Origin of the sequence: Dysgonomonas sp. PF1-14 (assembly GCF_029892965.1) — a bacterium.
GTDB lineage: Bacteria > Bacteroidota > Bacteroidia > Bacteroidales > Dysgonomonadaceae > Dysgonomonas.
Genome location: NZ_JARXWN010000006.1, coordinates 115,344 through 173,014, shown reverse-complemented (window position 1 = coordinate 173,014; position 57,671 = coordinate 115,344). Strand labels below are relative to the sequence as shown.

Genomic DNA, 57,671 nt, shown 5'->3' with positions numbered 1-57,671 from the left:
TCTGTCCGATATGCTCGATACAGTTCTTGTATGCCCATTGTATTTGCGCATCGGTTATTTTAGGTAATTTTCTACTTGCTGCTACTATTTGTTTTTGAAATTTTGTTCTTGGTTTCATGGCTGTACTATTTAGAAGTCAAATAGACTTGGTTGGTTAGTTATTTCTACTCGTTTGGCTTTCTTTTTGGGTTGCATCATTCGGTTATAGGCATCGTTCTGAGCCTTTTGGATAGCTTCTTTCCGTGCCTGTTCTTTTTCATCTTCGGTCAGCTCTACAACATGATTGACTACGATGTGGCTACTGTTCTTCGGTTTGCCTATTTCGATAGTATCTTCATCGTAATAGTGTACAGCCAATGAATAGACTTCGAGGTCGGTAAATCCCATGCAACCACTTTTTTGAACGGTGTTGAGAATATATGTAATACAATCGTCAATATTCTTGTCGGGTTTAGCGAATGATTCGGCAAACAGAGCATCCGTTTCGGCTCGTTGCTCTAAATAGCTCAGTATGGTTCTTGTGAAAATATAGGTTGCTTTCATGTTCTTGTTTTTTTTAGTTGTTTAGGCTCAATACATTCTCTAATTCTTCCCTCTTCGTTTTTGAAAAAATCCAGCCTGCCTGCTTTTCGTTGTTGTATGTCAATCGGGGATTGAATTTCCCTCCCATAGCTTTGAGCAAATCTTTGATTGCTTTGGTATCTCCGAACAGAGCGATGGCTTTCTCGGAATAATCCACTATCTCGAAATATAACTTTGTCATGGCTCTAATGATTAAATAAGTAAAAGGATTAATGATGTGATAATGACGATAGACAGCAGGGACAGGATAAGCCGAATGATAAAGCCTACCAATCGGAATACAAGACATATACTCCAATAACACAGGATAAGTCCTGCAACCGCCGATGCACTGATACTGACCTGCGAAACAAGCCACAGACACCCTGCTGCAACCGCTACTCTCCAAACTAATTTTATGATGAGTCCGGAGGCGAGGGAGTTTTGTTTCAATATGTTTTTTTCGTTTTTCATAATTATGACATTTTTTTTCATGCGTCATCCATCGGTATCGGTCGTTTTTGTTTCGTAAGAGCAACACGAGGTATTGTGGCTTCACTATAAGGCATATTTTTCGGAACAAATACTACCTGAGCGAAGTATGAGCGAGGTGTGGAGATTTTTAGGAAAACCCGGAGGGACAACAGGATATGCCGTTGTGAAACACTATCATACCTTTGCTCTGATGAACAAACGACCAAAGCACCGGATTGACAGCAGCCTGTTGTGGAATGATTATAGAGAAAAACGAAAAAGACATCGTTAGAAAATGGGGTAGTAGAAATATATGCTATCGCAGCATATCAATAGCAGTAGTAGAAAGTTAAATACTCAAGTGTAGCCTGAAAGAAGCTACTCTTGGCTCACTATCCGAGACTGTTTCTCGAAATGACGTAAAACGGAATGTAGAGGAAAGGGTCGTAGGATTTAATAATACCCGAAAGATTTAAGAAAATAGTTTCCCTCTTAACCGATTCATTTCCTATTTTTGTAAGTATGGATAAATCGGTTACCATAGAAATATTCAAGGCCGAAACCAATATAGAATTGGCATTGCCGATAGCGGACGAAGGCATTAAGGCAGGATTCCCGTCTCCCGCTCAGGACTTCATGGATTTGGCTATCGACCTGAATAAAGAGTTAGTAAAACATCCCGCCGCTACATTTTATGGCCGGGTAAAAGGCGACAGCATGATCGATGCCGGTATTTATGACGGAGATATCCTGATTATCGACAAATCGCTCGATCCCCGTGACGGAGATATGGCAGTCTGCTATATCGACGGAGAATTTACCATCAAGCATATCAAAATAGAGAAAGATGTCATTTGGCTGATTCCCGCTAATGAGCAATACCAGCCGATAAAGGTTACCGAAGATAATGATTTCCTCATTTGGGGAATCGTAACTTATTCGATAAAAAAGCAAAGATAAAAACCTTAATTTAGTATTTCAATGTTTAAAAACTGGTTTGGAAAAAAGAAAAATAAAGAAGAGCCTGCATCAACAGATAAATATACCATCAATAAAGGAGAAAATATCCTGGTTCAAAAAAAGAGTAATAGCTTATATAAAGTTGTTAGGGATATATCTGATAATTTATCTCAAAAACTGGAATCATCGACAATTCCGCTTTGGATAGGACAGTTATATATGCATTATTGGAATAAAAATACTTTAGAGGATTTGAATAATCCTGAATGGCAGAATCAAGGTATGTTCTTTTGGAGAATAGAAGAGCCCTTTCCTAATAAATCCCTGCCTCCATCTTTCGAATTGATGGATAAACGGATATTTAGGATTACACATGAAGTCCGTATTTTTCAAGGAACGGCAATGCCTTGGTTCGGCATGCCCGGAGGTGGATTGAAGATGGGATTCGGAGATCAAAATACGCCTATTCCTATAAAAGAAATGCAGAATAAGGATATTATTGAATATATAGAATTGGTAGAGCTATCAGAAGAAAATACAGATATACTATACGACCGTGAACGTTATACATTAATAGCAGGAGGGAATATTACATATGAGGATAATACCTTTTATCTGGATGGTGCACCTGTCTCTTTGTCTACAGCATATAGTGCAGGTGTAATACATGTCGGTAAAGTTGTAAACTATTAAATAATCAAAATGTACGCCCTATGCGACTGCAATAACTTTTTTGTTTCCTGCGAGCGGGTTTTCAATCCCTCGCTGAACAATCGTCCTGTCGTTGTGCTCAGCAACAATGACGGATGTGTTATTGCCCGCAGCAACGAAGCCAAAGCATTGGATATAAAAATGGCTGTGCCTTTTTTCCAAATTAGGGATTTGGTAAAGAAACACGATATAGCCGTCTATTCCACCAACTTCACCTTGTACGGCGATATGTCGGCAAGGGTAATGGCAGTCCTATCGGGGCTTGTCCCTGAACTTGAACAGTATTCCGTGGACGAAGCATTCCTGAACCTGTCGGGCATCAGCGATTTGGATGCTTATAGCAGGCATATCATAGATACAACAACCAAATGCACGGGTATTCCCGTATCTCTCGGAGTTGCCCCGACTAAGACATTAGCTAAGATTGCCAATCACTTTGCCAAGAAATACAAAGGTTACAAACAGCTTTGTATTATCGACACGGAAGAAAAACGGATAAAAGCCCTGCAAAAAACAGCAATAGGCGAAGTATGGGGTATCGGACGCAATTATGCACGCACATTGGAATACCACAGTATAAAAACCGCCTACGACTTTACTCAAAAAAGCCGTTCGTGGGTAAGGCATAAAATGTCTGTCATCGGGGAGCGCACCTGGATGGAGTTACAGGGAATACCCTGTATAGGAAAGGATGACCTTGAAACGGATAAACAGCAAATATGCACTTCCCGTAGTTTCGGACAACCTATAACCGAATACAACAATCTGTTGGAAGCGATAGCCTCTTTGGCGTCCTTATGCGTCAGTAAGCTGAGGAAACAAAAATCTGTAACAAAAGGAGTTTATATATTCCTGCAAACCAACCGTTTCAAGGATGAAGTGTATAAACCATCCAAGATTATCCCCTTATCATTTTACACAGCTGATATAGCGGAAATAATCGGCTATTGTCGCAAAGCCTTAGATTCTATCTATATGCCGGACATGGAATATAAACGGACAGGGGTAGTATTAGCAGATATAATACCGGAGGAATATTCAACGGCAGATTTGTTCGACCCTATTGACAGGGAAAAACAAAAGCGGCTGAATGAGGCATTGGACGAGATAGCCAAAAAGAACGGCAGGGAAGCCGTGAAAGTCGCTGTTCAGGGAAACGGTTACAAGGCAAACATCCGGCAGGAGCATTTATCCCGGCGATTTACCACTAATCTGAATGAGATAATTGAAATAAAAGCATAGGGTATATTTGCAATACATAAAATGATTTTATCTTTGCCTGAATTTTAAAATAAACGAAAAACAATATGAAAAATTTAGTAGAGAATTTGAATCAACTGTTTGCGGACTTCGCAAAGGATGCAGCTTCACAAGTAGAAAATGGAAACAAAGCGGCAGGAACCCGTGCCCGTAAAACGTCTTTGGCAATCGAGAAGGTATTAAAGGAATTCAGAAAAGTGTCAATTGAAGAAGGAAAGAAATGAGAAAAGGTTTCTTACGAAACCTTTTCCTTTAGATTATTTTGTCCCTTTTTATTCAGTTTCAAGGCAAGGTCTTCCATATCATTACTGAGTTTTTGGTCAATGATTCGGGCATAAATTTGTGTAGTTCGGATATCTGTGTGCCCTAACATCTTAGATACGCTTTCGATAGGTACTCCTTCTGTAAGACAGAGGGTTGCAAACGAGTGTCTAGCAACATGGAATGTAATATTTTTACTGATATTACATAACTTGGCTATCTCCTTCAAATATTCATTCATCTTCTGATTAGTAATACACGGAAGCAGATTAGCTCCACTCCGATTTTTTGAATATTTTTCTATAATTTGCTTAGGAATATCCAACAACCGGACATTAAACTTAACTCCTGTCTTTTGTCTCTGCCCCATAATCCACAAATTGTTATCAAAAGCAGTTCGTATATTATCGGTTTTGAGATCAACAATATCGCTGTATGAAAGCCCTGTATAGCAGCTAAACACGAATATATCCCTTACTCGTTCTAAACTTTTAGATTGAAATTTTTTGTGATAAATGATATCAATCTCCCCTTTTTCTAAATATTCTCTTGAATGTTTTTCGAAAGACATTTTAAATCCTAAATACGGATCCCGAAATTCATCATATCCGGTTGTTGCGATGTATTTGAATATAGCTCTCAAGCGCTGGAGGTTTTTCATCGCATTATTATTACCCGAACCATGTTCTGTGCGAAGGAATAGATAGAATTCCTGTAATAAAGCAGTTGTAAATTCACGAAGGAGTATATCTTTTGTATTATATTTTTTGTTTAGAAATTCTATTAAACGATTCTTTGTTAACTCATATTTAGTATAAGTAGTCCATGTAGTATTTATACCTACTTTTAGTTTATATTGGGCATTGAATTTCTCAAAATAAGAAATAATTGTATGCTCCTTATGGTCAATACCTAAAATAACATTCTTTAGTTTATGAGCTGTAATATACCCTACACTGGCCATTTGCTGATTGTAATAAACAGTTATATTTGACTTTATCAAATCCAATTGTCTGTTAATCTCGGCAATACGCAAACCTGTTCCGTTAGCTTTTCCCTGTGCTTTATTCCATTGCTCAGGCAATATCTCCAGTTTAGTACTGAATTGCACTTGTTCTCCATCAACAGTAATACGCCCCATAATGACACCATTGCCATTCTTCTTTAAATTACTTTTTAAATAAAATAGAACTCTGAATGTACTTCGTTTCATAAGCTTTTCTTTTTTGATTACAAAATTATTGAACTCGTTATTGAAAAGCTGAGACACAATTATGACAACATGTGGAATATGAGATATTTATTATCCAATTCGTAACCTAATTTTTAGAAAATAGAATAGGTTACGATTTAGTTACGACTTAGGGTTATTTATTGACTTTTATCCGGTTCCCACTAGACTCTCAGAAAAAGAAAAAAGTCTCCCAAATCAATGATTTAGAAGACCTTTCTGTTTTTTGTCAGGATTTTGACTTTGCTTTGTCTTTCCTTTCCGTGGGCGTTGACGGATTCGAACCGCCGACCCTCTGCTTGTAAGGCATTTTTACCCCATTTTCTTCTGTTTTCTTTCATTTGTATTTATTAGATAAATATTTAATATTCAATAAATTAATTGAAATTATTTTTCTTTCAATATTTGTTTATTTTGATAGAATCGCTATATTTGCATGCAAATTGCATGTACACTAAATTTGCATGCAGAATGATATAAATAGCTATGTATAAGTATTCTAAGGATGGCGTATCTATATTAACAACTCAAGATGCACGTCGAAAAAAGCAGTCAGGGCTATATCCTGTTAAAATTCAGGTCGTTTTTAACCGGATTCAACGTTATTATAACACAGGAAAAGAACTGTCCGAAGAAGATTGGTCTGCTCTGCCTACAACGAAAAGTCCCAAGCTGATGGACATCAGGTCGGATATAAAAAACTCTTTTGAGAAAGTAGAAAGCATTGTGCGTACACTCGTAGAAGAAGGCAGTTTTTCATTTGAAATCCTCAATAATCGTTTAGGAAAATGCGTGAATGACACTCTGAATGCTGCTTTTCAGAACAGAATAACCATTCTAAACGAGGCCGGAGCAATCGGAAATGCTTCGACATATTCTTGTGCCTTTAGACATTTGGAAAAATATGCCGGAGAAAAAATAACTTTTGGTGCAATAACAACAGACTGGCTGAAAAAATATGAAAAAACAATGCTTTCAGAGGGGAAAAGTTATACCACTATTTCCATGTATTTACGATGTATGAGAGCAATATTTAACGAAGCTAAATCCGTAGGGATAGTAAAGGAAGCACAATATCCTTTTGGAAAAGGGAAATATGAGATACCAATAGGAAAGGGTCGGAAAATGGCTTTAAACCTACAACAGATAAAACAAATCATTACTTATACGGATGGAAGTGAAGCGACTGAACATTATCGTGATTTATGGTTTTTCTCATACTTATGTAATGGCATAAATATCAATGATTTGCTAAAATTGAAATATTCGAATATTGATGGAGACGAACTTCATTTTTATCGATCTAAAACAATTCATACATCAAAAGAGAAAAAAGAAATAGAGGCTTTGGTTACACCTGAAATGAAGCAGATTATAGATAAATGGGGGAATCCGGATAAGAATCCGAATAACTATATTTTTCCTTTTCTTGACGGCTACACAACACCCATTGAACAAAAGAAACGGACTCAGGATGTAACCCGAAGAATAAATAAGCATCTAAAAAAAATAGGGGACAATTTGAATATATCGGGGATAAGTACATACACAGCCCGCCACTCGTTTGCAAGTGTGTTAAAACGGAGTGGTGCAAATATTGCTTATATCTCGGAGAGTTTAGGACATAGTGATTTGAAGACGACAGAAAACTATTTAGCATCCTTTGAAAGGGAAGAACGTGAGAAAAATGCTAAATTGCTGACAAATTTTGATAATGGATAAAATCGGCCATTAAAACTATTAATTTTGAGAAATGTTTAACATATAAGCTATTATAAATATATTATCTTTGTAGTATTAACAAAAAGAAGGGAGCTGAATATGACAGCATTAGAATTGCGGCAGAAAGAAAAAGAACTGATTCGGGAAATTAATAATGATGCTAATTTACTGGAGTCGGCCTTGAAATATGTGAAAAGAAAAAAGAGAGAACTCAAAAATATAAAATGTCAGTTCTCTATGGAAGAATTGGAGAATGAACTTCAATTGTCAGAGCAAGATATAAAGGCAGGGAATGTATATACTCAGGAAGAAATGAAAAAATTACATCCTGAATGGAAATAATTTGGACGAAACGGGCTGTCATGCATTTGGAGGATATTCACAAATTCTACGAAGAGAAGAATCCGAGTGCGGCGAATCGTCTTTATAATGATTTGATTGATTCTGTTGAGCCATTGAAAGATTTTCCACAAATGGCACAAATAGAGCCTGCTCTAAAGTTTTTTCAAAAAGAATACCGGGCTTTAGTCGTTAAAAAAACATTCAAGATAGTTTATTACACAAATAGAAATAAGATTTATATTGTTGCCGTTTTAGATTGTCGCCAAAACCCTAAGACTAATAAAAGTAAAGTCAAATAAAAAGTAGATGTTTGTGTTGTGTCATAATAAAGAAAACACTGGATATGACTGCATTAGAATTAAAAGTTCAACTTCAAAAAGATATTGAGAATGAACGAAACAGCTCTATATTAGAAAAAGTACAGGCCTATTACCATAAATTGAAGGCTATGCCCTGCCAATACTCGGTCGGTGAATTGAAAGATCGCCTTCGTAAAGGTCGGGAAGCTGCTAAAGCCGGAGTATATAAAACTCAGGACGAAATAAGAAGTAAGCATACAACTCCATCAAATTATAAACTCAAATAGAAAGCCTGTCCGCAGGCTTTTCCCATATATACCCCCATCCTATGGCACGCCGGAAGAAGAACACAATCGATATAACGAAACTCAATACTTATCCGCTCTTACTCAAAGAACTGCAAGAACATCCCGACTATGCCGACAAAGACCTTTCTTCCCTGAACCTTACTGTTTACGACAGCTTCGAAGCAGGCATCAAAGATGTGGACAGAGCCATTAGCCACCTCAAAAGATACCTTGCCGCCAATAAGAACTTTATCAAAACATTCAAGGACGAACAATTCATCAGCCGGATACAATTAGCCAAGATGCTCGGCATCTCCCGTCAAACCCTGACCCAATGGATAAACAAAGGCTTTATCACTCCCCTGCAATCCACATACCTGTCAAATACCGAAACCTTCAGTACCGATGCCGTATTAAAGGAACTTCAGGAACACAAAAACAGCCGTTCAGGAAAATAAATATAAAAAATACAACTCAAAATTAATTACTTAACACAACCGGGCAATGGCAGAGACTTGTCTACCAATTGTCTCCGTTTGTCTAGCTATTGTCATTCCCTTGCCCTCAGCCTGTCTTCGGGGCGGTGCGATTTGTCCCGAAATGTCGCCTTTTGTCCACCTAATGTTAAGCAATTAAGCGTTTTATAAATAGATATTCCTGTTTATATCTTTGTAGCGTTCGAACAAGTTCCGGCTATGACGATAGCCTGATTGTTTCATTAAAAAACCCCCAAATTATGGCAAATATTATCGTAGCCGAAGAAGATAAACTTCGCAGCATTGTACAGGAAGAAGTTTCTAAATTGCTTTCCACGAAACAGGATGTTAAACCGGAAATAGACACCCTCACTTTAACAAAGGCTTTGGCCTTGCTCAGCGAATACGGCTATCCCATGTCTAAAGCCAAGCTTTACAAACTGACTTCATCGGGCAATATCCCCTGCCGTAAATTCGGACAGAAGTTAGTCTTCTCCCGAAAGGATATTCTTTCGTGGGCTGAAAGCCAAACCAAACCCAAAGACAACAGTGCCGAAATAGTTTTAACACTTGCCCGTAGCGCAAGGCGTAAAAAGTAAAGGAGGATTACCATGAAAGAAAAACAAGAAGAAAAATACCTTCGTGTCGGCACAAGCCTCTATAAGATAGTCCTGCGCCCTTTGATGAGTGGCGACTTTATAGAAGAACGCCGTCCGTGGAATTACGAAACACTCCGGCAAGACCATTCCAAAGACTTTATCTCACAAATAGAAAAATTCGATGGCTTTTGCTCCGTTCCCGACCATGTCAATTACCGGCGAAGTATCGGTAAGTTTCTGAACCAATACGATCCGGTTCATTATTCTCCCCAATCCGGAGAATGTCCGGTTATCTTGAGTTTCCTTAGCCATATCTTCGGGGAACAGATCGAATTGGGATTGGACTACCTGCAATTGCTCTATCTGAAACCATTGACAAGGCTTCCGATCCTGCTATTGGTATCGAGGGAACGCAATACGGGAAAGACTACTTTCCTGAACTTCCTGAAAGCTATCTTTGCCGGCAATATGACTTTCAATACCAACGAAGATTTCCGCAGTCAGTTCAATTCCGATTGGGCGAATAAACTGATTGTCGCAGTCGATGAAGTGCTGTTAGACCGCAGGGAAGATTCCGAGCGGATAAAGAACCTGAGTACGGCCATCTCTTACAAAGCGGAAGCCAAAGGAAAAGACCGCAACGAAGTGGAGTTCTTCGCCAAGTTTATCCTTTGTTCCAATAATGAGAACAACCCCATCCTGATCGATCAGGGAGAAACCCGCTATTGGGTGCGCAAGGTATGCCCTTTGGAAAAAGAGAATAACCAGATACTCAAGCTGCTCAAATCGGAGATTCCCCAATTCCTGTATCATTTACAACACAGGAAACTATCTACCAAGAGTGAATCCCGGATGTGGTTCAGGTACGAGCTGTTGGTTACCGATGCCCTGCGGCAGATTATACAGTACAACCGCAGCAAAGTGGAGATCGAGATGCTGAGCATCATATCGGACATAATGCAGATAAAAGGGCTTGATACCTTCCGGTTCGACATCGGGGATATGATGAATATGCTCCAACTTAGGCAAGTCAGGGCGGCAAGGAGCCAAGTCAAGAAGATACTGCAAAACAAGTGGAAGCTGAAACCCGAAGAGCCGACCTACTACATAGCCTATTATAGCACATACGAAGATGAAATCCTTGAAAAGAAAAAGACATCGAGGATATATACCATAAGCAAGGAACTGTCAGGACGATTGACGTCGGAATGTTAGAATGTAAGAAACAGTATCAAAGTATTAAACAACCAATACTTTATATTTCTTACAAAATACTTACAAATACCTAACAAACCAACAGTTCTTACAAATCTCAAATCCTGTAAGAAAAATGTAATAGCTGTAAGCGATTGAATCAATTGCTCTTAGCCTCGTTTTCTTACAATCTGACAAAATAACAAGCCTTTCTCCGGTATGTACCGTGAAAGAAAAAAACAATCTAAAAAAACTATCATCATGGATATTAAAGACTTAAACAGAATTTCAATAAAAAGCTATTTGGCAAACAGAGGCATCCATCCTGTAAAAGACAGAGGCTATTACGGCATGTATCATTCCCTGTTCAGGGAAGATCGTAACGCCAGTATGAAAGTGGACTATAACAAAAATCTTTGGATAGATTTCGGCTCCAATGAGGGCGGAACGATGATAGACTTAGTGATGCGGATAAATAACTGTTCATTGAGACAAGCCATTGATGAATTGAAGCGATATAACAGTACGTCAGTAAATCAGCATAACAGCACAACAGTACAACAGCAAAACTCTTTTTCTTTTCAAGGGATCAGTGTTTTAAGTGTCAGTTCTTTGTCCAATCTATCTCTATTAGACTATCTGAAGAAGCGATGTATAAGTATCGATATCGCTAAAGAGCATTGTAAAGAGGTCCATTATTCGGTAAACTACAAACCTTATTTCGCGATCGGCTTCCGGAATGACTCGGCAGGATGGGTACTCAGAAGCGAACCCTTCAAAGGATGCACCTCTATGGATATTCGGACATTACGAAACGATCCGGATAACCAAGCCTGTTTAGTATTCGAGGGCTTCATGGACTATCTGTCTTATCTGACCTTGAAAAACATCCAGAGCGCAAAGCAGGATGTAGTCATTCTCAACTCCGTGATTAATATGCCCAAAACCGTCGAATTTATAAAACAACATCCGGCTATTTACACTTATTTGGATAATGACGATTCGGGAAGAAAAGCCACCGAAGAAATAAAAAAGCTATGCGAAACCGTATATGACCGGTCTGCAAACTATATCCCTTGTAAAGACCTGAACGAGTATTTGGTTTCGATAAAAAATGCACAACAGCAGAAGCAGGAAATACGGCAGCAGCCCATACAACGAAAACCTTCGCGAGGTTTCAGGATGTAGACTCTCGATGCTAGCCAACGGGCTTTTGTCAGGAAAAGCCGTAGCTTATTAGGGTATTTTCTTAACGCTTCGATAAATCGGCACTAAAAATACCCAATAAGCCAAAGGTTTTCCCCCTTTGGAATCCTCCTGAGCGGCCTTCCGACCGCAGCCGCTTCGGGCGGCTTTTACAGGCGAATGAAGTATTCGCGTTTAGGAAATCATCAACTATTTTAAAGTAAAACACAATGGGAAAAGTTGTTTTAAATATCAAAAAACCGAAAGGAAACGATGCCCGTACAACGGCGCATATCGAAAGAACAGTCATGCCGGGCAATGCCGATCCTGCACGCAGCCATCTGAATAAAGAGCTGATAACATTCCCCGAAGGGGTAAGCGGTCGTACACAAGCTATTCAGCACCGTATAGAAACGGCAGGGATAAAACGAAAAATAGGAAAGAATCAGATACGGGCGCTTCAAGTCCTGTTATCGGGCAGTCCCGAAGATATGAAACGCATACAGACAGAAGGGAAGTTAGACCAATGGTGCAAAGATTCTGTCGAATGGGTGCAGGACGAGTTCGGAAAAGACAATGTGGTTTCAGCCGTATTACACATGGACGAAACAACTCCCCATATTCATGCGACGGTTGTTCCCATAGTGCAAGGCGAGCGAAGAAAAGCGAAAGAGGAACAGGATAACGGTAAGAAGAAATACAGAAAAAAAGCGAAAGATACCCTCCGCCTTTGTGCCGATGATGTCATGACAAGGACAAATCTGGAGCGTTTTCAGGATACTTATGCCGAGAAGATGAGTAAGTACGGATTGGAAAGAGGTATCAGGGGATCGGATGCAAGGCATGTGTCTACCATCGAGTTTTATAAGGATATTTATCAGAAGAATATAGACTTACAGGAGAATGTGGAATCTTTAGAATATCGCATCGAGGATGCCCACAAGAAAGTATACGATATGTACGAGCATCGGGACAGGGCAAAGGACGAGTTTCTCTCGATAGATGAACAGATACGGCTGAAAGAAAGGGATAAAGCCCTATTGGAATCAAAACTCGAACAGCTTAAACAAGATTATGAGCCCTACAAAGCACAGGACGAACTGAACCGGATACACGAACTGCTCCCGATAGTGAAAGAGCAGCTTCGCATTGCCGACCTGTGTAAAGCCATTGGTCTGGGCATCGAATACATCAAGGTGTTATTTGAGGGCAGAAGTCTCATTGCAAAATCCTATTCTTTCTTTTCACCGGAACATAACCGGAAATTCAAGGCAGTGGATGTTAAGCTGAAAGTAGAAAAAGAACCGGATAATCCCGATAAACTACGGTTAAACCTGAACGAACAAAATATATTGGATTGGTTCAAACAGAAGTATCAGGAAACTAAACAGATAATAAGACCGAACATACAAAAGAAAGGCGGCATGAGAATGTAATAGTGAGATATCTACTATTTGAGCGGATTATTTATTACTGTAGAAATTCTTTGCTTTATGATTTAAAATATATGCTAATTATCGGCTAAGTAAAACACACTTTACCTATCTTGAAAAATAGCACAAAAGTGAAAAAATGTCGAATATATGACATATATTTCGAGTAATTCTCCGTATATTTGTAATTGTCTGTGGAGAATCCACGTTGATTCAGATTAGGTTTCTGTCATTTTTTCACATATTTGATAATCTGAATTCTCATTTTTAAACCATCACAATTCAAGAGGGATAGAAACCATTAATATTGGCTTCTCCAATATCGGATTTGCTTCCAACTACCCTGCATTATTGTACTAAGCTTTACCCGTATACAACGAATAGGGTATGCTGTTGTAAAGCATGAAATATATGTTAAATAATTTATTATTCTATTTTTACCATATCATCATCCATAGTAAACGCTCAAGAAAAGATAAATTTTATACGGCACGACAAAATAAGGAACTCCCGCAATGGTGCTATCGCCGAACCTCAAACGTTGTCAGACTCTTATATTCAAGAAGAGAATACTCCTGATATTGGAGCCGGAATATCTATAACATATTTCTATGACGGTCGTAGTGGCAATAATATCCAATATATGACTAAAATGAGATCATTGCAAATATCCTCAGCGAATATGAGCGCTTTATTAGCCTGATATCTGATGATAAAACGAATTAGTAGTAGATAAATAAATTTTTATTTTTAGAATTATTCAAAATTATAATTAACATGATTATTATGGATAAAATCAATTTAGAACAATTAGAAACATTTGGGAACTCGGCAATTTATTTTGGGATAAAATTGTTAATAGCTATAGGTATACTTATTCTTGGATTCTGGGTTGTGAAAAGAATTATGAAATCGATGAAAAAAATGATGGAGGCAAAGCATATAGATCCTTCATTAAAAACATTTTTGACTTCGACAATGAACATCTTGCTGAAAATATTGGTTTTAGTAATTGTATTCGCCACGGTGGGCATAGAAATGACCTCTATTGTTGCTATTTTAGGAGCCGCTTCCTTAGCTATTGGTATGGCTTTGTCGGGGACTTTGCAAAATTTTGCCGGAGGCGTTGTTATACTTACTATCAAACCTTTTGAGATAGGAGATTTGATAGAGACAGACAGCGGACATCTCGGATTTGTAAAAGGAATTATGATTTTTACTACACGTATCAGAACCTTTGATAACAGAATTATATATTTGCCAAATGGGAGTTTAGTCAATGGAGCGCTTACCAACCATACAAAAGAAGGGCGAAGACGTATCGACGCGGTATTTGGTGTGTCTTACGGTGACGATGTAGCAAAAGCTCGTGAATTACTGATAGAAATACTGGCAAATGACAAAAGAGTACACAAAAGTCCTGCACCGGCAGTATATCTGGACAACCTGTCGGACAGCTCAGTGGATATAATTGTCAAATTCTGGACAGATTTTGATTTCTATTATGATCTACGATATGACCTGACCGAAAAAGTATATAATGAATTCCCTAAAAATGGACTAAATTTTCCATTTCCTCAAATGGATGTACATTTTGATAAAATAGGGTAAAAATAACTTAATGAAACGAGTGAATGAAAGAAAATAATCAAACACCTATTGACAAACTGATCATCCCCGTACAGAGGTTTACACATCAACAAAAATCAGGAGGTATTGTGCTAGGGATAAGCGTTTTGATAGCACTTATACTGGCAAATTCGCCATGGTCAGAACCCTATTTACATTTCTTCGAACAAAAGTTAGGTTTTATATTCAATGGAGAAAAGTATTTGGAATTCAGCATCCACCACTGGATAAACGACGGACTGATGGCCATGTTCTTCTTTGTAGTAGGACTCGAATTAAAAAGGGAAATTATAGGAGGGGAATTATCTAATCCCCGGAATGCAATTCTACCTATTGTCGCTGCTATTGGAGGAATGCTGGTCCCGGCGCTCATTTATCTGTTATTTAATCCGTCCGGGATTGTACACCAGGGATGGGGTATACCCATGGCAACAGACATTGCATTCGCTCTGGGGATATTATACCTACTGGGAGACAGGATTCCCTTATCCCTAAAAGTATTTCTTACAGCATTGGCTATAGTCGATGATTTAGGAGCGGTACTGGTTATCGCCTTTTTCTATACCTCCGACATTTCTTTTACAAGCCTGGCTATAGGCTTAGGATTTGTGTTGGCCATGTTTCTGGCAAATAAGCTCGGAGTAAGAAATATTGTTTTCTACGCTATTTTGGGGATAGGTGGTGTCTGGACTGCTTTTCTGCTGTCCGGTGTACATGCAACGATAGCTGCTGTTTTGGCAGCATTCATGATTCCGGCAGATGTAGTGTTACAGGAAGATTCGTATATCGGTAAAATACAACAGAAGCTAAAACGTTTCAAAGACATCGATCCCAATAATATTCCGACACTGACAGACGAGCAATTACATATCCTCCAGCATATAAAAGAAGATACGGATGCAGCAATACCTCCTTTACAGCGATTGGAATACAGTATGCATCCATTTGTGACTTTTATAGTCATACCTCTATTTGCTTTGGCTAATGCGGGAGTATGTTTGGTCGATATCGAAATTGAGTCCCTGTTCAGTACAAATATAGCAATTGGAGTAGCTTTAGGCTTATTATTGGGCAAGATTACCGGCGTGGTTGGTTTCACATCATTACTCGTAAAATTAAAGGTTACTTCGCTACCCGAGGGTATGAATTACAGGAATTTGTTTGGTGTCGGATTATTGGCTTCCATTGGTTTTACCATGTCTTTGTTTATTACTTCGTTAGCTTTTAACGATGAGATACACCTTGTTCAAGCTAAGATTGGTATATTTGCAGCATCCATTATCGGTGGAGTAACAGGTTATATTGTTTTAAACCAAAAATAAGACTTTAAATTACCATGCTTCAGAAACTTTTAAAAAAAATAAGACATCAAGGACAGATAGAGGATTATAACGAGATACATGAATCCATTAAGCAAGGGGTGGTGTTTGAAGGTACAAAGCTTTGGATATTGGTCTGTGCGATAATAATAGCCTCAGTAGGGCTGAATATAAACTCTACGGCAGTTATTATCGGAGCTATGCTTATATCTCCCCTTATGGAGCCAATTACCGGAATGGGTTATAGTATTGCAGTGTATGATTCTCTGCTTTTCAGGCAGTCATTAAAAAATTTCGGATTTGCTGTTTTAGCTAGTCTGATTACTTCTACATTGTATTTTGCCATTACTCCGGTAACGACTGCTTACTCGGAAATACTTGCACGAACCAGCCCTACTATTTATGATGTATTAATAGCGTTATTCGGAGGGGTGGCAGGCATTATTGCCATAAGCAGTAAGCAAAAAGGGAATGTGATACCCGGCGTGGCCATTGCCACAGCATTGATGCCTCCTTTATGTACAGCAGGCTATGGCCTGGCTACGGGGCAATTTTCTTTCTTTTACGGGGCTTTTTATCTGTTTACTATTAATTCTGTTTGTATTGCATTTGCATCGGCTATAATATCTCAATTCCTTAAATTCCCGATTCGAAACAGCCGGATTAGCGATATCCGTAAGAAAAGGATAAATCAGATTATTTCTGCAATAATAATTATTACCATTCTCCCGAGTATATACCTCGGCTATAGTCTTGCCCAAGATGAAAAATTTAAAGCAAACGCCCAGCTATATACACAAGATGTCAGCATATACAGGGGGAATTATTTACTTAGGAGTGAGATAAATGCATCTAAAAGGGAAATTATGCTGACCTATGGTGGATCTTATCTGACAGATGGCGATAAAGATACGATTGTTAGTAAGGCCTCCGATTTTTATCTGAAAGATGCGAAAATATCTGTAGAGCAGGGATTGGCGATAAATACAAATATACCTAATCAGGATAAGTCGCTAGCCAAAGAGGCTTCACTGAAACAGGAAATAAGCCGCCTGAACAGTTTAATAACCGAAAGCCAGCGTCAATCGGACAGTATACAAAACCGTCCAATGATAGGCAATCAACTGTTGTCGGAGGTAAAAGTTCTATATCCTCAGATCACTTCTTGTTCGTATTCCGATACCTACATATACCGCAAGGATAGTATCAAACCTGAAAAAGCCGAGATTGTTATTTTTTCCTATGAGCGTTACTTGAATACTATCGACCAGAAAAAAGTCAGGGAATGGATAGATGAACGGTTAAAAACGGCTGAGGCAAAAGTGTATTTTGAGAAAATAAATTAAAGAAATATATATAATTACATATAAGTATTTTATGTCTCCTTTAAAAGCGATAACTCACTATGAGTGTTATGCTTAGTTGGACGACATATAGGTCTGGGACCTTAAATATTTTTTCTTCTGAAAATTTTACCCCATATTTGAGTATGCTAATTTTAAAGAGCCTTTAAATTTAAACAATGTTTTCCCGGATAAAGTATATAGGTATAAATCCCGCCCGTCTGTTTATTCTCAGTTTTTTAGGACTGATTATCATTGGTACCATCCTTTTACTTCTACCCGTATCTACAACTCACAGCATCAGCTTTACCGATGCGCTGTTTACAACAACGAGCGCCGTGTGCGTAACCGGACTGATTGTGTTGGATACCAGCAAAGACTTTACTGTGTTTGGGCAGACAATTATCATGTTACTCATACAATGCGGGGGATTGGGAATACTGACTTTTGCCAGTTACTTCAGTTATTTCTTTAAAGGAGGTTCTTCCTTCGAAGACCAACTGGCCATGGGTGATATTTCCAACATAGATAAAACAGACGATATATTTAAGACGTTGAAGCGCATACTGATAATTACGCTTGGCATTGAAGCAGTAGGCGCTCTTTTTATTTTTACCTGCCTGAGCCCGGCTTTGATACCTTCTTTTGGAGAACGGATTTATTTTTCAGTATTCCATTCCATCTCTGCATTCTGCAATGCGGGTTTTTCAACACTGCCGCATGGCATTATGGAAAGCAGATACGTCGATAATTACAGTTTCCAGTTAAGCCTTATTTTTTTATTTGTTCTGGGAGGATTGGGATTTCCTATTGTTATAAACATTCTTAAGTATCTGAAACATCTTGTCCGCAGAATTTTCCGGCAGATATTTAATCATAAAAAAGATGTTCATAAGCCGTGGGTTATGAAACTGGGAAGCAAGATCAATTTAGTGACTACATTTTCTTTAATCATAATCGGGACTGTCCTCATTTTCGTAAACGAATACGACAATATACTGGCATCTCATCAGGGACCGGGAAAAGCTATTACGGCATTATTTACGGCGACTACCCCTCGGACAGCCGGATTTAATTCCGTCGATTTCAGCCAGCTGCATATGTCTTCTGTGGTTATCATTATCATACTTATGTGGATAGGCGCGTCACCTGCATCAACCGGAGGTGGTATTAAAACCAGTACTTTCGCCATAGCTATACTTAATTGTATAAATCTGGCCAAAGGACGGAAAAACATAGAAGTGTACAGCCGCGAAATAGCGGATATTTCCGTCAGACGGGCTTTTGCTGTAATAACCCTATCATTTATAGTACTGGGAATAGGTTCGTTACTAATTTCATTTTTTGATGAAAGCCTGAGGATGCTGGATATAATATTTGAATCTGTTTCGGCCTATAGCACTGTGGGACTGAGCCTAGGCATAACATCCGGCTTAAGTACAGCAAGCAAATTGGTGTTGATTGTGCTTATGTTTATAGGCCGTATCACCACTCTGACATTACTGATCGCATTCTTCAAACAGGTCAGGACTGCCGGTTATGTTTATCCTTCCGAGGAAATATTAATTAATTAAAAAGTAAGTAGATATGAAATATATAATTGTAGGACTGGGAGTTTTCGGTTCATCGCTAGCCGAAAAACTGGTGGCACAGGGCAATGAAGTTATAGGGGTAGATTCCAAGATGCAGCGTGTTAATGAACTAAAGGATAAAATAACCCATGTGGTTTGTCTGGATGTAAAAGATGCTTTAGCAGTAGAAACCCTACCCCTGAAAAATACTGATGTGGTAATTGTCTGTATAGGTGAAGATCAGGGAGCCAATATTATGGCTACGGCCATGTTTAAGAATATGAATGTAAAACGGCTTATCGGAAGATCATTGAATCCTTTGCATGAAAATGTATTGCAGGCAATCGGCGTAAACGAAATCGTCCACCCCGAAGAAGAAACGGCGGAGAGGTGGGCAAAGAAACTGACTCTTCGGGGAATGGTCGATTCTTTTGAACTGAACAAAAATTACAGTATTGTGGAGGTTATCGTACCTGATATGTTCATCGGAAGAAGTATTGAAGAAGTAGGATTCAGGAAAGAGTATAATATTCTGGTACTGACGATAGTAAAAAATGTAGAAGAACAGAGTATTATAGGAAAAACAAGGATCGTTGCGGACGTACAGGATATACCTAAACCGGATACTGTACTGGAAAAAGATGATATACTGGTAATTTATGGTTCAAATAAGAATATTAAGCAGTTTATAGCCATAAGTCTTTAGAATGTTTTGACTCTCAACGTTAGGATGCTCGTTTTTACGTTGAGCCACTTTTACCCCTCAAGTTTTTACGTTGAGCCGTATTTTCGGGTCAAGCTGAAAAATCGGTTGGTAGAATTATCTTTGTCTAAAAAAAGCAATGATAAGTTCCGAAGATATTCTCCGATTATTTCTTCCCTCCTGGCTTTTTGACTTCTTTGAGTTAGAGAAGTTCACTCAGGATTCATTTCGTATAGATGTCTATCTAAGTGAAAAGAAAGTTATGCCGCAAGACAGCTCTGATGCTTTGATTTCACATGGTTTTACTGACTATAGCATTGTCCAGGACTTCCCGGTAAAAGGGAAAGCTGTTTACCTGCATCTTCGGCGACGTAAATGGTTGAATAAGGATACAGCAGAGATTCTAAGTCAGAAGTTTGACATCCACTACGAAGGCACCCGATTAACGAAGGAGTTCGTTGCTTTTTTAAAAGAATCAAATTGAAAGTAGTGCTGTAAGCATAAAATCAATTGCTTCTTATTACAATGTGGATGGGACAAACTTGCGCTATCAATATAAAGAATATATCAGTGATTTCCGTTATTGGGAAAAGCTTCATTATGCCCCTTATGTTTTATACAAGAAGAATTTAGGAGCCAATCTAAGCATTGATGAGACCTCTCTTTCGCAAGGTGAACTCTACACCATCGTAACCAACAAAGCTGGTCATGGTAAGCAAGGCACTTTAGTTGCTATGATTCGGGGTACTAAATCAGAAGAGGTAATCGATGCATTAGAAAAATTACCCCGATCATTACGATTGAAAGTAAAAGAAATAACCCTCGACTTATCGCCCACTATGCGCCTGATTGCCAAGAAAGCCTTTCCCAGAGCCACATTGGTAGCAGACCGATTTCATGTGCAACGATTAATGAATGACGCTGTTAGTGATCTTCGGGTAGATTATCGTTGGCAGGCTATTGATCTGGATAATAATGAAATGGCATTAGCAAAACAGGAGAAGCGTAAATATATTCCCTATGTCTTTGAAAATGGAGATACCCGCAGGCAGTTATTAGCCAGAAGCAGACATATTGTGATGAAGCACTTTTCTAAATGGACACACAGTCAACAAGAGCGAGCTGAAATATTGTTTCGTGAATATCCAGCTATTGAAGAAGCTTATCAGGTATCTATGGAGCTAACACGAATATACAACACAACCAACGACAAAAACATAGGACTCACACGATTAGCACGATGGTATGATAAAGTAGAGCGATTAAACTTGAAGTTCTTTAAGAGTGTGATTGATACGATGCAAAACAACTATGGGATTATATGTAATTACTTTGATAATCGTTCCACTAATGCTTCGGCAGAATCTTTCAATGCAAAAGTTAAAGCTTTCAGGGCGCAGTTTAGGGGAGTTAGAGATATCCCGTTTTTCATCTTTAGACTAACTAAACTTTTTGCTTAAAATAACACTACCAACCGATTTTTCAGCTTGACCCGTATTTTCGTTGCATGCAAATTGCATGAGCGTAAAAAGAAAAAAGACTTGCGATTTCTCGTAAGTCTTTGATTTTCAAGTGGGCGTTGACGGATTCGAACCGCCGACCCTCTGCTTGTAAGGCAGATGCTCTGAACCAGCTGAGCTAAACGCCCTTGTTAGGGTTGCATTTTCTCTCAAATGCGTGGCAAAGGTATATATTTTTTTCTTTCTACAAAAAAATTATCACATATTTTTTCAAAATCTTCTGCAACGGAATCGTTATTAGGATTTTAAATTCTTAATTTTTATCAATATACAGGATAGATATCAAAGAATTAACTAATTTCGCAGACTATAATGTATCCTATAAAAACAATGAAAGTAAAAATTATAAATAAATCACACCACCCACTACCCGAATATGCCACACCATATTCTGCCGGAGTAGACTTGAGAGCCTATATATCAGAACCAATAACATTAAAACCTTTAGAGCGGACATTGGTTCCTACTGGTTTATATATAGAATTGCCACAAGGCTACGAAGCGCAAATACGTCCTCGTAGCGGTCTGGCATTCAAAAACGGACTGACAGTTTTGAACTCACCCGGAACTATTGATGCCGACTATAGAGGAGAGATTCGTGTTATCCTGGTCAACTTATCCAACGATGACTTTGTTATAAATGACGGTGAGCGTATTTGCCAGATGGTAATAGCTCAACATGCTCAGGTTAGCTGGGAAAAAGTTGAAGCCATCAACGAAACCGAACGCGGCGCCGGAGGATTCGGGCATACAGGAAAACAATAAAAAAATTTGAAACGTTATTTTTAATATGTATAAAAAAATACGTGTAGCCCTTCTTATAGCAACGGTTTTTGCAACCGGACTACCTGTCTGTGCCCAAAACAAAAATACGGATGAGTTATTATCCGACAACCGCCGCAAATTCGATTACTACTTCTATGAAGCAATGAATGCAAAGTCAATGAATAAATTTGATGATGCATATGACTATCTCAAATATTGCCTGGCAATTGACTCTACCAATGCTAATGTATTGTACGAAATAGGGAACTACTTCAACTCATTGGATAGCAAAAACACAGCCATCAACTATTTTCGCAAAGCTGTAAGCTACGATGAAAACAATTACACATACAACATGGCTTATGCCATGATGTGCCTCGAATTTAAACAATATAGCGATGCTATAGAACAATTTGAACGGCTGGTAAAAGAAGATCCCGATAATTCGGAGCTATACATATACCTATCCGAATCGTACCGCATGGATGGTGACCTGCCAAATGCCGTAGCGGTACTCGACAAGCTGGAGCAAATAGTAGGACTAAATGAAAAAATAAGCATACAAAAATATCAGTTGTATGCGCTGATGAAGCAAGAAAAGAAAGGCTATGCCGAAATACAGAAATACATAGACAAATATCCTACCGAAGTAAAATATCAGATACTACTCGGTGACCTGTACCTGCAAGCCGGAAAAAAAGAGGACGCGTATGCAATATACACCAAAGCAAAAGCTTTAGACCCTGAAGATCCTTACCTGATATCGTCAATGGCTCAATACTATGAGCAGACAAACAACAAAGCGGCTGCCGAAAACGAGCTGCATACCGCATTGGTTAGCCCGAAAATGGATATTGATACCAAGCTGGCCATTCTGGCACAATATGTGGGCACACTACAGCAAACCCAGAAGGATACCAAGACAGCCAATGCTCTCTTCGACACATTGATGATACAACACCCACAGGAGCCAAAGCTAAACCTGATGTACGGTAACCTGCTGATGATACAGGACAAAAAAGACGATGCACGATTCCAATACCAGCTGTTTGCAGAGGCAAATCCCACAAATCCCACAGGATGGGAACAGATGCTGTCTACAGCTTTTCCCGATAGTCTTGATCTGACCATACAGATTTGCAACGAAGCATTGACCTATATTACAGACCAACCACAGTTTTACTTCTACCTGGGTGTGTCCGAATATATGAAAGAAGACTACCAAAATGCACTAGATGCCTTGCAAAAAGGGGTAGTGTATGTAGACGAGAGTAATAAGCCGCTCCTCTCCGACTTTTACGGACAGATCGGCGACCTGTACTATCATCTAGAGAAACAAGACAGTGCATTCGTCATATACGAAAAGGCACTATCTTACAATCCGGCTAATATGGGTGTCCTCAACAATTACAGCTATTTCCTGTCGCTAGCAAAAAAAGACCTCAACAAAGCCGAGAAAATGAGTAGCATGACTGTAAAGGCAGAACCTTCGAATCCTACTTATCTTGATACCTACGGATGGGTACTATTTGAACAAGGAGCATATACAATAGCAAAAATATATATCGAAAATGCTATAAAATATAGCGAAGAAAAAAAAGAAGATATCAGTGCCGAAGTATATGAACATTACGGAGATGTGCTATACAAAACTGATGAAACCGAAAAAGCACTCGAATACTGGATAAAAGCAAAAGAGAAAGGCGATAGCAAATCCAAGACACTTGACAAAAAAATAGACACTAAAACATATATCAGCGAATAATGAAAAAATACAACACAAGAAACATATCAATATTCATATTTATCTTTTCAGCATTGCTGCTTATCAGCAGTTGTAAATCGAAAAAGACAATAACCACAAGCGGAACGCTGGAAAGCAAATCGCAAACACAGATTGTAGAAGATGCGCTGAGCTCGGAATTTAAATATAATACGCTGACCACAAAAGGCAGCATCGAAATCAAGATGGGCTCTTCTCCCAAAAAATCGACAGCTGTTTACAGCATTATCAAAGATCAGATTATGCAGGTTTCCATCCGTCCGCTACTGGGCATGGAAGCTTTCCGTATTACATTTACTCCCGATAGTGTGATTATACTTGACCGCCTGCAGAAACAATATCTGAGCGAAAGTATTAAAAACTCGAAGCTGATGGCAAACTTCGACTTTAATTTCTATAACCTACAGGCATTACTCACAAATAAACTATTTGTTCCCGGAAGACAAGAAGTACAAAAAGGCGACTACAGCAAGTTCAATGTTTCGGCTACGCAGGATGTGTATATGCTGCAAACAAAGGACAAAGGAAACCTTCTTTACAATTTTGCCGTAGATGCATCCGACAGAATTGTGTCAACATTGATATATAACGACAAAAAAAATGTTACATTGCAATGGACATACAGTGACTTCATAAATGACAACAACCGGATATACCCTACCAATATGGAGGCTAAAATAGATATCTCAAAGAAGCGTCTCGATGTGGGTATATCCTATAACAAACTGGATATTGATAAAACATTAAATATAAACAGTACTGTTCCTGACAAATATACGAAAGTAGATTTTTCGGAACTGATAAGCAGATACATCAGGTCTAAATGAGATTTATAGTTTTTCTATTGGCTCTCACACTCAGTATTCCTTCTTTTGCCCAAAGCACTCCTAAAATAAAGGAGTTGGAAAAGCAGAGGAAAGATGCCCTGCGTGAAATATCCAATACGAATAAACTACTCAGCGAAACCAAAAAGAGTACCACTACCCTGCTGGACAGAATAAAACTGATATCCAATCAGATATTTTCACGCCAAAAAGTTCTTAGCCTGCTGGAGCAGGAAATCAGCGGACTCGACAGCGAGCAGAAACGTATAGAATCCGAAATATTGATTCTGGAAGCCGAGCTGAAAGACAAACAAAAAAACTACGCAAAAGCCATTGATGGCATGCTTGCCAACCGTCAGAGCGAAAATCGTGTACTCTTTGTCCTTTCGGGAAAATCGCTTACCGAATCGTATCGCAGGCTGCGTTATCTGCGCGATTATTCGGAATGGAGGAACAAACAAACCGTAGAAATAAAAGACAAAAGCGCACAGCTAAAAGAACGGAAAGAAGCTCTGGCTAAAGCCAGAACAGAAAAAACCGCCCTTCTCGGATTGCGCTCCACCGAACAGGAGAACCTGAAAAAAGAAGAAGGAAACTATCAACAGGAAGTTACCGAAGCACAGCAAAAGCAGAAAGACTTGCAAAAAATACTCACCGAGAAAAGGCAACAAGCCGAAGCGCTGGACAGACAAATAGCAAAACTGATAGCCGAAGAGGTAGCGCGACAGGAACGTGAGGCAAAACGCATTGCCGAAGAGAAAGCACGCGCAGAAGCCGCTAAGGAAAAAGCCGCAAAAGGCAGTAGTAAGACACGCTCGAAACCTTCTATAACACTGCCTAGCCAAAAAATGACATCGGAAAATGTAGTGTTGTCTAACAATTTTGCATCCAACAGAGGAAAACTACCCTACCCTATTACAGGTAACTATACGATAACCACCCGATTCGGAACTCATCAGCACAGCAAGTTTGTTACTACATCGAGCAGTGGTATCGACATACGCTCACAGGCCGGAGCCGAAGCCAAAGCAGTATTCAACGGAGAGGTAACCTATGTAGCTGCCATACCGGGATACAATACCTGCATCATCATCCGGCATGGCAATTACTATACATTCTATGGTAACATACAAAACATATATATAAAACAAGGTGATAAAGTGAAAACCGGACAATCGTTGGGAAAAGTTTTCACCGATCCCGACACAGGCTTTTCGCAAATTCACTTCCAACTTTGGCAAGGGACAAATAAGTTAAATCCCGAACCTTGGTTGCGATAACACATTCCGGTATGAATAGAGAACGAATCATCGAATTACCAAAGGCTATAGACCGGAGGGGCAACCTCTCTTTTATAGAGGCCGGACAGCATATACCCTTCCCCATAGCGCGTGTTTACTGGATATACGATATACCGGGCGGACAAAGACGCGGAAGCCATGCTTTCAAATCGCAGCATGAGGTTATCATTGCACTTGCCGGAAGCTTTGATGTATTGCTCGATGACGGAAAAGAAAAGCGGAGTTATACGCTCAACCGCTCATACAATGCGCTATATATACCGAATATGATGTGGCGGAGCCTTGAAAATTTTTCGACAAATGCCCTATGCCTTGTCATAACTTCGGAACCCTACGACGAGGACGATTATATAAGAAACTATCAGACTTTCAGGAAAACAGATTATCCTAAGGTAGATATATATGCAGATGATATAACAAGATCACCGAAAGACATACATCCCGAGTATAATACCGTTTACGACTGTTCACTCATTGAGTTTCCGGTGGTCAGAAACAGAGCGGGAAACATTACACCCATACATGGGATGAACGACATACCGTTCGATATAGAACGAGTGTTTTACATCTACGACATTCCTTCGGGAGCGAAGCGGGGAATGCACGCACATAAACATTGCCACGAAATTCTGGTCGCTGCCAGCGGCAGCTTCGAGGTGGAACTCGACGATGGCAACAACAAAAGAACTGTATTGCTCAATCATCCGGGATACGGACTGCACATCCCTCCGGGAGTGTGGGCTACCGAAAAAGAATATTCCTCAGGGGTGATCTGCCTTGCTCTGGCTTCCGATATTTACGATTCGGAGGACTATATCAATACTTATGCGGACTTCAAAAAATACCGGCAAAGTGAAGATTAAACCATATACACCCGAGCATAAGAGCGAATGGGACGAATTTGTCCGCAATTCTAAAAACGGAACATTCCTTTTCTACCGCGATTTCATTGAATATCATGGCGACAGGTTCGGTGACTATTCATTGCTGTTTTATTGTGATGATATACTCACCGCCATTATGCCCGGATATATTGCCGACAAAATATACTATTCACATGGCGGACTGACGTATGGCGGACTGATAATGGCAAATCATACTACGGCTGCGAACGTGCTCGAACTAATGGAACACCTGACAGTAACATTCCGGCATCAGGGAATAAAAAAGATTGTTTACAAGGCTGTTCCGCATATCTATCACAGATTACCGGCAGAAGAAGACCTTTATGCCCTGTTCAGACATAAGGCTGTATTGACCGAAAGGAATATATCTTCTACTATCCTATTATCTGAAAAAGTAAAATATTCGGATTCGCGCAAGAACGGATTGAAGAAGGCAAAGAAAAATAAGCTGAATGTTAGTGAATCGGAGGATCTGAACAGTTTCTGGAAAATATTATCAGATAATCTTAAAGAACGCTACAACAGGTTACCGGTACATTCACTGGAAGAAATATCCTATCTGAAAGAAAAATTCCCCAATGAAATAAGATTCTTCTCTGTAACGGACAATGCAGAAAATATGATAGGCGGATGCCTCATTTTTGAAACGGAGAAAGTAGCACATGCGCAATATACTGCTGCTACCGAAGAGGGCAAGAACAAGGGTGCGGTAGATTTTGTTATAGATCATATAATAAATACGGTATATCCTTATAAGACATACTTCGATTACGGCACATCTACTGAAAACGGAGGGCTTTACCTCAACGAAAGCCTCATTTATCAGAAAGAGGGATTTGGAGCAAGGGCTACTGTTTATGACATTTATACAATAGATCTGTGATTTCTTCTTCACAGATTTATCTATAATGTACAAACAGGCAGTCGGTAGCGACCGGATATATAGCGAACATGTTGTAGAAAAGTGACAAGTAAAAAAATGATGTAAATGTGTTACCTTTGTTACCTTTTGCATTTTTAGATCAACTGCTAAGAGTTATTTTTGTTAGGTTTTAGTTAAAATGATTCTCACGCAAAGGCGCAAAGAAGAATACTTGTAACTCGTAACTGCCCGTAGGGCGAAGTAACTTGTAACTAGCGTTAGGTTTGTAAGGTTTTAGTTAAAATTCTCGAGAAACAGTAGGGGCGAACCCATGTGTTCGCCCGATAATCAGACAAACGGACAGACACGCGGGTCTGTCCCTACAAAAAGCGATTGAGCTAGCAGGCTAGTAAACTATGAACTAATAAACTTGTTAGGTTTTAGTTAAAATGAATATAAACTCCTTTATTCGTAAGAAGAGTATCAGCAGTATCTCCGGCGATGGAGATGCTGCCGGCTCGGGAATGAGAAGAGTGTTGGGTGTCAAAGACCTTACACTGTTCGGTATCGCAGCCATCATTGGTGCAGGTATTTTCAGCACCATCGGGCGAGCTGCTTTTCATGGAGGGCCTGCGGTGTCGCTCCTTTTTGTTTTTGTAGCCATTGCGTGCATCTTCACTGCATTGTGCTATGCACAATTTGCCTCTATGATCTCGGTCAGCGGGAGCGCCTATACATACACATACGTGTCGCTGGGTGAAATTTTCGCTTGGGGAATAGGCTGGGCGCTGATACTCGAATATGCCGTATCCAATATGGTTATTGCTATTTCGTGGTCAGAGTATTTCACTACCCTGCTACATGGATTCGGCATCACATGGCCCGACTGGCTTGCCATAGGCTATTCCACTGCACATAAGGCATACGATACAGTTTCCTCCGGAGCTGCCGATCTTCCTGCGCATATAGTAAAAGCAGCAGAGACGTATCGGAATGCACCCGAACTATTCGGGATGAAGGTACTCATCAACCTGCCTGCCGGACTGGTGGTCACAGCACTCACCTACCTTGTGTTTATCGGTATAAAGGAATCGAAAACGATCAACAACCTGCTGGTATATCTCAAGATAGGGATTATACTCGGGGTAATACTTGCCGGAGCTTTCTTCGTGAAACCGGAAAACTGGTCACCTTTTGCACCTAATGGATTACAGGGCGTACTCGGCGGAGTAGCAGCCGTTTTCTTTGCCTTCATCGGATTCGACTCCATATCTACTACAGCCGAAGAGTCCAAGAATCCGCAGCGTGATATGCCGCGTGCCATGCTCTACTGTCTGGGGATATGCACTATACTATATGTAGCCATTGCTCTTGTACTCACAGGGATGGTCAACTACAAAGAGCTGGGTGTAGACGATCCGCTGGCGTATGTATTCCAGGTGGTGAATATGGACTTCATTGCCGGAGTAATATCAGCTACGGCCGTTATAGCCATTACCAGTGCCATTCTGGTATTCCAGATCGGACAGCCACGCATCTGGATGACCATGAGCCGCGACGGTCTGCTATGGCCTAAATTCAGCAAGATACATCCTAAGTATAAGACACCGTCTTTTTCAACTATTATCGCGGGAATACTTGTCTGCATACCATCTTTGTTCCTCGATATGCAGTTTGTCGTAGACCTCACCAGTGTGGGTACATTCTTTGCGTTTATTCTGGTATGCTCCGGTATATTGTTCCTCGATCATAAAGGAGAGAGCAAAAAGGCCAAATTTAAAGTCCCATACATAAATGGACAGTATATCATTTTCATATTATTTTTAGTTGGCGTATCTTTGTTTATCAGTAAGACTGACTCCGCAGAGGTTATCAGCCGCAAGCCATTGCTAATTGTGTTTTGGACTGTATGGCTGGGACTGGCTGTCGCTGCATTCAGATACAAATTTTCACTGCTTCCTGTGATGGGAATCCTTACCAACCTGTATCTGATGACCGAACTGGGTTGGTCAAACTGGGTAATGTTCCTTATATGGTTAGGCATCGGAATGACCATATATCTGGGATACGGGTACAGGAAAAGTAAATTAGCCTCGCTACAGCAATCGGGGCAAGACCATAAATAGAACAGAATGAAAGAGAAAGAAATGATTTTCGGCATCCGCGCTGTAATAGAAGCCATAGAAGCCGGAAAAGAAATAGATAAAGTGATCATCAGACGCGAACTTCAAGGAGACCTGTCAAAAGAGCTGTTCACCCTGTTGAAATCTCGGGATATACCCGTACAACGTGTACCAATGGAGCGTCTCGACAGATTTACTCGCAAAAACCATCAGGGTGTCATTGCTTTCCTTTCTGCCATTGCATACGAACATATAGAAGACATCATCCCTTTCTTGTATGAGAGTGGAAAAGATCCGTTTATCCTTGTACTCGACGGAATTACCGATGTTCGCAACTTCGGAGCCATAGCCCGCACCTGTGAAGTTGCAGGGGTCGATGCCATTGTTATACCCGCCAAAGGAAGTGTAACCGTAAATGCAGACGCAGTAAAAACATCTGCCGGAGCCTTGCTGAAAATATCTGTGTGTAAGGAACAGAGTTTGACCAGTGCCATTCAGTTTCTGAAGAATAGTGGTATCAAGGTTGTGGCTGCCAGCGAGCGTGGAGCCGACAATTATACAGATGTAGACTACAAAGGCCCTATTGCCTTTATCATGGGCGCAGAAGACACCGGTGTATCGAACGACAATCTGCGCATAGCGGATAATCTGGTAAAAATACCACAATTCGGCACCATCGGGTCACTGAATGTATCTGTCGCCGCCGGAGTACTTATATATGAAGCTATCCGCCAAAGAGGACTGTAAGATGTATAACCTAAATATATAATCGAAATGAAAAAAATAATCGCAACCAGTAATGCCCCTGCGGCGATAGGCCCGTATAGTCAGGCAATAGAAATAAACGGAGTACTATACCTTTCGGGACAAATTCCGATAGATCCGGCTACCGGTGATTTTGTAGAAGGAGGGATTAAAGAACAGACTGAACAATGCTTCAAGAATATCAGGGCAATTCTGGCAGAAGCCGGACTAATGATAGACAATGTGGTGAAAACGACCGTACTATTATCCGACATCGCTCACTTTGCCGGTATGAATGAAGTATATGCCGCGCAGTTCTCGGGAACATACCCTGCGCGATCGGCCTTTGCAGTAAAAGACTTACCAAAAGCCGCGATGGTGGAAATAGAAGTTATAGCAGTACGCTAATACAATAGAATGACTATACAATAATTCATTATATAAACCCTCAAAAACAAACCGTACATGAAAAGTACATTTATATTGTTTCTAGCAACGGTTTTTCTTGCTACATCCTGTAATAGCAAGAAGACAGAGAGTAGTTCGGGAGACACATGGAAATTCGATTCCCTTACTGTAGACAAAAGAGTACATATCAACAATGATGTGACAAAAGACGGAATGCTGATCAAATTCAATTTTGTATATCCGACATCAGTACCCGAAAGTCTGAACCTGAAAGAGGTGCAAAATATCTTTGCCTGCATTATTACCGGAAAGAATGACTTTCAGGGAACACCTCAGGAAGCCTTTGATCAGGCACTGACCAAGTCTACTGCTGATGCCGAAGAACTGGCAAAAGATATGGGAAATGAAGACTTAGAATATACCCATTTCTCAAACTTCGAGCTTATGAGATCCAGTGAGATTAGTATGGATGCGAAGGATGTAATTACAGTTGCCGTATCTGATTATAGCTATACAGGCGGGGCACATGGTATGCATGGAACCAGCTATCGAAATATAGACAAGAGATCGGGAACCTTGATAAAAGAAGACCAATTATTCAAACCGGGCTATGCCGACAAGTTGGCAATACTGATACAAAATGAAATAGAGAGAAGAAATAATGCCGAATCTAAGAATGAGGTTGAGGCTATTCCGCTCTTGGAGGATGTGAAAGATGTGAAACCTAACGGGAATTTCTATTTCACTAAGGATGGCGTGACCTATGCCTACAATATATATGAAATCTCACCTTATTCGCAAGGCATAGTGGAAATTACAATCCCTCACGAACAGATTACTCCGTTGGTTAACGATCAGTATCTGCAAGTCATAGATAACCTTAAACAGGAGCTTTAACAGCAGGTATAAAGTAACACGTAAAAACGTGACAAAATAGGTTTCGGCACTTGCATTATCCATGAAAGTGCCGAAATATTTATACATATAGTAAAATAACCTTTGATAATTTGCGTTTCTCATTTTGTAGAAACAACAGAGAATGAATATTGACGAAAAATATATGTACCGATGCCTTCAACTGGCTCTCAACGGAAAAGGGTTTGTAAGTCCCAATCCGATGGTAGGAGCTGTTGTAGTTCACAACGGAAAGATTATCGGAGAAGGCTACCATCGTCGATATGGAAAGGCTCATGCAGAAGTGAATGCAATAGACAGCGTGAGAGACAAATCGCTGCTGAAAGAATCTACGATATATGTATCACTCGAGCCATGCTCCCATCACGGGAAAACGCCGCCTTGCGCTCAACTGATCATCGACCATCAGATACCACACGTAGTGGTTGCTTGCTTAGATCCTTACCCTTCCGTTTCGGGCAGAGGGATCAAAATGCTCCGCGATGCAGGCATAGAGGTAAAAACCGGTGTGCTCGAAAAAGAAGCGTGGGAGCTCAACAAAGAATTCTTTACGGCTCAAACTAAAGGCCGCCCCTACATATACCTGAAATGGGCACAAACAAAAGACGGCTTTATAGATAAAGAACGTTGCGAAAACGAAGATCCGAAACCGACTCCTATCTCGAACGAATTCTCCCGCATACTCGTTCACAAAAAAAGGGCTGAGGTAGCCGCCATTATGATAGGAACAAATACGGCAGTAAAAGACAATCCGTCGCTGACTACCAGATACTGGCATGGCAAAAATCCGATCAGAATCGTGCTGGACAGGCAAGGACGTGTACCCCGCGATTACACCATCTTCGACAACAAGGTAGAAACCATTGTCTTCACAGAGCAGGCTTCTTCTATAGCCAAAGGTGAGAACGTTACCGAGATAGAGATACAATACGATGATAATCTTTTACAAAATATATTTAATATCCTAAATTCAAAACGTATAGACTCGGTATTGGTAGAAGGTGGGCGTGAACTGTTGCAAAGCCTAATTGACAGGCAATTGTGGGACGAGGCATATATAGAAACGTCCTGTATCACTTTTGGCAAAGGGGTAAAGGCTCCGGTCATAGATGGTTTTGTCCTTGAGGAACTCGATTGGGGCACTTCCCGACAGGTGCATCTAAAGCTTTTTGATAACTATAAAATTTTATAAATATTAGATTTATTGAGGCATAAGCCGAAATTCTTTCTATTTTTGCAAATTGATATTTGAATAAATCTGTTTAAACCAATGAAATTGAAGCAAATTACTAAGCTACTATTCGCTATATTTTTCGTCTTTACGATCAGCTCATGTAATGACGATTCGACGCAGACAACCCAGATCAATCCGGCAGCTGATGCACAGATATATTCTTTCAAGCTGGCGGCAAATTCCTATAACGCCTTAGACTCTGCTACTTATCCGGCACTAGCTACTACAAAATTTGCTATTAGCCAATCCGACTTATTGATTTACAATCCTGACTCCTTACCTTACCGGACAAGACTGAAGAAGTTTGCGACAGCGCTTGGTTACTCATCTCTGGCAACTCCGAGCAAGGTAGAGATATTATATGCCGATTCTGTGATAGCATGGGACAATGCCGACTCTATCGACTATTCTTTATACCCGAAAATTAAGGTAACAGCTGCAGATGGTAAAAATGCATATGAATATAGGGTAAACATCCTTATACGCAAAGTGGATCCGGACACATTGGTGTGGACTAAGACAACAATGCAGATTCCGACATCGGTATCGAAACAGAAAACGCTGTTTTACGACGATAAATTTTATACATTCTCTATAGACAACAACCAGTTCTATCTTCATACAGCCAAGAAGTCCTCTATGGTGTATGACAGCCCGCAGGCTGCTTCGGGACTTACTGGCGCAGATATTGTGCTGGAAAGCATAACATTATACAATGGCGGATTCTATGCTATAGACAATACCAATAAAGGATATTATTCTGAAGACGGCGTTGCATGGGAAGCAAAAGCTGATAATATATTGGCGATAGTTGGTGTACTGCCGGCAGATAAAGCAGACAAAGATGTCTTACTGGTGGTATCAGGCGATATAAACGCGCCTCATTTCTCTTCTACAACCGATATGGTTGCACTGACCGAGATAAGAGCATTCAATTCGGTAGAGAAAGCCAGCTTCCCAATTTCGGACTTCTCATCTGTAAGCAATATCAACAGAAGCAATCTGAACCAGAATATACTGTCGGTTACCGGAGGTAAAGACATCAATGGTGTATTCAGAAATCTTACCTGGTCTATGCAGAGAGACAGTGACAGTAGTTTCCGTATTATCTCTAATCAGGCACACAACACATTCGCGCCAAAAGCCGGAATAGTAAGTTTCCTGTATGACGGATATTTGTACGCACTGACAGGTAACAAGTTATATAAATCGAGTTTTGGGGATATCTGGAAAGCTGCTCCCCAAAAGGAAAAACTAGATTCGAAGATACCAAGTGCTTCAGCTCAATCTATTATAGTAGATAATGAAAATTATATATGGATATTCGGCGGAGTATCTAGCTCAAACGCTCAAGTACGAGACATCTGGAAAGGAAGACTGAATAAGCTCAGTCAGTAATGATGGGATTAAAGTCAGACCGCTATATACTTTTAGTTTTACTTTTTGCGTTAGATAGTATAGAAACAGTATTAGATCGATAATGAGTAAAAGAAAGAATATATTTACTTTTCTGCTTATAATCTATTCTCTGCTCTCTTTCATCGAACTCAAAGCGCAGGACGACTATAAGTATGAGGTAGGAGGGATGATAGGTACGTCTTTTTATATGGGTGATGCCAATAAAAGCAAGTTATACCAGAATCCCGGATTATCGGCTGGAGTAATATTCCGGTACAATCCGGATCTGAGATGGTCGATAAAGAATAACCTTGTAATAGGGAAAGTGTCGGGCGATACCCGGAATTCCGGAAACAAGTTCCCGTTTGATCAGCAGGCGTCTTTCAGCCGTATGTTTTATGAACTGGGAAGCCAAATCGAATTTAACTTCTTCAATTACAGCGACAAGTTCGGTTATCTTGGAGCAAAGCGCTTTTCTCCTTACATTTTTACAGGGATTGGAATCACATTCGGTTCGGGAGAGAAGAAATTTTTGGATGCTAATATTCCTTTGGGAATAGGAGTTAAATATAAGCTTAGAGACCGGCTCAATCTGGGTTTCGAGTTTTCCTTCAGGAAACTGTTCAGTGACTCGTTCGATTCTCCCAAGAAAGGGAATGAATTTGACCTGAATGAACCGTATGAAATAAAGGGGAACCTTTTCAAAAACAATGATTGGTACTCTTTGACAATGATAAGTATTACATGGGACTTTGGAGCCAGAGTTTGCCCATGCTTAAATATAGACTAATAATAAAACAAATATAGATTAGATGTCATTTCTTGATCAGATAGATAAAGAGCGCATACCCAAACATATTGCCGTCATAATGGATGGCAACGGAAGATGGGCTAAGCAAAGAAACCTCGATCGTACCTTCGGGCACAAGGAAGGTATCTCTGCTGTGCGCAGAGCCATAGAGGGAGCATCAAGAGCCGGGATAGCCTATCTTACCCTTTACACATTCTCTACAGAAAACTGGAAAAGGCCGCAGGAAGAAGTGAAAGCCTTGATGGCTCTGATGATACAGGCTGTGGCAAATGAGACTCCCGAACTTGTAAAAAACAATGTGAGGGTAAAGGTTATCGGAGATATAGGCCGCTTACCCGAAGATACCCAGAAAGCACTCGACTTCTGTCTGCAAACAACTTCGGTTTGTACAGGAACAACAGTTATACTGGCATTGAGCTATTCTTCGAAATGGGAATTGACTAAAGCGATGAAAGAGATAGCCTCCGGCGTAAAAGCAGGGACAATCGAGATTGATAATATCGACGAAGATATGGTGAAGTCACACCTTATGACTAAAGACTTCCCCGATCCCGATATACTGGTTCGCACCGGTGGAGAACTACGCATAAGTAACTTCCTGTTGTGGCAGATAGCTTATTCGGAACTTTATTTCACCGATGAGTTGTGGCCTGACTTCAATGAAGAATCGTTGTACAAATCGATTGTAGATTTTCAAAGCAGGGAGAGACGGTTCGGGAAAACAAGTGAGCAAATCTCGAAAGGCAGCAAATAAGTTTTCAATAGAAAAGATTTCAGAGACCATTAGCAGTTAATATAGATAGCAGTTTATTCAGAAAGTAATTACCATACTATATGTTCAGAAAAGGTTTATTTATTTCATTTATCATTTTATGTTCAACTTCATCGGTATTGGAAGCCCAAATAGCGGACAGCACTGAGATCAGTAATGTCAACAAAGCACTCCAGATGAACGTCGACAGTTTGCCTGTGATATCATACAACACAAGCAAAAAATACGAAATAGCTGACCTCAAGGTTACAGGCATTCAGAACCCGATGTATGAAGATTACACTATTCTGGGGTTTGCTCAACTACAGGTAGGAGACAAAATAGAAATACCGGGACCGGAAATAACAAATGCAGTAAGGCGTTTCTGGAAACAGGGATTGTTTTCCGATGCCAAGATTCTGGCGACAAAAATACAAGGAGACAAAATCTGGATAGAGATAAAACTGAAAGAACGTCCGAGAATATCCGATATTCTATATACAGGAATGAAGAAAGGGGAACGTCAGGATATAGAAGCCAAAATAGGTATGGTGAAAAATCTCCAGATAACCCCCAACCAGATGGACAGAGCCAGAACCATCATAAGGAAATATTTTGACGAAAAAGGCTTTAATAAAGCCGAAATATCCCTTACCGAGAAACCGGATTTATCGAAAGAGAATCATGTTATACTTAATATAGACGTTGTTAAAAAGAATAAGACCAAAGTAAATAAAATAACAATAGAAGGAAATGAGGAAGTTAGTGCGAGTGCACTCGAGAAAGCGATGAAGAAAACACGCCATAAGAGTAACTTCAAAGCATGGTTGAGGAACTTCCTGCGCTCGACTAAGTTTGTTCCAGAAAGCTACGAAGAGGACAAAGACAACCTGATAGCAAAATATAATGAATTGGGTTACCGCGATGCTACTATCCTATGGGACACTATATATAACGACCCAATAAAAACGGACAAAGTAGATATCGACATAAAAGTAGAGGAAGGAAAGCAGTACTTCCTGAAAGATATAAAATGGGTAGGAAATACCCAGTATCAGACATGGCAACTACAAACCCAGTTGAACATGAAACCAGGTGATGTGTACAACCAGAAAAAGCTGATCGACCGTCTGAATATGGAAGAAGATGCGGTAATGAATGTCTTCTACCAAAATAATGGTTATATATTCTCTCAGGCAGACCCCGTAGAAGTCAATATAGACAACGATTCTATCGACCTTGAAATTCGTATTATTGAAGGGCCAAAAGCTATAATACGTAAGGTGAACATATCCGGTAATGACCGTGTATATGAAGATATTGTCCGCCGTGAACTACGAATCAAGCCAGGTGCACTGTACAGCCGTGACGATATTATCAAATCGGTACGTGAGATAGCGCAAACCGGACACTTCGATCCGGAAAGCATGAATCCTCAGCCTATACCTGATCCTGACGCAGGAACGGTAGACATCAACCTGCCACTGGTATCTAAAGCTAACGACCAGGTAGAGTTCTCTGCCGGTTGGGGACAAACGGGTATTATTGGAAAGCTGAGTCTGAAGTTCACAAACTTCTCTCTCAAAAACATGTTGAACCCGAAGTCTTACAAAGGAATTATTCCTCAGGGAGAAGGACAGACACTGGTATTGAGTGCACAAACGAATGCGAAATACTACCAGTCTTATTCCGTCTCGTTCATGGACCCTTGGTTTGGAGGCAAACGCCCTAACTCACTCTCTGTAGGTGCTTACTATTCAAAACAAACTGATATTAACAGTAATTATCTGAACAACAGTTACGGATATTATAATCCTTACTCATCCTACGGAGGTTATGGGGGATACGGAGGCTATGGAGGTTATGGAGGCAATTATGACTACAGCGTCGGAGCCGACCCTAACAAGTCCATACAGATGATAGGTGTTTCTGTCGGATACGGAAAACGTTTGAGCTGGCCGGATGATTATTTCTACGTGCAAGCCGAGCTATCTTACCAATTGTACAAGATGAAGGATTGGGCATATTTCATCGTAAAAGATGGTACAGCAAACAATCTGAGCCTCAACCTTTCATTAAACAGACGTTCTATAGACAACCCTGTGTACACACGTACAGGTACAGATATATCATTGAGTGTACAGCTAACCCCTCCATTCTCGCTATGGGACGGAAAAGATTATGCTTCGATGAAACCGGAAGAAGGCAGCTGGTACGAACCGGGAGAAAAATACAGATGGGTAGAGTATCATAAATGGAAACTAAAAGCCAAGACATTTACAGCTTTGGCCGGTGCCGAAACCAAAAAGACTCCGGTATTGATGACGCGTGCTGAATATGGCTTTGTTGGATATTATAACAAACATAAAAAATCTCCATTCGAAACGTTCTATGTAGGGGGAGACGGAATGTCTGGTTATTCAAGTACATATGCTACTGAAACCATTGGTCTTCGCGGATACGAAAACGGGTCATTAGGCTCTCAGGCCAGTGCATATACACGCCTTGCTCTCGAATTGAGATATCCTCTCATATTGGAACCATCTTCTACAATTTATTTGCTTACATTCGTAGAGGCCGGTAATGCATGGAATGACCTGAAGAAATTCAATCCATTCGACCTGAAACGTTCTGCCGGAGTTGGTGCACGCATCATGCTTCCGATGATCGGGCTAATGGGTATCGACTGGGCATACGGTTTCGATCCTATTAATGGTAGCCGCGACAGAAGTGGCAGCCAGTTCCACTTCGTAATCGGACAAGAATTTTAACAACATCAATTATATTAACATTATTTATATAAGACGGAATAAACAATTGGAAGAACCGAGCGTCTAATATATATGATCAATATTTTAACTATATGAAAAAGATAATTTTACTATTTGCATTATTTATAGGAGTAGCGACCGGTAGCTATGCTCAGAAATTTGCACTGATAGATATGGATTATATCCTTAAGAATATAAGCAGCTACGAAACAGCACAGGAACAACTCGAGGTCATGTCTAAAAAGTGGCAGGGAGAAGTTGAGAAAGCTCAACAGGATGTAAAAAATATGTATAAGAAATATCAGTCCGATTTGGTTTTCTTGTCGGCAGAACAGAAAACAAAACGTGAGAATGAAATAGTTGAGAAAGAAAAAGCCCTTCAGGAACTGAATCGTAAATATTTCGGCCCCGAAGGAGAATTGTTTAAGAAACGGGAAGCTTTGGTGAAACCGATACAAGATGATATATATAATGCCGTAAAAGAAATATCGGAGGTTAAAGGTTATCAACTTATACTGGACAGAGCCTCAGCCGAAAGCGTTATTTTTGCATCTCCGAGAATAGACATAAGTAATGAAGTCCTCGCAAAACTCGGATATTCAAAATAATTATTTATATTTGTTCCCGCATAATATAGAATTAACCATTAATAAAGAACTTATAACTATGTTGAAGAAACTGATCTTATTACTGATTGTGATAGCCCCAATGACAATTTTTGCACAAGATAAAATTGCATTTATAAACTCTAACGAGATATTCTCTAAGATGCCGGAGTTGAAAGATGTTGAATCTAAGCTTGCTACCAAAAGAGAAACTATTACGAAGAATGCTGCTGCAATCGAAAAAGAATATAATGATTTGGTTGAAAAGTTCGGGAAAGACTCTACAAGCAACTTAACTGAGAGCATCATCCTAGACAGACAAAACCAACTTGAGAGCCTGCAAAAAAGATATCAGGATTTCATGCAGACAAGTCAGGCTGAATATGGAAAAGAACAAGAAACATTACTTGCTCCGGTTCAGCAAAAAATGAGACAGGCAATACAAACTGTTGGTACCGAAAATAATTATACATATATCCTTGATGCAGGTGCGTTATTGCATGTAGGAGCAAATGCCATAGATGCCAGCAAATTGGTAAAAGCTAAATTAGGTATTACAGACTAATTACACGCCACTATGATAAAAGAAAAGGATTTGCTATCGAAGCAAATCCTTTTCTTTTATCATAGCATATCTATACATCGTTCTAGTTGGATACCCCGCGATCCTTTCAATAAAATGTAGCTATCCTCTATAGGATTGGATATGAGATAATCTTTCAGACTATCCATATCTTTAAATCGCGGATAATCAGTATTGATACGGCTAAAATTATCTCCGACAAACAGCACCTTTTCAAAATTGTGATGAGATATATAGTCTGCCACCTTCTGATGCTCCACATCCGTATCAGCCCCCAATTCTTTCATATCTCCCAGAATGAGTACCTTATGGTTTACATCCATATGGTCGAAGTTTTCCAAAGCAGCGTGCATACTTGTAGGGTTGGCATTGTATGCATCTATGATCAGCATATTCTTATTTGTCTCTTTCAGCTGCGACCTATTATTTGTAGGCTCATAGCTTTCTATCGCCTTACATATCAGAGAGGCTTTCACTCCCAGATATTTGCCGACAGTAATGGCAGCTAATATATTCGGAAGATTATATTCACCTATCAGTTTTGTTTTTACCTTATTGCGCGTCGTCCCGAACTTCCATTCAAATTCAAGATAAGGACGTATAGATATCACCCGCCCCGACACAAAGAGATCTTCCTCAAACCCGTAATAAATAGAAGTAATACCTTCTGCCATTTCACGTAATAAACTGTTGTCGAAGTCAATAAATATCTTTCCGTCACGTGTACTCCTTATATATTCGTACAGTTCGCCTTTCGCTTTTATTACATTCTCATACGAGCCGAAGCCTTCGATATGTGCGTGACCGATATTAGTTATCAGTCCGTAATTCGGTTGTGCTATTTCCGACAAGAATTTAATCTCTTCCACATGGCTTGCACCCATCTCTATAATAGCAATCTCGTGCTCTTTCTTTATACGCAATATAGTCAATGGAACTCCGATATGGTTATTCAGATTGCCTTGTGTAGACAACACATTATATTCCTGCGAAAGGACGGAAGTTATCAGCTCCTTTGTTGTTGTCTTTCCATTCGTTCCTGTTATACCAATCACAGGAGTCTTAAACTGCTTACGATGATGGCGAGCCAGTTCCTGTAACGTTTCGAGCGCATTATCTACTAATATTATATTGGGACGGGTAACATATTTAGCCTCGTCCACCACCGCATAACTACATCCCGAATCAATCGCCTTTTCGGCGTATTCGTTACCATTAAAATTCGCACCTTTCAATGCAAAAAAGATAGAGCCTTTGGGGGCATTTCTGGTATCGGTTGAAACTTCTGGATGTTGTTTATAAATCTTATATAGCTCGGATATCTCCATGTACGTTTAACAAAAAAAGTGTTTATTCTAAAACGTTTATCAATGTACTATTGTTTATTATCAGGAAGTTCTATTAGGTTTTATTTAAGGCATTACGAATATAATGCTAATAATCCATATATCACCCCCCACTTAACGTTTTTTACTTTTATTATATCCATCCCCAAAATATACCATAAACATGGTATAAAAATACCTTACTCTTGCGATTTCTCAACCCGTGAATAGCACGTATCTTTGTACTATAGATAAATTAAAACATAAAAAATAAATCTTATGGGAAAAATAGCAAAAAAACTCACAGACCTGATAGGAAATACTCCTCTACTTGAGTTATCTAACTTCAACAAGAAGCATGGACTTAATGCTCATGTAATAGGAAAATTGGAATATTTCAACCCTGCATCCAGTGTAAAAGACCGTATAGCAAATGCGATGATAGAAGACGCCGAAGCAGCAGGCATACTAAAACCCGATAGTGAATTGATAGAACCCACAAGCGGTAATACAGGCATCGGGTTGGCATTCGTTGCAGCAGCAAAAGGATATAAACTAACACTGACAATGCCCGAAACGATGAGTATAGAGCGACGCAATCTACTCAAAGCTTTAGGGGCAAACATCGTATTGACTCCGGGTCCTGATGGCATGAAAGGAGCAATAGCAAAAGCTGAAGAACTGCAAAAATCGAATTCGAAAGCAGTAATACTACAACAATTTGCCAACCCTGCCAACCCTGCTGTACATCGCAAAACAACAGCCGAAGAGATATGGCGCGATACTGATGGTAAAGTTGATATCTTTGTTTCCGGTGTGGGTACCGGAGGTACAGTAAGTGGTGTAGGCGAAGTGCTGAAAAAATATAACCCTAAGGTAAAGATCGTAGCTGTAGAGCCTGCCGATTCTCCGGTATTATCGGGAGGAAAACCGGGACCACACAAAATACAAGGTATCGGGGCAGGATTTATTCCTAAAACCTACGACGCATCTGTAGTAGACGAAATCATTCAAGTGAGCAACGACGATTCTATCCGTACCAGCCGCGAACTGGCACGCGAAGAAGGTCTGCTCGTAGGAATATCTTCCGGAGCTGCTGCCTTCGCTGCCGCACAGTTGGCCAAAAAGCCTGAGAACAAAGGGAAAAATATAGTTGTAATACTCCCTGATACAGGCGAGCGTTACCTATCTACTGTGCTGTACGCTTTTGAAGAATATCCGCTTTAATCATTATATAGTTAATAGTTGAAAAAGGTTTGGTTATCCTTATCCAAACAGAGTAATTAGCCTGTAAGCTAATTACTCTTAATTCGTTAAATTTACTAAGAAATATCTATGAGTAATTATAAATTTGAAACACTACAAGTCCATGCAGGACAGGAACAAGAACCTGTAACACGCTCGCGTGCAGTACCTATCTATCAGACCAGCTCATATACATTCGATGATGCGCAGTATGGAGCAGACCTTTTCGCTTTGCGGAAATTCGGGAATATCTATACCCGCCTGATGAATCCTACTACCGATATTTTCGAGAAACGTATTGCTGCTCTCGAAGGCGGAGCTTCGGCTCTGGCAACTTCATCGGGACAATCGGCACAGTTTATTGCTCTGAATAATATCCTGTCGGCAGGAGATAATTTTATCACCACATCACACTTGTATGGAGGTACATACAATCAGTTTAAAATACAGTTCAGACGCCTGGGAGTAGAAGCCCGGTTTACACCTGATGACGAACCCGCATCTTTCGAAAAGCTTATAGACAGCAAAACAAAAGCCCTCTATCTGGAAACAATCGGAAACCCCGATCTTAACATACCGGATTTTGAGGCTATTGCTGCCGTAGCTCAGAAGCACGACATACCACTGATAGTTGATAATACTTTCGGTGCGGGTGGTTATCTTTTCCGTCCATTGGAGCATGGTGCTTCGGTAGTGGTGGAAAGCGCTACAAAATGGATCGGCGGACATGGCACATCGCTTGGTGGCGTTATTGTCGATAGTGGTAAGTTCAACTGGGGAAACGGTAAATTCCCTGAGTTCACTCAACCGTCCGACAGTTATCATGGTCTTGTTTTCTGGGACACATTTGGTGCTGGTAGTCCTTTTGGCAATATTGCATTTACTATAAGGGCACGCGTAGAAGGATTACGTGACTGGGGAAATACAATTAGCCCATTCAATTCATTCCTCTTGTTGCAAGGACTTGAAACTCTCTCCCTACGTGTAGAACGTCATGTAGAAAATGCACTCGCTTTGGCTAAATGGCTCGAACAACACCCTAAAGTGGAATACGTGAATTATCCGGGACTCGAAAGTAGCCCATATCATTCACTGGCAAAGAAATACTTTAAGCGAGGATTCGGTGGAGTATTATCTTTCAAAGTGAAAGGATCGGGTACAAATGCTGATAAACTAATTAATTCGCTTAAACTAATCAGTCATTTGGCGAATGTCGGTGATGCCAAATCACTCATCATACATCCGGCAACTACCACTCATGAGCAGTTATCCGAAGAAGAGAAGATAGCAACCGGAGCCATACCGGGACTATTGAGAATATCAGTAGGAATAGAGAATATAGACGATATCAGAGCCGACCTTGAACAGGCACTCAATAATATCTAAAAGAAAACAGGCTGTCTCATTTATTTTTAAGAGCCTATTTATGCTTTAATTTATACTTTAAGAAGTGTTCTAAAAGTGCTTAGATGCAAAGCCGCCGATTCTCAGTAGGACGGGAGCATACTAAGGTATGTGACCTACGACTGATGAAGATGCCAATGAAGCAGATGAGTGCTTTTTGAACATCTTCGCTTAGCGCTGCATTTCCCTCAGCTTAATCTTAGTCAATACCTGCTTCGTATTCAATGGAAAATCGGCATCCATCATCCAGGCATAGAAACTAGGTTCTTTTTTCAGAACTTCTACTACTGATTTTCCTTTGTGTTTCCCGAAATTAAATACTTCTACCCCATTCTCATCTCGGATAATACGCCCTGCCAAGTCGACATTGTCGTTGAAGAATGAGAACTCCGAAGCCAGTTTCTCTATATCGTTTTCCAAGTCAGGGTATTTATCCAGCTGAGCTTTCAAGACTTCATATGTAGCTTTTGTATCAGCTTCTGCCGAGTGAGCATCCGTCAGGTCTTTTTCGCAATAGAACTTATATGCTGCTTCCAATGTACGCTGCTCCTTCTTATGGAAGATAATCTGCACATCTATCATCTTTCGCTTGCTGAAATCAATATCCACCCCCGCACGCAAAAACTCTTCGGCAAGCAAAGGAATATCGAAACGGCTCGAATTAAACCCCGCCAAGTCTGCCCCTTCCATCTGGTCGGCAAGCGACTTTGCTATTTGCTTGAATGTAGGGCAATCCTTCACATCTTCGTCATATATCCCATGCACCGCCGAAGCCGAAGCCGGAATAGGCATCTCAGGATTCAGCCTCTTGGTTTTTATCTCTTCCTTTCCGTTAGGATATACTTTCAGATAAGATATCTCTACTATACGGTCTTTTACCGTATCTGTTCCTGTGGTTTCGAGGTCGAAGAATATAAGGGGATTCTTTAAATTAAGTTCCATAAGCTTAAGCTATTAATTAAAAGACTTTATCACCCTGTAACCTGAACGAGAGTGATAAAGTCTGTCTATTTTATCGTGTTTCTAATAATCGCGTTCTTAGTCGTTCAGCATCATCGGCATCAGCAACATCAACAGATCTTCATTCTCTTCATTCTCGGTAGGAATAATAAGGCCGGCACGAGACGGATCTGAGAGTTCCAATGATATATCGGTAGACGGAATGTTTGTCAAAATCTCTATCAGGAAGCTCGACTTGAATCCGATATTCATTGCTGTACCGCTATAGTCGCATGGAATAGTTTCTTCTGCAGCAGTAGAGAAATCTATATCCTGAGCCGAAACTACAATATTCTTGTCCGACAACTGTAGCCTGATAAGGTTGCTCGCCTGATTGGAGAATACCGAAACACGTTTCAGCGCATTAAGGAAAGCCTGACGATCGAGGATCACCTTGTTTGTATTGTTCTGAGGAATTACGGAATTGTAATTTGGATAACGTCCCTCTATAAAACGGCAAGTCATTGTATAGCTCGACATTTTGATGTAAGCATTGTTTTCATCGAACTGGATTTCCACAGTTTCCGCTTCTTTCGGAAGAATAGCCTTCAACAGATTGGCAGGTTTTTTCGGCAAGATGAACGAAGCTCTCTCCGCTCCTTTTGCAGACATTGTCTTACAGCGCACAAGTTTGTGGCCGTCCGACGCTACAAAAGTAAGATCATCGGTAGTGATATCGAAGAATACACCATTCATCACCGGACGAAGCTCATCGTCGGCACTGGCAAACAGTGTGCGGTTGATTCCCGAAAACAGTACCTGAGGGTCTATAGTCAGGCTCACAGCAGTATCTTTCAGCTCTTTAGGCTGTGGATAGTCATCTCCGTTCTGTCCGACAAAATTATATTTACCATTATGGAAATATATAAATGTTTCCAGATTTTCGTTATTTATCTCAAATGTAAGTGGTTGCTCAGGAAGCTCCTTCAATGGATCAAGCAAGTTCTTTGCATTTACCGCAAATTTTCCGCTACCATCGGCTTCGTTCACTTCGAGTGAAGTTACCAGACGAGTTTCGGAATCGGCTGCTGTCAGTTTCAGAGTAGAGCCCTCCAGTTCCAGAAGGAAACAATCGAGGATAGGTAACGTGTTTTTCGAGTTAATCACCTTGCTTATTGCTTGCAGGTGGCTTAACAATGCAGTGCTGGAAACGACAAATTTCATATTTTCTGTATGTTTATTAATTTTATTTTTCGTGATAACAATAGAGCAAATATAGGAATTTTTCAGTTAGATCAAACGATTTTATACCGCCTATATTTATAATATTTCTATCCGTATTACATTAACTTCGCTTTCAATCCTTCAGCTATTGCATCCAGAAAGTCTTCCGTATTTAAGAAATCTGTGCGCTGCATCTTGTCGCCATGTACAAGCAGTGCGAGGTCTTTAGTCATTTTACCCTGTTCCACAGTTTCTACACATGTTTTTTCCAGTTTATCGGCAAAGTCTATCAACGGCTGGTTACCATCCAGTTTTCCACGATGTGCAAGTCCTCTTGTCCATGCAAAAATAGAAGCGATCGGATTGGTAGAAGTCTCTTTTCCTTGTTGATGCTGACGATAGTGGCGGGTTACTGTGCCATGGGCTGCTTCGGCTTCCATTACCTGCCCATCGGGCGTAAGTAAAACAGAGGTCATCAGTCCAAGCGAACCGAATCCCTGTGCAACAGTGTCAGATTGCACATCACCATCGTAGTTTTTACATGCCCATACAAATCCTCCGTTCCATTTCAGGGCGGCAGCTACCATATCGTCTATCAGGCGATGTTCGTAAGTAATACCTGCCTTCTGGTATTCGGCTCTGTATTCGTTTTCGTACACTTCCTGAAATATATCTTTGAAGCGTCCGTCATAAGCTTTCAGTATCGTATTTTTTGTAGACAGATACAGCGGATACTTCTTCTGCAATGCCAGACGGAAACAAGAGTGTGCAAAGCCGTAGATGGATTCGTCCGTATTGTACATACCCATTGCTACACCGTCACCACTGTAATTATATACAGTGTATGATTGAGGCTCACCATTCTCAGGTGTGAAAGTAAGCGTAAGTGTACCTTTTCCTTTGGTAACGAAATCGGTAGCTTTATATTGGTCGGCATTGGCATGACGCCCTATTATAATGGGCTGAGTCCATGTATTCACCAATCGCGGAATATTACTGATTATGATAGGCTCGCGAAAAACTGTTCCACCGATAATATTACGGATAGTACCGTTCGGTGACTTCCACATTTTTTTCAATCCAAATTCTTCCACGCGAGCTTCATCGGGAGTGATGGTGGCACACTTCACAGCAACCTTGTATTTGAGTGTGGCTTCTGCACTGTCTATCGTTACCTGATCCTCCGTAGCATCGCGGTTTTCGATACTCAGGTCGTAATATTTTAGGTCTACATCCACATAAGGAAGTATCAGTTTATCTTTTATATACTGCCAGATGATACGGGTCATTTCGTCCCCATCCATTTCTACAACGGGATTTACTACTTTTATTTTTTGCATATTTTTTTAGTTTTTTTAGTCTACTAGTTTATAGTATACTACTTGTTCGTTTTTAATATTCCTCTTCTTTCTAGTATACTAGAACTCTACGATCTAGTACACTACTTAACATCTTTTAACCATATACCCAACAGGTCGAGCATTTGTTTGTGGTATTTAAAACTGTCTCTCATTCCCCAGCCATGTCCTCCTTCCGGAAATACATACATTGTTGCATCAATATTATTTCTTTTAAGCGCATCATAGTACAGAGTGCTGTTCACTGGTAATACCGATTTGTCGTCGTCACTCAGCAGGAGTATTGCAGGAGGTGTATTAGAATTCACCTGCTTCTCATTAGAAAATGTATAAACATCTGTTGCAGATGGTTTATCGCCCAGCAGATTCAATTTAGATCCGCCATGCGTAGCAATCTCCATTGTAATCACAGGATAGAACAGTATCGAAAAATCAGGGCGAGTGCTCGTTCCCAAAACTGCATAATGCGTAGAAACAGTAGACGCCAGATGTCCTCCGGCCGAAAATCCTGCAATACCAATCTTATTCTCTTTTACACCCAGTTCTCTCGCGTGTTCGCGTACATAGCGCATAGCCTGATGAGCATCTTCCAACGGAACATTCTTGTGTTTGTTGGGCAAACGATATTTCAGCACGATACCTGTAATTCCCTGCCCAACCAGCCATTCGGCGACCTGCTTACCTTCATGATCCATTGCTAACCCTGCATAACCTCCTCCCGGACAAATAACGACAGCCATTCCCGTATTTTTTGATTGTTCCGGTGAATAGATCGTCAGTTCAGGACTTTGGTTTTCCAGTCCATTGTCTGTCGGAGGATTACCATCCCAAAGTTTTACTACTTTCTGTGCAGACAAATTTACAGATATTGACAAGAGCAGTATCATACATACTGTCAGTATTCTTTCAGGTTTAAACATCTTTTCTATTATTTAAAGGCATTCCCCAAAGATAGAAATTTTAGGATTTAATTCAAAGCTACAATAAGAAAGATATAGTTATCGCTTTGCAGAATTTTGACTATCTTTGCTTTCCGAAAAAAGAATTTAGACCAAAATATGGAAACAGTTTTAAGCGGTATCCGCTCTACAGGAAATCTACATCTGGGAAATTACTACGGTGCATTGAGAAACTTTACCAGAATGCAATATGAAAATAAGTGTTTTTTCTTTATTGCCGACTATCACTCTCTGACCACGCATCCCGACCCAAAACTATTGCATGGAAATGTGAAAGGTGTTCTGACCGAATATCTGGCAGCAGGAATCGATCCCGAAATTTCGACAATATATATCCAAAGTGATGTTCCGGAAGTATGTGAATTATACCTCCTACTGAATATGCACGCTTATCTGGGCGAACTATCCAAAACTGTATCATTCAAAGAAAAAGCCCGCAAACATCAGGATAACGTAAATGCAGGACTGCTCACCTACCCTACACTAATGGCTGCCGACATACTGATGCACAATGCCGACAAAGTGCCTGTGGGTAAAGATCAGGAACAGCATCTGGAAATGACACGTAAGTTTGCACGCCGCTTCAACAATCTGTACGGAGTGGAATATTTTAAAGAACCTGTTGCTTATAACTTTGGACATGAACTGATAAAAATACCGGGACTGGACGGAAGCGGAAAGATGGGTAAATCGGAAGGTAACTGCATCTATCTCGATGAAGATCCGAAAAGCATAGAAAAGAAAGTAAAACGTGCCTTGACAGATGAAGGTCCGAAAGCACCTGACTCTGAAAAACCGGACTATATAGAGAACCTGTTCACTATACTGAAAGTAGTTTCTACCGAAGAAGTTGTACAGCACTTCGAAGATAAATGGAACACTTGCGAAATACGCTACGGAGACCTGAAAAAACAACTGGCTGAAGACATTATAAAAGTAACAGACCCTATACGCGAGCGTATAAAAGATATCCGCGACAATGACGCTTACCTGCACAAGGTAGCTACCGAAGGAGCCGAAAAAGCCCGCGAGAGCGCAAGGAAGACACTAAGCGAAGTACGCGACATAATGGGAATTAAGAAATTCTAACCCCACATACAGACAAAGATAGCGGCGAATCGCTATCTTTGTTTTTTATATAACCTGTTTACCATGAAATCCATCTTACTCTCAGCCATTTTGCTGTTTGGCTTCATCTGCTGCTCGTACGGGCAAACCATGTTTTAAAATATTATCTGCTATAATTATTACTAGCGATATTTTCACTAAGTTTGTAAATAGTCAATAACATATACACAATATAAGATACATTATTATGAATAATAATGAAAAATACGAATTGCTGGGTAAAGGTGAAACAGGTCTGGCTTCTGTAATGGGCATTTATCCTTCCGATAAGAACTTCCAATTCAATGCCGCACATATAGAGAAAGCACTAGCCGACAATAAGGATTTCAAGCTGGCTTCGTTCAACAAAGCCGAAGTAGACAGCGAGATATCCATTATGAGTTTCAATGCCGAGATAGAGTATAAAAAAACCGCATTTAATGTAGAACTATATGTATGCAGTACCAAGAATCTCAATCTGCGCGATTACGGGTTTGCCAACTCAATAGATGAAGAATCTCTACATAAAGCGATGGAGCAGGAATACTATCTGGAAGTATCTATGTATTTCGAGCTGGAACCACTTACCTCATTCCATTTGCAACTAAAGATACTCAATGCCATTGTTCCACATGCCAGTCTGGTAATCGACCATATGTCTTACCGCCTGCTATCGGCAAAATGGCTGAGTATGACAGCTAAATCGTCTATTCCGCCTTCGCCGGACTACCTGTATGTACTGCACTGTGTATATGACGAGGAAGGGAAAGATGGCAACCGTAGATACTGGTTCCATACACACGGGTTGCATCGCTGCGGATCGGTAGAACTGGAAATGCTCAATTTTAGCCAGGGTGCAGAACAAATGCAGACCATGATCAACATGACTGTTAAAAAATTCCTCTCTCATCCTGCACTAGAGAAAGAGCGCTTTACCATCGGATACGACGGTATGGGGATAAATCTGTGCTGGCTGAGATGGGAGGAAGCTCTTAAAGACCTGCCTCAAAATATATTGGGCGGAGCCTCCGACCGCGATGAGGCTGATAATGTACATGCCGAACCATCGGGTATATTATTCGCTGTAGAGGACGGAAATATGATTTCGCCGGAAATATATGCCCCTACACTGGCAGAGAATCCGATATACTATATCAACAATGAAGAAACGGCGAGAATGAGCGCCCTTGCCAAAGAGAGTTTCGCTGCCTTTGAGAAAGTATTCAGAAAAGAACACAAAGAGCCCGAAAAAAAATCTTTCTTCAAAAAGATGTTTGCAGGAAAAGATGAAGAGGAACAAGACAAGTGGACTTTTCTCGTAAAGCTCGGACTCACTGTAGACAACGCCGAAGCCGAAACCGAAAAGGAGCACCTGTGGTTTGATGTACAGGCAATAACCGATAATAAAATAACAGGCAAGTTGCTGAATCAGCCTTACTGGATATCGGGTCTCAACGAAGGTGATGTAAAAGAATATCCTGTAGATGTACTGACCGACTGGCTTATTTATTCGCCGGACAATACATATTCACCGGATTCTATATATCAGCTGGTAGATTAAAAAAGCTCGAAGAAACTCAAAATGTAATAAATGCTTACATTATCAGTTATCGTACCCTGCTATAACGAAGAGGAAGTTATACAGGAATTTTACAGACGAACTAAAGATGTACTGCTTAACCTGAAAGAGGCAGAAGGGTTCATTATCTTTATAAACGACGGCAGTAAAGACAAGACGAGGTATATATTAGACCATATCGCAAGTGTAGACAACAAGGTGAAGGTCATCCACTTTTCGCGTAACTTTGGTCATCAGCCGGCTGTTACCGCAGGACTAAACAATTGCACGACAGACCTTGCCGTAATTATAGATGCAGACCTGCAAGACCCCCCCGAGCTGATACCCGACCTGATAGAAACCCATCGGAAAGAAGAAGCCAGTGTTGTTTACTGCGTAAGAAAAAAACGTAAAGGAGAAACAGCATTCAAGAAATGGACAGCAAAAATGTTCTACAAAACGATGAATAGTATGTCGGAGGTAGAATTTCCACGCGACACAGGAGACTTCAGGCTGATAGACAGGAAAGCAATAGACGCATTCAACAAACTACCTGAAAAAGGGAAATATATAAGGGGGCTGATTGCATGGATAGGATTTAAACAAACTCCATTCTACTACGATAGGGATGCACGCCTTGCAGGTGAAACAAAATATCCGGTAAAAAAGATGCTGGCTTTTGCCAAAAAGGCTTTGTTATATTTCTCAAAGAAACCATTGATGTTATCGATCAGTCTGGGTTTGGCAGCTGTAATTGTCGGCATCGCATATGCTCTATGGATATGGCTGGGACATATATTTGGCTACATAATCACAACCACTGGATGGACATCAACCATCATAATCATAATATTCTTTGGAGGGATTCAGCTACTGACGGTCGGAGTATTGGGACAGTACATCGGAGTACTTTTCGACGAAGTAAAAGGCAGGCCTGAATATATAATAGAGGAGAAGGTCAACTTTGATAGCTGATTTTTATTCGTCTTCTTTTACCTCTTCAAAAGGGACATATTCCCCTTCGTTTTTAGAGAACTTCTTCTGAGCGGGTTCCTTTGTACTTTGCCGACTACTATCATTGGTACGGCTACGGCTTGTATTTCTCTTATTATCGGATGGCCCGAAAAATCGTATAACACGCCCGAGTACAACACCTAACAAAAGGAATCCTACAATAACAATCAAAAGTAAAAATCCGAGAAATTTGAACATATCGCAACTATATTACTATCATTTATCAGGTACAAATATACTTATTTTTCGCCGTTATATATAATATCGGAGCTTACTACTGCGCTTCCATAACTTGTATTATAAGCTTTGAAGCAGCCTAAAGCTCCTCCCGACAGATTTGTTGTAGGATTTGAACCTTCTGCTACCGACCGCAACGATTTGTAAAAAGTGTACATCCCTACATCGAGGCTTTGCATCTCCACCCTCAGCCGGTCTCCTGCGTTCAGGTCTTCGTCGTCATTATCTTCCTTATCGAAAAACAGAATACGGTGCGTTTGAAGACCATCCCTGTTTTCATCATCGTTCAGATAGAAGCTACTCATCAGTTTATCGTTTACATACAGCAATGTATAATAATAATTAGTCACACCTGGCGGATCGTCAAACACTATAGATGGGGAAAACCAAGACTTATCACCCGCCTTTATTTCATAAATATATACTTCGTTGATAGGAACAGCTTCGGGAATGGTAGCACTGGCTTCATAAATATCGTCTCCCGTACTGATCTTTATATAGTAGGTTTCTCCTACAACGCCGAACATAGATGATAGATACAGTCCCGGTTCGTTAATGCTCTCCTGTAATATTTCCGATTCTCCACCTGAACTTCTCAATTCGATAGTAGCACCGGGTATATGCTCGAATGGCTCGCTGGAATAAAATGCCTGCGATTTGGTAAGTAGCACAACGCAGGGCGAACCTTCGGTTATGAAGGCATCCACTACATTCATCGGATCAACTGTATTCAGGTCGAGGGTCACGACTTCTTCACACGAAGTAGCCGATATTAGAAATATAAATAATAGACTATATATAAACCTCATAATTCTCAAAATTTGAAATTCCACGAAATGGAAGGTATGACGCTGAACAAATAAATCATATATGATTCCGACACCCTATTGTTATCCTTATTCTGTCTGAATCCGTAGATATATGGATTTTTGCGTGCATAGGCGTTATATACACTGAATGCCAGTTCGGATGTATAACGCTTTGTCTTTTTCAGTGTCCATATAGCCCCCAGATCGAGGCGATGAAAGGCTGGTGCACGGTACTCGTTACGTCCGCCGTAGTAGTAAATGGCATGTCCGTCAACAGCATACTTTCCGGATGGAAATGTGGTCGGATTCCCTGTCGCAAACACCCATGTTGCCGACAATGTCCATTTCCTGCTCAGATCATATATTCCCACAACAGAAACATCGTGCGTACGATCCTGATTAGCTGCATACCACTTGCCTCCGTTTATCTTATCTATCTTCTTCTCGGTACGTGAAAGGGTATAACCAATCCAACCGTTGAAACGCCCAAATTTCTTTTTCAGGAATAGTTCGAGACCGTAAGCACGTCCCTTCCCGAAAAGCAATTCAGTCTCGATCAACTCTTTGCCATGCACATCAGCACCGTCTTTGTAGTCTATCTGGTTATGCAGGTCTTTATAATACAGTTCGGCACTAAACTCAAATTTATTATCCGAGAAATTACGGAAATAACCGAGCGATACCTGATTTGCGATTTCGGGTTTTATGTAATTCGTATTTGCTATCCATCTGTCCACAGGGCTCGACATATTGGAGGCCGACAACAAGTGCATATGTTGCGAAGTACGGGAAAAAGCGGCTTTCAGCGATGATGTTTTATTCAACCGATAAGCTACGGAAACGCGCGGTTCTATATTCCAGTATGTTTTCACAAAATCACCATTCTTGGTAGATATGATATTAATTATTTCCTGATTATCGTTAAACTCATAATAGTCTCCTCCTCCCAATATGCTGAACGAGGATAACCGTAGTCCATAACTCAGATCGAGACGGTCGTGCAGTTTCACATTATGGGAAGCATAGAGCGCGTTTTCCCACGAATAGCGGTGGGCATAGGGAGTAACTATAAGCTGTAACGGGTCTTTACTTGTCAGGTCTCCGGGTACTATCTGATGATACGATGAAGAGAAACCCGCCTTTATTGCATTCCTGCTATTGGGGTAAAAGTTAAATTCCTGATTTAGATTATAGTCTTTTATATGTGACTCTATGTTCAGACCTGTTGTCAGGTCTACACTTACATTGTATTTGTAGTTGGTGTACGAAAGGGTAGTCGTAGATGTCCTCTCCGAATTGAATATATGATTCCATTTCAGACTGGCAATCGTATTTCCCCAGTCCATCATCATCACCTCGTCCAGCCCCAGTTTATCCTGCCCGTGATACGCAGTCAATGTCAGTTTATCTTTGTCAGACAGCACATAACTGAGTTTGGCATTGAGATCGTAAAAATAAAGCTTTGAATCTTTTATCTGTTCCACACCTATAGCATGTGCCAGCGCATCGGCATAGGTACGGCGGGCAGAAACAATAAAGGACGAACGTTCTTTCTGTATAGGCCCTTCGAGAGTTAACTTAGATGAGATAAGCCCAATGCCTCCGTTCAGATGAAATTTTTTGAGATCACCATCGCGCATACCTACATCCAGCGTAGAAGACAACCGCCCTCCGTATTGCACAGGCATAGAACCTTTATAGACAGTCATATTGTCAACCACATCAGAATTGAATGTAGAAAAGAAACCGAAAAGATGGGATGGATTATAAACAGTAGCATTGTCGAGAAGTATCAGATTCTGGTCATCGCTTCCTCCGCGAACATAAAATCCGGTGTTCCCCTCTCCTGCCGATTGTATTCCGGGTAGTAGTTGTATTGTTTTCAGAATATCCCTTTCTCCTAAAAGGACAGGAATCTTGTTTACAGTTTCTATTTCCAATTTATCTACACCCGACTGTACACCTTTTATGTTCTCGTCTGTTCTGGTGGCAGATACTTCCACTGCGCTGAGTGATACGGCTTCGGGTTCTAGATCGATATTCTGAGTTCTATTCTTATCCAGTCTTATCTTCAATTGTTTGGTATGGTAGCCAAGCAACTTAAAGATCAGATTGTATTCTCCTGCGGGAAGTGTGAGCGAGTAGTTTCCCGATTCGTCTGAAAAGCAACCTTGTTGCGGTGACTCCCGAACCCCCATCGACGCGCCCACCAAAACCTCTCCTGTCTCGGCATTACTTATTCTACCTTTTACGGTAAATCTTTTTTGTGCAAAGATGGATATATTGACAATTAAAAGAATTGCAAATAAAAGGTATTTCATGTTTGAGACTTTAGGGCTTAGGGGCAGGGCATGTTTCAATTATCTAAACCGGAAAAACCAGCAGTATATTATATTCCCCGCAACCAGTCAATCACAAAGATAAAATTATTTGCCAAAACCGTCAAAAAAACATGATTTATATACAATATTAAGAAACTGTTCCAATTTTATACAAATCAGACAAGCGGAAAGACTGTGCACAACCTATCTTATTGCTGCAAAATATTTATTTCTGATATTTTTTTCTATCTATCTTGTTACTAAAAGAACATTCATCTCTTATCCCATTTAGAACTCTTGCATTTGTATGATTAATTTAAATACATATATTCTTTTCGGTTAAATAAAACACACTTCGAAGTTCATTTTTACAATCCTGACAATCAACTATATATAATTAATTTCAGAAAAAGTTTAAAAAAAGTATCGAAAAAGTTTTGTAATTAAAAACTTTGCTTTACATTTGCAGTGTACTAGTTATCTAATACACCAAAACAATAAGACTTTAAAATAAAAATAACAACTTAAAAACATACAATTATGAAAGCAATTATTTTAACATCAGTATTCGCAGCGTTAACTTTCACAGCAGACTTAAACGCAAGAAATGTAAAGACATACATCAATGAAGAGCAAACAGCATTGGGGCTAAACAAGGAATACATCAGCGTAGACAAAAATTCCCAAAGACCCGAAACTAGAACAAACTATATGTATGACGCAGACGGTCGCATGACCAAAAAGACCATAAGCCGGTGGATTGATGAAGCCGGTTGGGTAAGCGTCAGCAAAATAGAATATAACTATGGCGAAGGAGATCTGGTATCTTATGCAACACACACCAAGTGGGACAAGAATACCGAGAACTGGTCGACCAAATCTGATTGCCAAATCAACATTTACGGCAGCAATAATGAACTACTCACAATAAAAAGGATGGAAATAGACAGCAACATAAGAACGAACTTGATTACTCAAAAGTGATTAGCTAAATATTAAGATTAAACAACAAGAGCAGGGCTGTCCGCGAGGATAGCCTTGTTCATTTTATTACTCAAGCATCATAGCCCACTATTTCGTCACCTCATCTATCAGATAAAATATCGACTTGAAGTTGATGTCACTATACTCGCTCATTCCTATCTCGCAAGTACGGCTGGTAGAATAGCCGTCTTTGCAATCGGCAGGAACCTGCTCGTTAAGATGCCTCAATCCATGCTTGTTCAACTCGGGATAAGTAAAGCCTCTGTCACCCGCAAATCCGCAGCAGTTAGACTCTACAAAAGCGACTTCCTTAGAACACAACTTCGCCAGTTCGAGCAATTTCTGTTCCATACCTATCTTCTTTACCGAGCAGACAGTGAACACAGTCACCACTTCGCGGGGATGTTTTACCTCCAGTTTAGGCATCACAAAGTCGAGCATAAACTCCACAGGGTCATATATCTTCAGATTCTTATTCGTATATGCTTCATGGAAGGTATAGAAACAAGGGCTCATATCGAACAACACTGGATATTTACCATTTTCGGAAGCTTTCAGAAGAGCTCCTTCCAATTCCTGTGATTTACGCGCACCTTCCTCTTTCAGACCTTTACTGCTGAATGCCATACCACAACAAAGGCTGTTGATACCTTCGGGGTAAATGATAGTAAAGCCTGCACGCTCCAACAGTTCTATTGTTTTACGTGTCAGTTCCACATCACCCTTTTCATATCCTTTCGATTTACCCATCGACCGGTTGATACAGGACGGGAAATAAACTACTTTATCAGGCTGCCCGTCATTTACAATCGTATCTTTTATCTTATGCGCACCCTTAGGCATATCCCTGTTCCATTTCGGAATGGCTTTGAATGACACTGTACGCATAGCTGAAGCAATACCTCCCATGAGGGAACTACCCAGCAAGGTATGAAAGGCATTCACAAAATTGAGTCCGCCTCGTGCTATGGAAGTCGTACCCGCCATATGGCTACCAATATATCCGGCAATCTTATGTGCAGTAGGCGAAGCTTCGGTGTGGCGCAGGTCTTTGATAAACTTGCCTGTATCTATCTTCACCGGACATACAAGCCCGCAGAGCCCGTCTGTTGCACAGGTTTCGTCCGAATAATATTTAGCATCGTGAAGCATCTGTTTCAGCCTTGCCGCATCCTCACCCATTGCTGTCAATCGGGATATTTCGCGGGCAATAACAATGCGCTGGCGTGGCGACAAAGTAAGCCCTTCGGCGACACAGTTAGGCTCACAGAATCCACACTCCATACACTTGTCCACAATTTCGTTCACAGCAGGAAGCGGTTTC

The 57,671-nt window shown here is 40.3% G+C and carries 57 protein-coding genes, 1 tRNA gene and 1 pseudogene (2 of these 59 cut by a window edge); 44 read left to right on the top strand and 15 right to left on the bottom strand.

All coding sequences use genetic code 11. The features are described from left to right. From M2448_RS09500 to M2448_RS09485, 4 genes and pseudogenes are all read right to left on the bottom strand, one after another. A protein-coding gene (locus tag M2448_RS09500) for a PcfJ domain-containing protein (RefSeq protein WP_280645923.1) crosses the window boundary here: on the bottom strand, nt 1-118 show its 5' end (the start). It extends 1,151 nt beyond the left edge of the window; only the first 118 of its 1,269 coding nucleotides appear in the window; it begins with the start codon at nt 116-118; its stop codon lies beyond the left edge, outside the window. Between the two features lie 11 nt (nt 119-129). Further along, a complete protein-coding gene (locus tag M2448_RS09495) occupies nt 130-543 on the bottom strand; it encodes a PcfK-like family protein (RefSeq protein WP_280645922.1) in 414 nt (137 codons plus the stop codon). Nucleotides 544-556: 13 nt separating this feature from the next. Further along, a pseudogene (locus M2448_RS09490) lies at nt 557-748 on the bottom strand (fusion protein); the annotation flags it as partial. Nucleotides 749-774: 26 nt separating this feature from the next. Continuing rightward, on the bottom strand, nt 775-1,035 hold the full coding sequence (locus M2448_RS09485; RefSeq protein ID WP_280645921.1) for a hypothetical protein: 261 nt from the start codon (nt 1,033-1,035) through the stop codon (nt 775-777). Nucleotides 1,036-1,162: 127 nt separating this feature from the next. Here M2448_RS09485 and M2448_RS09480 point away from each other — a divergent pair, with 127 nt between their 5' ends. From M2448_RS09480 to M2448_RS09460, 5 genes are all read left to right on the top strand, one after another. Then, the gene (locus M2448_RS09480) at nt 1,163-1,327 is read left to right on the top strand and encodes a hypothetical protein (protein WP_280645920.1); all 165 of its coding nucleotides are present in this window, start codon (nt 1,163-1,165) and stop codon (nt 1,325-1,327) included. A gap of 230 nt (nt 1,328-1,557) precedes the next feature. Next, nucleotides 1,558-1,995 carry a translesion error-prone DNA polymerase V autoproteolytic subunit gene (gene umuD, locus M2448_RS09475; protein WP_280645919.1) on the top strand — a complete coding sequence of 146 codons (438 nt, stop codon included), beginning with the start codon at nt 1,558-1,560 and terminating at the stop codon, nt 1,993-1,995. A 21-nt stretch (nt 1,996-2,016) separates the two neighbouring features. After that, the gene (locus tag M2448_RS09470) at nt 2,017-2,688 is read left to right on the top strand and encodes a glycohydrolase toxin TNT-related protein (RefSeq protein WP_280645918.1); all 672 of its coding nucleotides are present in this window, start codon (nt 2,017-2,019) and stop codon (nt 2,686-2,688) included. Nucleotides 2,689-2,697: 9 nt separating this feature from the next. Beyond that, the gene (locus M2448_RS09465; protein ID WP_280645917.1) at nt 2,698-3,948 is read left to right on the top strand and encodes a Y-family DNA polymerase; all 1,251 of its coding nucleotides are present in this window, start codon (nt 2,698-2,700) and stop codon (nt 3,946-3,948) included. A 65-nt stretch (nt 3,949-4,013) separates the two neighbouring features. Next, nucleotides 4,014-4,190, top strand: coding sequence for a histone H1 (locus M2448_RS09460; RefSeq protein ID WP_280645916.1), 177 nt, complete (start codon nt 4,014-4,016; stop codon nt 4,188-4,190). Between the two features lie 11 nt (nt 4,191-4,201). Here M2448_RS09460 and M2448_RS09455 read toward each other — a convergent pair whose 3' ends face one another. After that, the gene (locus tag M2448_RS09455; protein WP_280645915.1) at nt 4,202-5,440 is read right to left on the bottom strand and encodes a site-specific integrase; all 1,239 of its coding nucleotides are present in this window, start codon (nt 5,438-5,440) and stop codon (nt 4,202-4,204) included. A 504-nt stretch (nt 5,441-5,944) separates the two neighbouring features. On the opposite strand from M2448_RS09455, the gene M2448_RS09450 reads away from it, so the two are divergent. The 16 genes from M2448_RS09450 (at nt 5,945) to M2448_RS09375 (ending at nt 21,020) form a co-directional block, all read left to right on the top strand. Continuing rightward, the gene (locus tag M2448_RS09450; protein ID WP_280645914.1) at nt 5,945-7,180 is read left to right on the top strand and encodes a site-specific integrase; all 1,236 of its coding nucleotides are present in this window, start codon (nt 5,945-5,947) and stop codon (nt 7,178-7,180) included. Between the two features lie 99 nt (nt 7,181-7,279). Next, nucleotides 7,280-7,522, top strand: a complete 243-nt coding sequence (locus M2448_RS09445) for a hypothetical protein (RefSeq protein WP_280645913.1) — start codon at nt 7,280-7,282, stop codon at nt 7,520-7,522. Next, nucleotides 7,513-7,821: a type II toxin-antitoxin system RelE/ParE family toxin gene (locus tag M2448_RS09440; protein ID WP_280645912.1), complete on the top strand. Its 309-nt coding sequence runs from the start codon at nt 7,513-7,515 to the stop codon at nt 7,819-7,821. Before M2448_RS09445 ends, M2448_RS09440 begins: the two co-directional genes overlap by 10 nt. 44 nt (nt 7,822-7,865) lie before the next feature. After that, nucleotides 7,866-8,108, top strand: coding sequence for a hypothetical protein (locus M2448_RS09435; protein WP_280645911.1), 243 nt, complete (start codon nt 7,866-7,868; stop codon nt 8,106-8,108). A gap of 41 nt (nt 8,109-8,149) precedes the next feature. Continuing rightward, nucleotides 8,150-8,566, top strand: a complete 417-nt coding sequence (locus M2448_RS09430; RefSeq protein WP_280645910.1) for a helix-turn-helix domain-containing protein — start codon at nt 8,150-8,152, stop codon at nt 8,564-8,566. A gap of 278 nt (nt 8,567-8,844) precedes the next feature. Further along, the gene (locus M2448_RS09425) at nt 8,845-9,183 is read left to right on the top strand and encodes a helix-turn-helix domain-containing protein (RefSeq protein ID WP_280645909.1); all 339 of its coding nucleotides are present in this window, start codon (nt 8,845-8,847) and stop codon (nt 9,181-9,183) included. A 12-nt stretch (nt 9,184-9,195) separates the two neighbouring features. Then, the gene (locus M2448_RS09420) at nt 9,196-10,398 is read left to right on the top strand and encodes a primase-helicase family protein (protein WP_280645908.1); all 1,203 of its coding nucleotides are present in this window, start codon (nt 9,196-9,198) and stop codon (nt 10,396-10,398) included. A gap of 240 nt (nt 10,399-10,638) precedes the next feature. Then, nucleotides 10,639-11,565 (top strand): toprim domain-containing protein, encoded by a 927-nt coding sequence (locus M2448_RS09415; RefSeq protein ID WP_280645907.1) that lies wholly within the window; start codon nt 10,639-10,641, stop codon nt 11,563-11,565. Between the two features lie 227 nt (nt 11,566-11,792). Then, the gene (gene mobV / locus M2448_RS09410; RefSeq protein WP_280645906.1) at nt 11,793-12,998 is read left to right on the top strand and encodes a MobV family relaxase; all 1,206 of its coding nucleotides are present in this window, start codon (nt 11,793-11,795) and stop codon (nt 12,996-12,998) included. Between the two features lie 783 nt (nt 12,999-13,781). Continuing rightward, complete coding sequence (locus tag M2448_RS09405) at nt 13,782-14,606, top strand: mechanosensitive ion channel domain-containing protein (protein WP_280645905.1); 825 nt, start codon at nt 13,782-13,784, stop codon at nt 14,604-14,606. Between the two features lie 23 nt (nt 14,607-14,629). Further along, nucleotides 14,630-15,946, top strand: a complete 1,317-nt coding sequence (gene nhaA, locus M2448_RS09400; RefSeq protein ID WP_280645904.1) for a Na+/H+ antiporter NhaA — start codon at nt 14,630-14,632, stop codon at nt 15,944-15,946. 14 nt (nt 15,947-15,960) lie between these two features. Then, a complete protein-coding gene (locus M2448_RS09395; RefSeq protein ID WP_280645903.1) occupies nt 15,961-17,289 on the top strand; it encodes a TIGR00341 family protein in 1,329 nt (442 codons plus the stop codon). Between the two features lie 176 nt (nt 17,290-17,465). Next, nucleotides 17,466-18,860: a potassium transporter TrkG gene (locus tag M2448_RS09390; protein WP_280645902.1), complete on the top strand. Its 1,395-nt coding sequence runs from the start codon at nt 17,466-17,468 to the stop codon at nt 18,858-18,860. A gap of 13 nt (nt 18,861-18,873) precedes the next feature. Continuing rightward, nucleotides 18,874-19,563: a TrkA family potassium uptake protein gene (locus tag M2448_RS09385; protein ID WP_280645901.1), complete on the top strand. Its 690-nt coding sequence runs from the start codon at nt 18,874-18,876 to the stop codon at nt 19,561-19,563. A gap of 136 nt (nt 19,564-19,699) precedes the next feature. Next, the gene (locus tag M2448_RS09380; RefSeq protein ID WP_280645900.1) at nt 19,700-20,044 is read left to right on the top strand and encodes a transposase family protein; all 345 of its coding nucleotides are present in this window, start codon (nt 19,700-19,702) and stop codon (nt 20,042-20,044) included. 43 nt (nt 20,045-20,087) lie between these two features. Next, nucleotides 20,088-21,020 (top strand): transposase, encoded by a 933-nt coding sequence (locus tag M2448_RS09375; protein ID WP_280645899.1) that lies wholly within the window; start codon nt 20,088-20,090, stop codon nt 21,018-21,020. A 113-nt stretch (nt 21,021-21,133) separates the two neighbouring features. Here M2448_RS09375 and M2448_RS09370 read toward each other — a convergent pair. Continuing rightward, nucleotides 21,134-21,208: transfer RNA gene (locus M2448_RS09370), tRNA-Val, on the bottom strand. A gap of 202 nt (nt 21,209-21,410) precedes the next feature. Between M2448_RS09370 and dut the strand changes: the two genes are divergently transcribed. The 17 genes from dut to M2448_RS09285 all read left to right on the top strand — a co-directional run bounded on the left by dut (nt 21,411) and on the right by M2448_RS09285 (nt 39,845). After that, nucleotides 21,411-21,845, top strand: coding sequence for a dUTP diphosphatase (gene dut, locus M2448_RS09365; RefSeq protein WP_280645898.1), 435 nt, complete (start codon nt 21,411-21,413; stop codon nt 21,843-21,845). Nucleotides 21,846-21,870: 25 nt separating this feature from the next. After that, nucleotides 21,871-23,610, top strand: coding sequence for a tetratricopeptide repeat protein (locus tag M2448_RS09360; RefSeq protein ID WP_280645897.1), 1,740 nt, complete (start codon nt 21,871-21,873; stop codon nt 23,608-23,610). Beyond that, nucleotides 23,610-24,455: a DUF4292 domain-containing protein gene (locus M2448_RS09355; RefSeq protein ID WP_280645896.1), complete on the top strand. Its 846-nt coding sequence runs from the start codon at nt 23,610-23,612 to the stop codon at nt 24,453-24,455. The genes M2448_RS09360 and M2448_RS09355 overlap by 1 nt, the downstream gene beginning before the upstream one ends. Further along, nucleotides 24,452-25,732, top strand: a complete 1,281-nt coding sequence (locus M2448_RS09350) for a peptidoglycan DD-metalloendopeptidase family protein (protein WP_280645895.1) — start codon at nt 24,452-24,454, stop codon at nt 25,730-25,732. The genes M2448_RS09355 and M2448_RS09350 overlap by 4 nt, the downstream gene beginning before the upstream one ends. A gap of 11 nt (nt 25,733-25,743) precedes the next feature. Next, nucleotides 25,744-26,616, top strand: a complete 873-nt coding sequence (locus tag M2448_RS09345) for an FdtA/QdtA family cupin domain-containing protein (protein ID WP_280645894.1) — start codon at nt 25,744-25,746, stop codon at nt 26,614-26,616. Next, on the top strand, nt 26,606-27,541 hold the full coding sequence (locus M2448_RS09340) for a GNAT family N-acetyltransferase (protein WP_280645893.1): 936 nt from the start codon (nt 26,606-26,608) through the stop codon (nt 27,539-27,541). Before M2448_RS09345 ends, M2448_RS09340 begins: the two co-directional genes overlap by 11 nt. Nucleotides 27,542-27,969: 428 nt before the next feature. Beyond that, nucleotides 27,970-29,646: an amino acid permease gene (locus M2448_RS09335; RefSeq protein WP_280645892.1), complete on the top strand. Its 1,677-nt coding sequence runs from the start codon at nt 27,970-27,972 to the stop codon at nt 29,644-29,646. 6 nt (nt 29,647-29,652) lie between these two features. Continuing rightward, nucleotides 29,653-30,390, top strand: a complete 738-nt coding sequence (gene rlmB, locus M2448_RS09330; RefSeq protein WP_280645891.1) for a 23S rRNA (guanosine(2251)-2'-O)-methyltransferase RlmB — start codon at nt 29,653-29,655, stop codon at nt 30,388-30,390. Nucleotides 30,391-30,417: 27 nt separating this feature from the next. Beyond that, nucleotides 30,418-30,795, top strand: a complete 378-nt coding sequence (locus M2448_RS09325) for a RidA family protein (protein WP_280645890.1) — start codon at nt 30,418-30,420, stop codon at nt 30,793-30,795. Between the two features lie 57 nt (nt 30,796-30,852). Beyond that, entirely contained in the window at nt 30,853-31,692 is an 840-nt protein-coding gene (locus tag M2448_RS09320) for a DUF3298 and DUF4163 domain-containing protein (protein WP_280645889.1), read from the top strand. Nucleotides 31,693-31,834: 142 nt separating this feature from the next. Next, nucleotides 31,835-32,902: a bifunctional diaminohydroxyphosphoribosylaminopyrimidine deaminase/5-amino-6-(5-phosphoribosylamino)uracil reductase RibD gene (gene ribD, locus M2448_RS09315; RefSeq protein WP_280645888.1), complete on the top strand. Its 1,068-nt coding sequence runs from the start codon at nt 31,835-31,837 to the stop codon at nt 32,900-32,902. A 78-nt stretch (nt 32,903-32,980) separates the two neighbouring features. Beyond that, nucleotides 32,981-34,342: a DUF6242 domain-containing protein gene (locus M2448_RS09310; RefSeq protein WP_280645887.1), complete on the top strand. Its 1,362-nt coding sequence runs from the start codon at nt 32,981-32,983 to the stop codon at nt 34,340-34,342. A gap of 82 nt (nt 34,343-34,424) precedes the next feature. Then, entirely contained in the window at nt 34,425-35,132 is a 708-nt protein-coding gene (locus M2448_RS09305) for a DUF6089 family protein (protein ID WP_280645886.1), read from the top strand. Nucleotides 35,133-35,154: 22 nt separating this feature from the next. Continuing rightward, nucleotides 35,155-35,907, top strand: coding sequence for an isoprenyl transferase (locus M2448_RS09300; RefSeq protein WP_280645885.1), 753 nt, complete (start codon nt 35,155-35,157; stop codon nt 35,905-35,907). An 80-nt stretch (nt 35,908-35,987) separates the two neighbouring features. Further along, a complete protein-coding gene (locus M2448_RS09295; protein ID WP_280645884.1) occupies nt 35,988-38,675 on the top strand; it encodes a POTRA domain-containing protein in 2,688 nt (895 codons plus the stop codon). A gap of 92 nt (nt 38,676-38,767) precedes the next feature. Further along, on the top strand, nt 38,768-39,283 hold the full coding sequence (locus M2448_RS09290; protein WP_280645883.1) for an OmpH family outer membrane protein: 516 nt from the start codon (nt 38,768-38,770) through the stop codon (nt 39,281-39,283). Between the two features lie 58 nt (nt 39,284-39,341). Further along, nucleotides 39,342-39,845: an OmpH family outer membrane protein gene (locus M2448_RS09285; protein ID WP_280645882.1), complete on the top strand. Its 504-nt coding sequence runs from the start codon at nt 39,342-39,344 to the stop codon at nt 39,843-39,845. A 59-nt stretch (nt 39,846-39,904) separates the two neighbouring features. Here the strand turns inward: M2448_RS09285 and murF are convergent, their stop codons facing one another. Beyond that, entirely contained in the window at nt 39,905-41,191 is a 1,287-nt protein-coding gene (gene murF, locus M2448_RS09280) for a UDP-N-acetylmuramoyl-tripeptide--D-alanyl-D-alanine ligase (RefSeq protein ID WP_280645881.1), read from the bottom strand. 276 nt (nt 41,192-41,467) lie between these two features. Between murF and cysK the strand changes: the two genes are divergently transcribed. Next, the gene (gene cysK / locus M2448_RS09275) at nt 41,468-42,415 is read left to right on the top strand and encodes a cysteine synthase A (RefSeq protein ID WP_280645880.1); all 948 of its coding nucleotides are present in this window, start codon (nt 41,468-41,470) and stop codon (nt 42,413-42,415) included. Nucleotides 42,416-42,523: 108 nt separating this feature from the next. Then, on the top strand, nt 42,524-43,819 hold the full coding sequence (locus tag M2448_RS09270; RefSeq protein WP_280645879.1) for an O-acetylhomoserine aminocarboxypropyltransferase/cysteine synthase: 1,296 nt from the start codon (nt 42,524-42,526) through the stop codon (nt 43,817-43,819). A 189-nt stretch (nt 43,820-44,008) separates the two neighbouring features. Here the strand turns inward: M2448_RS09270 and M2448_RS09265 are convergent, their stop codons facing one another. The 4 genes from M2448_RS09265 to M2448_RS09250 form a co-directional block, all read right to left on the bottom strand. Beyond that, nucleotides 44,009-44,779: a 3'-5' exonuclease gene (locus M2448_RS09265; protein ID WP_280645878.1), complete on the bottom strand. Its 771-nt coding sequence runs from the start codon at nt 44,777-44,779 to the stop codon at nt 44,009-44,011. Between the two features lie 96 nt (nt 44,780-44,875). After that, entirely contained in the window at nt 44,876-46,000 is a 1,125-nt protein-coding gene (dnaN, locus tag M2448_RS09260; RefSeq protein ID WP_280645877.1) for a DNA polymerase III subunit beta, read from the bottom strand. A gap of 116 nt (nt 46,001-46,116) precedes the next feature. After that, on the bottom strand, nt 46,117-47,340 hold the full coding sequence (locus M2448_RS09255) for an isocitrate dehydrogenase (NADP(+)) (RefSeq protein WP_280697110.1): 1,224 nt from the start codon (nt 47,338-47,340) through the stop codon (nt 46,117-46,119). A 101-nt stretch (nt 47,341-47,441) separates the two neighbouring features. Continuing rightward, complete coding sequence (locus tag M2448_RS09250; protein ID WP_280645875.1) at nt 47,442-48,278, bottom strand: alpha/beta hydrolase; 837 nt, start codon at nt 48,276-48,278, stop codon at nt 47,442-47,444. Nucleotides 48,279-48,416: 138 nt separating this feature from the next. Here M2448_RS09250 and trpS point away from each other — a divergent pair, with 138 nt between their 5' ends. The 3 genes from trpS (at nt 48,417) to M2448_RS09235 (ending at nt 51,957) form a co-directional block, all read left to right on the top strand. Then, complete coding sequence (gene trpS / locus M2448_RS09245; protein WP_280645874.1) at nt 48,417-49,406, top strand: tryptophan--tRNA ligase; 990 nt, start codon at nt 48,417-48,419, stop codon at nt 49,404-49,406. Nucleotides 49,407-49,632: 226 nt separating this feature from the next. After that, on the top strand, nt 49,633-50,985 hold the full coding sequence (locus M2448_RS09240) for a DUF4026 domain-containing protein (RefSeq protein WP_280645873.1): 1,353 nt from the start codon (nt 49,633-49,635) through the stop codon (nt 50,983-50,985). A gap of 30 nt (nt 50,986-51,015) precedes the next feature. Continuing rightward, the gene (locus M2448_RS09235; RefSeq protein ID WP_280645872.1) at nt 51,016-51,957 is read left to right on the top strand and encodes a glycosyltransferase family 2 protein; all 942 of its coding nucleotides are present in this window, start codon (nt 51,016-51,018) and stop codon (nt 51,955-51,957) included. A 3-nt stretch (nt 51,958-51,960) separates the two neighbouring features. Here the strand turns inward: M2448_RS09235 and M2448_RS09230 are convergent, their stop codons facing one another. Genes M2448_RS09230 through M2448_RS09220 form a run of 3 tightly spaced genes read right to left on the bottom strand, consistent with a single transcriptional unit; the run spans nt 51,961 to nt 55,363 of the window. Beyond that, the gene (locus tag M2448_RS09230; protein WP_280645871.1) at nt 51,961-52,194 is read right to left on the bottom strand and encodes a DUF4834 family protein; all 234 of its coding nucleotides are present in this window, start codon (nt 52,192-52,194) and stop codon (nt 51,961-51,963) included. A gap of 41 nt (nt 52,195-52,235) precedes the next feature. Then, nucleotides 52,236-53,042, bottom strand: a complete 807-nt coding sequence (locus tag M2448_RS09225; protein ID WP_280645870.1) for a DUF4249 domain-containing protein — start codon at nt 53,040-53,042, stop codon at nt 52,236-52,238. A gap of 5 nt (nt 53,043-53,047) precedes the next feature. After that, nucleotides 53,048-55,363 (bottom strand): TonB-dependent receptor, encoded by a 2,316-nt coding sequence (locus M2448_RS09220; RefSeq protein WP_280645869.1) that lies wholly within the window; start codon nt 55,361-55,363, stop codon nt 53,048-53,050. A gap of 540 nt (nt 55,364-55,903) precedes the next feature. Here M2448_RS09220 and M2448_RS09215 point away from each other — a divergent pair. After that, the gene (locus tag M2448_RS09215; protein ID WP_280645868.1) at nt 55,904-56,347 is read left to right on the top strand and encodes a DUF3836 domain-containing protein; all 444 of its coding nucleotides are present in this window, start codon (nt 55,904-55,906) and stop codon (nt 56,345-56,347) included. An 87-nt stretch (nt 56,348-56,434) separates the two neighbouring features. Here M2448_RS09215 and M2448_RS09210 read toward each other — a convergent pair whose 3' ends face one another. Then, nucleotides 56,435-57,671: the 3' end of an FAD-binding and (Fe-S)-binding domain-containing protein gene (locus tag M2448_RS09210; RefSeq protein WP_280645867.1), read on the bottom strand. 1,589 nt of this gene lie beyond the right edge of the window; 1,237 of the gene's 2,826 nt are visible here — the last part of the coding sequence; its start codon lies beyond the right edge, outside the window — the gene reads right to left on this strand; the stop codon is at nt 56,435-56,437.

Bases quoted from the DNA above. Each gene is read 5' to 3' on its own strand.
- M2448_RS09495 (WP_280645922.1), bottom strand. From the start codon at position 543: ATGAAAGCAACCTATATTTTCACAAGAACCATACTGAGCTATTTAGAG.
- M2448_RS09485 (WP_280645921.1), bottom strand. From the start codon at position 1,035: ATGAAAAACGAAAAAAACATATTGAAACAAAACTCCCTCGCCTCCGGA.
- M2448_RS09480 (WP_280645920.1), top strand. From the start codon at position 1,163: ATGAGCGAGGTGTGGAGATTTTTAGGAAAACCCGGAGGGACAACAGGA.
- umuD (WP_280645919.1), top strand. From the start codon at position 1,558: ATGGATAAATCGGTTACCATAGAAATATTCAAGGCCGAAACCAATATA.
- M2448_RS09470 (WP_280645918.1), top strand. From the start codon at position 2,017: ATGTTTAAAAACTGGTTTGGAAAAAAGAAAAATAAAGAAGAGCCTGCA.
- M2448_RS09465 (WP_280645917.1), top strand. From the start codon at position 2,698: ATGTACGCCCTATGCGACTGCAATAACTTTTTTGTTTCCTGCGAGCGG.
- M2448_RS09460 (WP_280645916.1), top strand. From the start codon at position 4,014: ATGAAAAATTTAGTAGAGAATTTGAATCAACTGTTTGCGGACTTCGCA.
- M2448_RS09455 (WP_280645915.1), bottom strand. From the start codon at position 5,440: ATGAAACGAAGTACATTCAGAGTTCTATTTTATTTAAAAAGTAATTTA.
- M2448_RS09450 (WP_280645914.1), top strand. From the start codon at position 5,945: ATGTATAAGTATTCTAAGGATGGCGTATCTATATTAACAACTCAAGAT.
- M2448_RS09445 (WP_280645913.1), top strand. From the start codon at position 7,280: ATGACAGCATTAGAATTGCGGCAGAAAGAAAAAGAACTGATTCGGGAA.
- M2448_RS09440 (WP_280645912.1), top strand. From the start codon at position 7,513: ATGGAAATAATTTGGACGAAACGGGCTGTCATGCATTTGGAGGATATT.
- M2448_RS09435 (WP_280645911.1), top strand. From the start codon at position 7,866: ATGACTGCATTAGAATTAAAAGTTCAACTTCAAAAAGATATTGAGAAT.
- M2448_RS09430 (WP_280645910.1), top strand. From the start codon at position 8,150: ATGGCACGCCGGAAGAAGAACACAATCGATATAACGAAACTCAATACT.
- M2448_RS09425 (WP_280645909.1), top strand. From the start codon at position 8,845: ATGGCAAATATTATCGTAGCCGAAGAAGATAAACTTCGCAGCATTGTA.
- M2448_RS09420 (WP_280645908.1), top strand. From the start codon at position 9,196: ATGAAAGAAAAACAAGAAGAAAAATACCTTCGTGTCGGCACAAGCCTC.
- M2448_RS09415 (WP_280645907.1), top strand. From the start codon at position 10,639: ATGGATATTAAAGACTTAAACAGAATTTCAATAAAAAGCTATTTGGCA.
- mobV (WP_280645906.1), top strand. From the start codon at position 11,793: ATGGGAAAAGTTGTTTTAAATATCAAAAAACCGAAAGGAAACGATGCC.
- M2448_RS09405 (WP_280645905.1), top strand. From the start codon at position 13,782: ATGGATAAAATCAATTTAGAACAATTAGAAACATTTGGGAACTCGGCA.
- nhaA (WP_280645904.1), top strand. From the start codon at position 14,630: ATGAAAGAAAATAATCAAACACCTATTGACAAACTGATCATCCCCGTA.
- M2448_RS09395 (WP_280645903.1), top strand. From the start codon at position 15,961: ATGCTTCAGAAACTTTTAAAAAAAATAAGACATCAAGGACAGATAGAG.
- M2448_RS09390 (WP_280645902.1), top strand. From the start codon at position 17,466: ATGTTTTCCCGGATAAAGTATATAGGTATAAATCCCGCCCGTCTGTTT.
- M2448_RS09385 (WP_280645901.1), top strand. From the start codon at position 18,874: ATGAAATATATAATTGTAGGACTGGGAGTTTTCGGTTCATCGCTAGCC.
- M2448_RS09380 (WP_280645900.1), top strand. From the start codon at position 19,700: ATGATAAGTTCCGAAGATATTCTCCGATTATTTCTTCCCTCCTGGCTT.
- dut (WP_280645898.1), top strand. From the start codon at position 21,411: ATGAAAGTAAAAATTATAAATAAATCACACCACCCACTACCCGAATAT.
- M2448_RS09360 (WP_280645897.1), top strand. From the start codon at position 21,871: ATGTATAAAAAAATACGTGTAGCCCTTCTTATAGCAACGGTTTTTGCA.
- M2448_RS09355 (WP_280645896.1), top strand. From the start codon at position 23,610: ATGAAAAAATACAACACAAGAAACATATCAATATTCATATTTATCTTT.
- M2448_RS09350 (WP_280645895.1), top strand. From the start codon at position 24,452: ATGAGATTTATAGTTTTTCTATTGGCTCTCACACTCAGTATTCCTTCT.
- M2448_RS09345 (WP_280645894.1), top strand. From the start codon at position 25,744: ATGAATAGAGAACGAATCATCGAATTACCAAAGGCTATAGACCGGAGG.
- M2448_RS09335 (WP_280645892.1), top strand. From the start codon at position 27,970: ATGAATATAAACTCCTTTATTCGTAAGAAGAGTATCAGCAGTATCTCC.
- rlmB (WP_280645891.1), top strand. From the start codon at position 29,653: ATGAAAGAGAAAGAAATGATTTTCGGCATCCGCGCTGTAATAGAAGCC.
- M2448_RS09325 (WP_280645890.1), top strand. From the start codon at position 30,418: ATGAAAAAAATAATCGCAACCAGTAATGCCCCTGCGGCGATAGGCCCG.
- M2448_RS09320 (WP_280645889.1), top strand. From the start codon at position 30,853: ATGAAAAGTACATTTATATTGTTTCTAGCAACGGTTTTTCTTGCTACA.
- ribD (WP_280645888.1), top strand. From the start codon at position 31,835: ATGAATATTGACGAAAAATATATGTACCGATGCCTTCAACTGGCTCTC.
- M2448_RS09310 (WP_280645887.1), top strand. From the start codon at position 32,981: ATGAAATTGAAGCAAATTACTAAGCTACTATTCGCTATATTTTTCGTC.
- M2448_RS09305 (WP_280645886.1), top strand. From the start codon at position 34,425: ATGAGTAAAAGAAAGAATATATTTACTTTTCTGCTTATAATCTATTCT.
- M2448_RS09300 (WP_280645885.1), top strand. From the start codon at position 35,155: ATGTCATTTCTTGATCAGATAGATAAAGAGCGCATACCCAAACATATT.
- M2448_RS09295 (WP_280645884.1), top strand. From the start codon at position 35,988: ATGTTCAGAAAAGGTTTATTTATTTCATTTATCATTTTATGTTCAACT.
- M2448_RS09290 (WP_280645883.1), top strand. From the start codon at position 38,768: ATGAAAAAGATAATTTTACTATTTGCATTATTTATAGGAGTAGCGACC.
- M2448_RS09285 (WP_280645882.1), top strand. From the start codon at position 39,342: ATGTTGAAGAAACTGATCTTATTACTGATTGTGATAGCCCCAATGACA.
- murF (WP_280645881.1), bottom strand. From the start codon at position 41,191: ATGGAGATATCCGAGCTATATAAGATTTATAAACAACATCCAGAAGTT.
- cysK (WP_280645880.1), top strand. From the start codon at position 41,468: ATGGGAAAAATAGCAAAAAAACTCACAGACCTGATAGGAAATACTCCT.
- M2448_RS09270 (WP_280645879.1), top strand. From the start codon at position 42,524: ATGAGTAATTATAAATTTGAAACACTACAAGTCCATGCAGGACAGGAA.
- M2448_RS09265 (WP_280645878.1), bottom strand. From the start codon at position 44,779: ATGGAACTTAATTTAAAGAATCCCCTTATATTCTTCGACCTCGAAACC.
- dnaN (WP_280645877.1), bottom strand. From the start codon at position 46,000: ATGAAATTTGTCGTTTCCAGCACTGCATTGTTAAGCCACCTGCAAGCA.
- M2448_RS09255 (WP_280697110.1), bottom strand. From the start codon at position 47,340: ATGCAAAAAATAAAAGTAGTAAATCCCGTTGTAGAAATGGATGGGGAC.
- M2448_RS09250 (WP_280645875.1), bottom strand. From the start codon at position 48,278: ATGTTTAAACCTGAAAGAATACTGACAGTATGTATGATACTGCTCTTG.
- trpS (WP_280645874.1), top strand. From the start codon at position 48,417: ATGGAAACAGTTTTAAGCGGTATCCGCTCTACAGGAAATCTACATCTG.
- M2448_RS09240 (WP_280645873.1), top strand. From the start codon at position 49,633: ATGAATAATAATGAAAAATACGAATTGCTGGGTAAAGGTGAAACAGGT.
- M2448_RS09235 (WP_280645872.1), top strand. From the start codon at position 51,016: ATGCTTACATTATCAGTTATCGTACCCTGCTATAACGAAGAGGAAGTT.
- M2448_RS09230 (WP_280645871.1), bottom strand. From the start codon at position 52,194: ATGTTCAAATTTCTCGGATTTTTACTTTTGATTGTTATTGTAGGATTC.
- M2448_RS09225 (WP_280645870.1), bottom strand. From the start codon at position 53,042: ATGAGGTTTATATATAGTCTATTATTTATATTTCTAATATCGGCTACT.
- M2448_RS09220 (WP_280645869.1), bottom strand. From the start codon at position 55,363: ATGAAATACCTTTTATTTGCAATTCTTTTAATTGTCAATATATCCATC.
- M2448_RS09215 (WP_280645868.1), top strand. From the start codon at position 55,904: ATGAAAGCAATTATTTTAACATCAGTATTCGCAGCGTTAACTTTCACA.